Source organism: Slackia exigua ATCC 700122, assembly GCF_000162875.1.
Lineage (GTDB): Bacteria > Actinomycetota > Coriobacteriia > Coriobacteriales > Eggerthellaceae > Slackia > Slackia exigua.
The window spans coordinates 977111-1034781 of the sequence record NZ_GG700630.1 but is presented as its reverse complement, the minus strand read 5'-3'; the positions used below and the strand labels follow the sequence as shown (position 1 = coordinate 1034781).

Here is a 57671-nt window from a genome sequence, read left to right as displayed (position 1 = left end):
CCGCCCAAATCGGTCATGGCCGTTTCGAAGGAAATGCGGGTGCGGGTGGAAACCTGCTGGAAGATCATTCCCAAGCTCTTGTTCTTCAAGAGCTGCGGATACGCGCCTCCATCCTTGATCATGGCTTTCATCGCACGTGCGAGCTCGATCATCTCAAGAAGCTCTTCTTTCGTGAAATCGTTCGTATCGATGTAGTCTTTGCAAGCCATGCTTTCCTCCTTCGTCGAAGATCTGCAAGTGCGGAGCCGCCCATGCGGCGCCTCTGACGAACTCCACTATGCTTTCAGGTCCTCGGGTTTGGAAAGCCAGGAATAGGTTTGCCTGCCAGACGAATGGGTTTATGGATAGCGAGAACATGTACGTCCAGTTCATGATGCTCTGATCGTTGCCGGCTCATCGTGCGTCTAAACCCAATTAAACCGTGTTGAACTTTTCTGGATGGTAGTCTGGGGTTGGGCGAAGGTCGGAATCATAGCTCGGGGGATAATTGTCCGCTCGGCGAAAAAGAGGCATAGGTGGAAGCGACGTTTTCAACCTATACGATGGCAGTGATGTTCATCTGTGCCGTATCCAGCGCAGCTTCATTCGGTGCGTACCTGCTCACCCGAAATCGCACCTACATGTTCGCTGCCAGCGGCTTCTTCCTGTATTTTTTCGACCTGGCCTCTATTTTCCAGATGGAGAATCTCAGTCATGGGGCGCCCATTACCCTCGAACAGCTCTATGGCATTCAATTTCCCTACTATAAAGCCCTTCTGGCCGCCGGCATGCTGGAGTCGTGTTGGCTTTCCATATGCGAATATCTCGACGAGAAAAGCGTGACGCTCAAGATCGGGCCGGGCGTGGCGTTTCTGATCGGGGACCTCCTCATTGCAGCGGCGCTACCAGAAGGTCCGATCAAGCAATGGCTGTTCTATAGCGCACGTGAGGCGTTTTTGGCCTGGTGTCTCCTTTTTCTCCTCTTCGTTTCTCTTTCCAATCGCAAATCCAGCGTGGAAAAGGCGCTCGTCCTGCGCCAGAAGAGATTCATCGCCATGGTCGCGATGATCATCTGCTGCATCATTGCTGAAAACACCTTCGTCATACTCATATGGCATCCCTCGCAAGCGACGCTGGATTCCATGTTACCCCTCTATATCTCGGAGCGCAATTTCTCAGAGAATCTCCTGGTCATAACCCTTGGTGTAATAGCGGTGCGCCATGCCGCGGATGCGCTGAAGCTCCGGCACGTCGAACCTCCTACACCTCGGGCGGACAATCAAGAACGCTATGTAGCCCTATCGATGTCGCTGTTTAGCGAAAAGTACGGCCTTACGGCGCGGGAGCGCGATGTGCTGCGGGGCATCATAGACGGCAAGGACAATCAGAACATCGCGAGCGATTTGAACTTGGTGCTGGGGACCGTGAAGTCGCATACCCACAACATATTCAAGAAGGCGGGCGTGGCCACGCGCCAAGAGCTGCTGCAGAAATTCTGGGGCAAGTGACGAGAGACCGAGTTCGCATAGACTGGAAGGACGATATGCTGTCTTTTTCGATGCATACGGCCGTAATGGCTTCTTTCAGGAGGAATTCAAAGACGACCTTCGCGTAACACGGCCTCTCGTGCGGTATTTTTATACCACGTACGTCCAGTTCATGAAAATATGCTGACATCCCGTGACCAATCGTCTATATTGCGGCATTGCAACAACGCGGCTTCATATTCATGAAACCGTGCCATCGGTCTCGCGCGTCTGCCGTCCGGCACCCGCGCGAAACGCAGCAGGGAAACAGCAGGGGAATTCATATGGGCTCATTGAAGAAAGCCATGGCGGCGCTCGTTTTCGCGCCCGCCGTGCTCGTCGCCGTCATGTGCGCCGGCATGCACGTCGCCTACGCCGACGATACCGCCGGCCTCGCGTTCGACTCCGTCACGATAGAGGAAGCCGAATCGCATACGCAGGTCGCCGACCTGATGGCGGGCGAAGTTCCCGCGCTTAAAGCCGGTGTCACCTACGCCCTCGATGTGAGCTACAAGGTTCCGTCCGGCCTGCAGTTCTCCCCGACGTATCTCAACGTCCGCCTGGACGACGGCATCTATGTCACGGGCCTTCCCGGCGCGACGTTTACCGAGGGCGATATTTCGAACACGAGCTTCAGCAAGCTCCTGAAGACGCCGACGGGCACGGGAACCTCTCCATACGGGTATCCCGAGGCAGGTTCTGAAAAGAGTCGGAACGGCGATCTCAAATACATGACCAAGAGCGGCCTCGTTCGCGTGGACACCAAGTCCGAAATCCGCTTCCGCATCGACGATGCGTACGAAAATCAGGATGCGTCCCAGGTCATTTCCGATGCCATCAAGGTAAGCTTGAGCACGGACGAAACGTCCGGTGTCGATGCGCATTCCTATCCGATCAATCCCGCTGACGAACTGAAGTACGGCTTCTGGGTTGACCAAGCGACCGAGGTCATTTCCAAGGGCGGCACGACCGGCGCCATCGAGGCGTCCAACTCGGGCAGCGGCGCGTCTCTTACCGAGGCCGGCAGCAAGACCACGGTTCAGCTCATCTATCCGAAAGACGTCGAGCTCGTGGGCCTCGGGGAGACGGCCCTCTACAAGACGAACGGCACGGTCGTGAGCACCGTGGAAGATGGCGACAGCAAAGTCGCCACCATCGAGTGGGACGAGCCCGGCTCGTATTCAGGCGGCCTGACCTTCAAGCCCCATCTGAAAGTCGCTTCCGACAGCACGCGTCCCAACGGCTCGTCTTTCGACGTCACGCTGAAGAACTTCAAGAAGACCATCTGGAACGACGTGCCGAATACCGATAGGACGTCCGGCACGCAGAGCGCGACCATGAAGGTCACGGTCATCGACGGCGCGGTTCCCGAGAAGATCACGACCCATGCGCTCGTCGACTACGCACCCAACTGGGCGCTTAAGAAGTACGACACGTACAATACGCGTCTGGGCGCCTATCTCATCAAGAATGAGCTTGCGTCTCCTACCTTGCCGAAGACCCTCGAGATGACCATCGACGAAGGCAACACGGCCATCATCCGCGGCGTCACCATTCCCTATAAAGAGGGTATGGCCTACGGCGCCATCTCGTGGACCGCATCCGACGGCACGAGCGGCACCGCCGATCCGAGCATTCTGAAGAAGTCCGACGTTTCGGCGCTTATCACCAATACGGCGCTGGGGCTCGATATCAATACATCCATCACGTCCATCAAAGTCGATCTGGGACCCATTCCCGGCGGCTACGACGGCATCAAGCCCATGCAGGACATCCTCGACACCTGGAATCCCTCCAACAAGCATGTGACCGATGAGTACTACGGCTGGAGCTACATCTCCAACGGCGTGTACGGATCCTGGAAGCAGGGGACCGATGCCGACGTGAAGACCACGGTCAAGCTCTACACGACCGGAGACGAGCCGGGGGATGGGGAAGCCATCATCGGCAAGTCGAGCGCGCCCGAGGTGCTCAACGGACAGGGCTCCATCAGCAAGACCCAGATCAACGGCGGCGACTCGTTCACGATCCAAGGCGTCATCAACGATGCCAACTGGGATTGGAATCCTCTGCAGGAGCCTGTCCTCTACGTCATCATGCCCGAGGGATTTTCCTACAGCGATCTGAACGTCACGGAAGGCACGCTTGGCGATCCCGAATTCGTAGGGTCGTTCGACAAGAACGGCACCGAAGTCAAGGTCTGGAAATACCCCATCGACATCGGCGATGGAACGCGCGGCCAGTACCAGCCCGATTTTTCCATCAAGAGCATGAAGCTGAGCATGACGGTCAGCACCGACAAGCTCGCTGCGAAGGGCGTGTACCACATCAACGACTTCGTGGGATTCACCACGAAGGACTTCAAGGACATCGGTGCGGTCATCAAGAGCGAGAAATGGGATCGCAGCAACTGGAACACCGATAAGTACACGGCGCTGTTCGGCGACAAGGTGAACTCCGGCGAGACGATGGTGTCTCTGTCCGAAGGCCGCGGCATCACCGTCGATCAGGCATCCGAAATCGCCGCCGTCTCGACGTTCTCCGTGAAGGACGGACAGACCGGCGACGTGACCGATTTCGCGTACGACTCAGCGAACAAGCCGGCCACCACCGCCGTTCTTCAGAAAGGCGATACCGCTACGGTCCGCATTGCCGTGAGGAACAACGCCGGCGTCGAGGCCTCCTCCACATCTCTGTTCGTTCCGCTGCTGTCCAAAGCCGCAAACCTGGGGGATTCGTTCACGCCCGAAGGATCGACCGAATTGCCGCTCAAGCTTGCGTCGGTTTCGGCCTCGTCCAACTATGCGGTGAAGTACCTCAAGCTGAACGCCGGCAAAACGTATGACGTGAACCACGCTCCGCAGCCCGGCGATTACACCGAGGTCGACGACCCGTCCGAGGCCGATATGCTGCTTCTGGAATCCACCAGGCCCCTTGAGGCCAACGAGGGCGGCTACGTCGCCGTGTCCTACGCGGTGAACGACACGGTAGGTTCCGCCTGCAATGACAAGCGCGACGTGTTCAATACCGTCCTTGACTACGATATCGAAGGCAATCACTCCACATTGACGCTTGCCACCAATGCGGCGACCTTCGCAGGAACCGATGTGCTCCTGACCAAGGTTTGGAACGACGGCAACGATGCGGGCAAACTGCGCCCGACCCCCGATGCCTTCGCGGCCGCGCTCACGCTTACGTCCGACAAGGGCATCGACCTGAGCACCTTCGCGCCGCAGGTCAAGGACAAGGGCGACGGCACGTATGAGGTGTCGTACCGGGGTCTTCCCAAGTACAAGGGGAATGCGGGCAATGTCGTCGCCTACACGCTGACCGAGGGCGACATCGCGCATTACACGACGGATTCCGCGTCTATCCAGGGCAGCGGCACCACGGTGGAAGGAACCATTACCAACACCTATGCTCCTCGGCCGACCACGCATGATCCTGCGGTGGAGAAGAAGATAGAAGGCCCGAAGCCCTCGAGCCCCGACACCTTCTCGTTCGTGCTGAAACGCACCGACGCGTCGTTCCCCATGCCTGCGGGCAGCGACGGCGATACGAAGACGATTACGGTCGAAGGCGCGGGCAGCTCCGAATTCGGCGATATCGAATTCACCCTGCCGGGAACCTATACGTACACGATCACCGAAACGAAGGGTGGCGCCGCCTGCACCTACGACGGATCCTCATATGCGCTGACATACGAAGTGACGGATGACGGCCAAGGCAAGCTTCAGGTGAAACGGTCCATGACGAAGACCGTCGACGGCACGACCACGGTTGTCGATCTGGGCGCCCAGGGCGATGCCGTCGGTGCGGTGTTCACCAACGTGTATCCCAAGCCTGCCGATCCGGGGCATCCGACGAACCCGACGAACCCGGCGAATCCGACGGAGCAGACGAAGCCCCAGAAGCCCTCGGCCTCATCGACGCCTGCCGGCGACTCTGCTGCGATATCCAAGACGTCGGATGCGCCTGCGGCGAAGGCTCTGCCGCGCACGGGCGATGGCACGCTGCCGTACGTCCTCGTGGTTCTTGCGAGCTTGAGCGCAGGTGCCGCCTTGGCCGGAGCGGAAATGAAGCGCCGTATGGCATAGCGCTCCGAGGGGCAGAAAGCGCAATCACCCCGTCTGAGTGAACCGACTCCCATTTTCGTGTCTAAGAAACGGGAGTCGGTTCAGGGATGCGGGGCATATACGTAGAAAGCAGGCCTTCTGGACCTGCTTTCTACGTATGGAGCATGTGCGTTCCGAGCGCATCCCGAGCGGGCTTCAGCCGCTGTGCGCTCGTGCGCGCATCCGGCTATCCCTGCGGATCGTAGGCGTTCGCCTGGGAAGACAGATCGGCGAGCACCTCGGCCGAAAGGCTCCTGCGGGCGAACGGATACACCACGTCGTTTTCTTTCTGAACATGACGCCTGATCAGATGCACGTACTCCATCGACCACGAAAGAAGCTCGAGTTTATGCTCGTCGGTGGGGTCGACGGCGTAGTCCTGGGCGGCCTGCTCGATCTTCGAGGTGGCCATGCGTCCTGCGTCGTGTTCGACCAGCATGCCGTGCTGGATGAGGTTCTCTGCGATGCGGCCGAGGTTGGCCACCATGTAGGAATACAGGACGTCTTCTTCTTTCTTATGGTGCGAAGCGTCCGCATACGCGCGGATGAACCTGACTTTGCGTAGATATGAGGCGAGGTCGAACGCATCGGTCGTCATGAGCGCGAGGCACATGCGCTCGAAGTCGTCCGCCTCTTCCAGGATGCGATCGTGTTCGGCCAGCATCGCGTCGATGATGTCCATGCCGGCGGTGTCGGGCAGGTTCTCGAATTCATCAAGATTCACAGCCATGGCCTATGCCTCCTTGGCGATACGGTAGGAACCATCTCCGGATGCCTCGAGCGCGATGCGTGCGGCGCTCAGGAATCCGGCCGTCCATGCGCGGCGGATCTGCTCGTAGCAGGCGGCTGGATGGGGTTCCAGTCGGATGGTCCAGGAAATGGCTTCAGGAGAGCTGCCGTGCAGGGTGACGAAGCGATCGCACGGCATGCCGTCCAGCCAGTGCGCATCGACGGCCGTCCACGCATCCTGCAGGGATGCGTCGGGCAAGATCGAGCCGCGTCCGTTTGCCGCTCCCAGTTCCTTCACGAATTCCAAAGTCTCTTCCACATGGTCGGGGACGGGTTCGCACGCGCAGGCGAGCGCCGCCTCGGCGTTGCCGACGAGCGCGTTCAGGCTGCCATGGATGTCGGTCACGTCGATATGACCGGTCAAGTCGCCCTCGAGGCGAGGATGCCTCGCATCCAGACGCGCTTCGGCGCCAGCCGTCCAGCCCAGTTCATCGGAAAATGCGGCGATGCGCCGCGCGAGCGCGTCGACCGCCTGGGCCTTTCCGTACATGCGGTAATGGATGGGTCCCAACGTCGCGCTCATGCGTTGCTCCCGTTCAACATGTCCAGCACCTCGGCGGCGTTCATGCCGTGCACCATGCAGGCGTCATCGAGCGATTCGCTCTGCGATGCCGGGCAGCCCACGCAGCCCATGCCGGCGCTTTCGAGGATGGCGATATTTCGGGGATCGCGGCGAATGATTTCGCCGACCAGCATGTCTCCGGTATAGGCGCTGCCGTTCATGAGATACCTCTTTCTTCCTTCTTCCCTGCATCCGCGCCGGGCTGGATGCTTTCGTGCGTCGAGGGCCACTATGGGCCGAAGGTCCTCAGAGGTACGTTGTTAAAACAACAAATGAAGAAATGCCTATGGAGCATGCCGGATCCGGTATGCTCCTACGATTCGAACACCTGGCACAGCCGATCGACGACATCGTCTATCCTGCCCGGGTCGATGGCGGCGTAGTTGACGACGAGCGTGACCTGTCCCGGCATGTCGATATCGCAGATGCTGTAGTCGGTGAAGAACGATATCCGCAGCCCGAGCCGCTCTCCCTTCTGCGTGATGTCCGTTCGCTTGAGGTCGGTTCGCACTCTGAGGAGGAAGTGCGTTCCCGCCGCGTACTCCTCGATCGTCGACCTGCGTGCGAGCGGGCTTTCCCGAAGCGCCTTCAGCAGCGCCTTCCTTTTCTTGCGGTAGAAGTTGCGCATGCGGTTCATATGCCGCTCGAAGGCGCCCGAATCGATGAATTCCGCCAGCGCGAACTGTTCGAAGCTCGATACCGTGCACGAATAGAATCCCTGCTGGTCGCGGTAGGCATCCATCAGTTCGGGCGGAAGCACCATGTAGCCGATGCGCAGCGAAGGCACCATCGTCTTCGAAAACGTGTTGAGGTAGATGACGCGGTCGCGCCCGTCCTCGGCGAAAAGCGGGAGCGTCAACCGCCCTGCATAGCGGAACTCGCTGTCGTAGTCGTCTTCGACGACGTAGCGGCCGGGTTTCTCATAGGCCCAGCGCAGCACGTCCGAACGCGTTGAGGCGGGCATCACGCGTCCCGTGGGGAAGCGATTCGCGGGCGAAACGTACATGAGCCGCGCATCGGTTCCGCGCAGGCGATCCATATCGAGGTCGTCGCCTATGTCGAAGAGGTCGTCGGAAGGTTTCGGGGGCACGATGACGGCGCGCGCATGGAATTTTGAGGCTCCGAGGATGAGCTTCTTGAACCCCGTGCTTTCGATGCCGAAGCCCACATTGTCTCCGAACAGCGCGAAGAGCCTCATGAGCAGGTATTCCGTTCCGGCCCCGATAACGATGCACGCGGGACTCACATGCATGCCGCGGCTCCGATGCAGGTATTCGGCGATGGCATTGCGCAGCTCGGGCAGCCCCGCATACGGAACGGTCTGATAGAGGCGCGTTCCGCCGTCCAGCATCGCCTTGCGCATGCAGCGATTCCAGAGATCGATGGGAAAGCTATCGAGGTTCAGGCGATTGGCGCGGAAGTCCATGACGCAGCCGGGTTCGTCCTCTTCGACGGGAAGCCGTTCGGGCCGGTGCGAGCTGACCGGGGCGATGTCGCGCACGTCCGCCACGAAGTACCCCCGCTTCTCTTGCGCTTGAACGAAGCCTTCGGCAACGAGCTGGCCGTATGCAAGGGCTATGGTATTCACGCCGACGCCCAGGTTCTGCGCGAGCGCACGCTTGGAGGGGAGCTTTTCCCCTGCGGCCAGCGTGCCGGCGATGATGTCGTCGCGGATTCGTTCGTAGAGGAACGCGTAGAGCGATGTGCGCCCGCGTGCGGACAGGTCGTAGGCGATCATGCAACTGGTTCCATTTCTTTTTCAATATCTGGTTCTTTTGATAGCACCATTCTATCCATACACTCCGATTCGTCACCTACGAACAACGGAAGGAATACCGATGACCATGGAACTCAAAGAATCGTATGGACTGTATATCAACGGCGCGTTCGTGCCCGCATCCGACGGAGGCACGTTCCAGACGAAGAATCCTGCGACCGGCGAGGTGCTCGCCACGTGCGCCGATGCCACGCAGGAAGACGTCGATGCCGCGGTTAAGGCGGCGTGGGCCGCGTTTCCCGCATGGAAAGCGGTCGAGCCTATCGAACGCGCGAACATCCTGCTGAAGATCGCCGATGTCATCGACGAGAACGCCGAGCTCCTTGCCCGCGTCGAAACGCTCGACAACGGCAAGCCCATTCGCGAGACGAGCGCCATCGACGTCCCGTTCAGCGCCGATCATTTCCGGTATTTCGCGGGCGTCCTCCGCTCCGAAGAAGGATCGGCCTCTGTGCTCGACGGCGGCTTCCTGAGCCTGATCCTGCGCGAGCCCATCGGCGTCGTCGGGCAGATCGTGCCCTGGAACTTCCCGTTCCTGATGAGCGCTTGGAAGCTCGCGCCCGCGCTCGCAGCCGGCGACTGCGTCGTCATCAAGTCCTCGTCGTCCACGCCTCTTTCGCTGCTCGTGCTGATCGAGCTCATCGGCGATCTGCTTCCCGCAGGCGTCGTAAACGTCATCACCGGGCGCGGCTCGAAGTCGGGACAGTACATGCTCGATCATCGCGGTTTCCGCAAGCTCGCCTTCACCGGCTCCACCGAGGTCGGCCTCTCCGTCGCGAAGGCCGCCGCCAAGAAGCTGATTCCCGCCACGCTCGAGCTCGGCGGCAAGAGCGCGAACATCTTCTTCGACGACTGCGACCTTCAGCAGGCGATCGACGGCCTGCAGCTGGGCATCCTGTTCAACCAGGGCCAGGTATGCTGCGCCGGTTCTCGCGTGTTCGTGCAGGAGGGCATCTACGATCGGTTCGTCGAGGCGGCCGTCGAGCAGTTCGATAAGGTGAGGATCGGCGATCCCCTCGATCCCGAGACGCAGCTCGGCGCTCAGGTCAATGCGGCTCAGGCCAAGAAGGTCAAGGCCTATATCGACATCGCCCGCGAAGAGGGCGCCCAGATCCTGTGCGGCGGCGAGGCCTATACGGAAGGGGAATGCGCGAACGGGACCTTCTTCAAGCCGACGCTCATCGTGGATGCGAACAACGGCATGCGCTGCGCCCGCGAGGAAATCTTCGGGCCGGTCGCGGTGGTCGTGAAGTTCAAGACCGAGGAAGAGGTCATCGCCATGGCGAACGACTCGGATTACGGACTGGGCGGCGGCGTCTGGACCAAGAACATCGATCGTGCGCTGCGCGTGGCCCGCAACGTGGAGACCGGGCGCATGTGGGTGAACACCTACAACCAGATTCCGGCGGGCGCTCCGTTCGGCGGCTATAAGGAATCCGGCATCGGCCGCGAGACGCATAAATCGATCCTCCAGGCGTACACGCAGACCAAGAACATCATGATCAATCTGAACCAGGGGGTCTCCGGGTTCTATCCCGAGAAGTAGGCCCGCTTCTTCCGGACGGTCGCTTCTTATAGAGAGAACAAGGCGCTGCCCCTGCTTCTGCAGAGGGGCGGCGCCTTGTCTGGCTTTTCGTGCGGCGTTCGGACTACTCCCAGGATAGTATCCCGTTGTTGATGTAGATGAACGCGACGATGAGAATGATGATGATAACAATGATGGCTGTGAACTTGTGTTTCATATCTATCGTTCCTGTCGTCTACGAAGCGTTCTTAGGATTTTCCTGCCAATTGAACGAGACAGTGTATTCATCTCCCAATGCTGCGACGAACATGCCGGTTATGTTCTTTTCCGCATTGACGCGAGCCTCTTTGAGCAGACCGTCGTCGATAGCTTCTTTTCGGCTCATTTCGATGCATTTCTTTTGGAATGCATCGACATCTTCTACGTGGATGGGATTAAGGATGTTGTTATGCTCTTCGAGTATTCCCATTTTCTCCCGGTCCGGTGTATTCGAGACAATATAGGGAAGCGGTAGTGTAACGGTGATATTTTTGCCGTCAGAATCAAATGCGGCCTTGTCGAGATCGACGCCGGCCTGTATCGTTCCGGCAAATCGATACCAGAAGCTGTTTTCCGTGAAGGGAACTTTAATGGACCCGAGGATTTCATTTTCGTCGCTCACTTTATCGACTATTTGATATCGCTGCGATGCCGTGATCATCGTATTCTGCTGGATGATTCGCTCGAAGACCGCAGAAGCCTCGAGATCTTGACTTTCTTCATCCACGTTGTGGGCATTGAAGAGCAGAATTCCCGTTGCTCCAAGAGCAAGACCGACAATCAGGCTCGTCGCTATCAATTTGATTTTCGAGAAAACGCCGAATCCCGAGGCGTTATTCGATCCTTCGTTTTTCACGACGTCGTCTCTCCCCTTTATTTCATACAGATTCTGCGCTGCAGTAATTTCAATGCAGTCAGCATACTCTACTCTACGGGCGCAACGTTTGCACGGATGGCGCCGGTTTTCCTAGAGCGCCAGCATCCGGGAGAGCAGGGGCTTGTCGTAGGTCATGACGTTCTGCTTCATGACCGCGTTGCGGGCGATCAGCAGGCAGTCCACGTAGTCGAGCAGGCTCGACCCGAACAGGCGCGTCGCGTATTCCACGATGGGCGCTTCGATCAGGGTGATGTCGTTCATAAGGGTGATCAGGGCGTATCCGATCTGTGAACGGGGAACGCCGTAGACGTCGCGCAGGATGATGGCCACGCGTGCGTAGATTTCGGGATATGTGTACGCTTCGCCCGTCGCTATGGCCTCGCACGCGCGGTGGTATCCGCGCTTATTGTCGGCAAGCAGGTAGCGCAGGATGATGCTCTCATCGATTAAAAGTTTCATGCTTCGCCCCCAATGACCTGATCCATGATTCGCGTTCCGCCTCGCGATCGATGTCGCTTCCGTATGCCTTGAGGATGCCTTGCGCTTCCATGCCTCCCTTTCCTGCGCTATAGGTCGGTCGGAAGGGGAGGCCGTGCTGCTTGATGGATTCGGCTATGAAAATGCGGATCGCCTCCGACAGGCTTGTGCCCAGATTCTTGAAAATTTTTTCGGCCTCTTCCTTTTGATCCGCATCGATTCTGACGTGGACGACCGAATCCCGACTCATGCGCATCCTCCTTCGATCGGTTTTTCCGAAACGGCGATACTTTATTTCTTCCAAAAATGCAAACAACAAGGTGAAAACGGTATGTTTTTCAAGATTGTATCACGAATATGATACGTACTACACATCTTCAAATACAACGCATTCTGTAAGAAATAAACACGAACGTGATACATTATATCATCTTAAGAATAATATATTGTCAATATACCTCGAAAAATGCCTGCAAATACCGCTTTGACAAAAACCCGTAATGGGTAGATATTCATAAATGGTTCACTTCGTGTAAAAGTCCTTTTCACTATATGAAAGGTCTTTAGGGACATATCAAATATGAATAAATCAAGGAGGTGAAGGAAGAAAACGCAATCGAAACGCCCCTTCAAGAGGTGGAAGAAAGCTACACGAAGACTAAATTGGGGGAAAAGATGAGCAGCAAATGTGTTGTTGCGGATCCAAGGCTATGCATCGGTTGCAAGACCTGCATGGCGGCCTGCATCGAGAAGCACGACGTAACGGGGGACGCTGCTGTTCCGCGACTGAATCTGGTCGAAACCATCCGGGTGTCTGCACCCATCGCCTGTCATCACTGCGTGGACGCGCCCTGCGTCAACGCCTGTCCTCAGGGCGCGCTGTACTACGACGGCGATCGCGTCGCGGTGAGCATGGAACGCTGCATCGGCTGCCGCAGCTGCGTCATGGCATGCCCGTATGGCGCATGCGACGTGGTTTCGCGTCTCGAGCCGGTCATGTTCGGCGATCTGATTCTCGCGGACAAGACGGTCGCGAAGGTCATCAAATGCGATCTGTGCGCCGACGAGCCCGAAGGCCCGCGGTGCGTGAGGGCATGCCCGACCAACGGCCTGCGTCTCGTCGATCAGGACGATTTGAAGGATATGGCTCTCAAACGCCGCCGCGTTGCCGCAGAGTCGTACGAGTCCATGATGGACTCCACCGTGTACGCGCTCGTTTAAAAGGGGGAATACCATGGAAAAGCATATGGCCGTATGTCCATATTGCGGAGCCGGCTGCAAGCTCAACCTTCTGGTCGAAAACGGCCGGGTCGTTGGCGCCGAAGGCCTTAACGGCGTCACCAATGAAGGCGAGCTGTGCCTCAAGGGCATGAGCGGATACGACTTCATCAACGACACCAAGATCCTGACGCCCCGCATCCTGCACCCGATGATCCGTCGCCGCAAGGGCGCCGAGCTCGAGCGCGTGAGCTGGGACGAAGCACTCGATTTCACCGCCAAGCACCTTATGGAGATCAAGGCCAAGTACGGTCCCGATTCCATCATGCTGACGGGCTCTTCACGCGGTCCGGGCAACGAAGCCAACTACGTGATGCAGAAGTTCACCCGTGCATGCGTGGGCACCAATAACATCGACAACTGCGCGCGCACCTGCCATGGCCCCTCGGTCATCGGCCTGATCGATGCCGTTGGCTCCGGCGCCATGAGCGTCTCGATTCCCAATATGGAAAACGCCGACTGCGTCTTCCTGTTCGGCTACAACCCCAGTGCCTCCCATCCCATCGTCGCCCGCCGCATCGTCAAGGCGAAGGAGAAGGGCGCCAAGATCATCGTCGCCGACCCGCGCCTCATCGAGACCGCCCGCATCGCCGACATCTACATGCCGATCAAGAACGGCTGCAATCTTGCCTTCATGAACGCCTTCGCGAACGTCATCATCAACGAGGGCTTGGAAGACCGCGACTTCATCGAAGCCCATACCGTGGGATACGACGAATGGTGGGAAACCATCAAGAAGTACACGCCGGAATCCGTTCAGGACATCACGGGCATCGACCCCGAGACCTTCCGCAAGGCCGTCCGCATGTACGCCACCTCCCCGAACTCCATCATCGGCTGGGGCATGGGCGTCACCCAGCAGCGCCAGGGCGTCAAGACCGTCCATCAGATCGCCGCCGTCGCCTGCATCGCCAACCAGATCGGCCGCGATGCCGCCGGCCTCGCCCCCGTCCGTGGCCAGAACAACGTTCAGGGCAGCTGCGACATGGGCATGTGGCCCACGCTCTATCCGGGCTACCAGAAGGTCGACGATCCTGCGATCCGCGCCAAGTTCGCCAAGTCCTGGGGCGTTCCCGAGGAGAAGCTCTCCCTCGAGCCCGGCTTCAAGCTGACCGATCTGCCCCACGGCGTGAAGGAAGGCAAGATCCACGCGTTCTACAACTTCGGCGAAGATCCGCTGCAGACCGAGCCCGATTCCGCCGACATGAAGGAAACCCTGCAGAACTGCGACTTCGTGATCAGCCAGGACATCTTCATGACGCAGACCACGGCATACGCCGACGTCGTCTTCCCCGGCACCTCCTGGGGCGAGCACGACGGCGTCTTCAGCGCCTCCGACCGTACGTTCCAGCGCTTCACGGCCGCCGTTCCTCCGAAGGGCGAGTGCAAGCACGATTGGCAGATCTTCAGCGAGCTCTCCACGCGCATGGGCTATCCGATGCACTACGAGAACACCAAGGAGATCTGGGACGAAGTCCGCGAGAACTGCCCGTCGTTCTACGGTGCGACCTACGAGAAGATGGAAGGCGTGGGGCACGCGCAGTGGCCTATCCCGACGCTGGAGTGCCCGGGCACCCCGACCCTGTTCAAGGGCGGCAAGTTCAACAAGCCCGACGGCAAGGCCCGCCTGATCGCCGCCGACTTCGTGGTTCCCACCGAGCTGCCTGACGACGAGTATCCGCTGGTTCTCTGCACCGTTCGCGAGGTCGGTCACTACAGCTGCCGTTCCATGACGGGCAACTGCAAGGTCCTCTCGCTTCTCGCCGACGAGCCCGGCTTCGTCAACATCAACCCGGCAGACGCCGAGGCCCGCGGCATCGCGCAGGACGATCTCGTGTTCGTGAAGTCCCGCCGCGGCAAGGTCATCACCCGCGCCAACCTCAACGAGCGCATCAACAAGGGTGCCGTCTACATGACCTACCAGTGGTGGATCGGCAAGTGCAACCAGCTCACGATGCACGTGACCGACCCGCTGTCCGGCACGCCCGAGGACAAGCACAGCGCATGCCAGGTCGAGCAGATCGAAGACCAGGTCTGGGCCGAGCGCTATGCGCAGAAGCTCTACACGGACATGAAGGACTGGCTGGCGGGCGAGGCCTCCGCGCAGGACGTCGCCCCTACCGAAGCGCTGGTCTGATCCGATCCGGGACGGTAACGACATAAAGAGGAACGACATGAATGGCTACATCGTTATAAATACATATCGATGCATAGGCTGTGGAACGTGTCAGGCTGCTTGCAGCGAAGGCCATCAGAAGGCCGGGCTGCAAGCGGCCCCCCGTCTGGCTCTGGTCATGACGAGGGATGTGTCGGCGGCGGTCACCTGCCATCATTGCGACGGGGCTCCCTGCATGCAGGTGTGCCCCGTCAGGGCAATCACCAACGAGAACGGTTCGATCCACATCAACGAGCAGACGTGCGTCGGGTGCAAGATGTGCGCCGTCGTCTGCCCGTTCGGTGCGATCCATCCTTCGGGCACCTCTCTCGCGGGCGTTGCCGGCATGAAGTACGACACGCCCACCTTCCCCTCTTCCCGCGGCGAGATGCTGCAATGGGAGGAAGGCATCACCACCAGGGCCGTCAAGTGCGACCTATGCTCCTTCGATCCCGAAGGTCCTCATTGCGTCAAGGCATGCGCGACCAACGCTCTGAGCTACGTCGACGAGGCTGCGGTCACGTCCACGTTGCGCCTGGAGCGCGCCGTCGCCGCGGAAGCGAGCGACCAGTACGCGCATGACTTCACGAGGATGGGGGCTCAAAGATGAGTATGACAATCCTGCTCGCCTCGATCGCGGTCTCCGTCATCGGCGGCTTCCTTGCCCTGTTCCTGGGCAAGAGCGCCCATGCGGCCAAGGTCGTCGCGTGCCTGTTCGGCATGGGTTCGGCGCTGCTCGCCGTCCTCGCCGGCTTCCAAGGCGTTATCGGCCAGGGGGCGTGTCTGTCCGTCGCGACGCCGTTCTCCTTCGCCGACTTCACCCTGCTGCTCAATCCGATCGCCGGCCTTCTGCTGGCGATCATCAACGTCCTCGCGTTCGCGGCGTTCCTGTACGGCCTTTCCTACTTCGACGAGTACAAGGAAAACGGCCTGGGGGCCATGGGCCTGTTCATGAACCTCTTCATCGCGTCCATGAACGTGCTGGTGGTCGCCGATAACGCGTTCTGGTTCCTGGTCTTCTTCGAGCTCATGTCGTTGACCTCGTATTTCCTGGTCGTCGTCGAGCAGAAGAAGCAGTCCATCAAGGGCGGCTTCATGTACCTGGTCATGGCGCATGTAGGCTTCCTGATGATCATGATTTCGTATTTCATCATGGCGTCCCAGACCGGCAGCTTCGAGTTCGCCGCCTATCGCGTCCACGATTTCGGCCCTGCTCTCGGGTCCCTCGCGTTCGTGCTGGCGTTCTTCGGCTTCGGCTGCAAGGCCGGCATGGTGCCCTTCCATTCCTGGCTGCCCCAGGCGCATCCTGCGGCGCCTTCCAACGTGTCCGCGCTCATGTCCGGCGGCATGATCAAGATCGGCGTCTTCGGCATCATCAAGGTCGGGCTCGACCTGCTGTCCGGCACCGACTGCATGCTGTGGTGGGGCCTGCTGGTCCTCGTCGTCGGCGCCGTCTCCTCGGTGCTCGGCGTCGTCTACGCGCTGGGCGAGCATGACATCAAGAAGCTTCTGGCCTACCACTCCGTCGAGAACATCGGCATCATCCTGCTGGGCGTCGGCCTCGCCTTCGTCGGCGTCGCGATGGACCAGCCCGCGCTTGCCGGCCTCGCGCTTCTGGCGGGCATCTACCACATGCTCAACCACGCGATGTTCAAGGGCCTGCTCTTCCTGGGCGCCGGCTCCGTGCTGTATGCCACGGGCACGCGCAACATGGAGAAGATGGGCGGGCTTATCCACGCCATGCCCGTCACGGCCATGTGCTTCCTTATCGGCAGCCTGGCCATCTCGGCCATTCCGCCGCTGAACGGCTTCGTGTCCGAATGGTTCACCTATCAGGCCATGTTCAGCGCGGCCTTCATGGGCGGAACCATGATCAAGGCCTTCGCCGCCTTCGCGGCCGTGGCGCTCGCCGTCACCGGCGCGCTTGCCGTGACCTGCTTCGTCAAGGCCTACGGCGTCACGTTCCTGGGCGTCGGCCGTTCTGACGCGGCGCTTAAGGCCAAGGAAGTTCCCGCCTCCATGACGGCTTCCATGGTCATCCTATCCATCGTCTGCATCTTCCTCGGTCTGGGCGCACCTCTCTGCGCGCCCGTGCTCGAGGGCGTCGCGGCATCCGTTCTCGGCGGAAGCGCCGTCGCGGTCGCGAGCGGCGCTGCGGTCACCAACGGCATCACCGACAGCGTCATTTCCACGCCGCTGGTCGCCGTTCTTCTGATCGCGGCCGTGTTCGTGGCCTTGGGGATCCGCTCGATGTTCGCGAAGGGCGGCTCTTCGGTCCGTCGCGATCCCTGGGCCTGCGGATATAAATCCGAAGGTGACATGCCGGTCATCGCGACCACATTCGCGTCCGAGGTCAAGTGGGTCATGGGTCCGCTGTATGCTGCGCGCGACGCGCTCGTGGGCACGTCCCCGAAGTTCGTCAAGGCGTTCGAATCGCTCGTCGGCGGAGCCAAGGTTGCGGAAACGGTGGGCGATAAGCGCCTCGTCGATCCCGTCGCCGCATTCGTCGACCGCATCGCGAAGCTCTCGCAGCGCATCGAGGCCGGCGACTCCCGCCTCTATATCGTCTACATCGTCGTCGCTCTGGTGGCTCTGCTCATCGCGACCGTCGCTTTGATGGGAGGTGCCGCATAATGAGTATCGTCGTTGCGATCCTCCAGGCGTTGCTCCTGATGCTCCTTGCGCCTTTGACCTCTGGTATCGGTCGTTGGCTGCGCGCGAAGATCCATACGCGCAAGGGCCCTTCGATCTTCCAGGACTACTACGATATCATCAAGCTGTTCAAGCGTGACGACGTCCGCACCGAAAGCTCGACGTTCGTATCGCGCTACATGCCCGTCCTGTACGTCGGCGTCTGCTTCGTGCTCGCCATGGGCATGCCCATGGCGACCCGCGCCTGTCCGATCCCGGTGCTGGGCGACATCATCCTGATCATCTACCTGCTCGCCCTGCCGCGCTTCTTCTTCGGCCTGGCCGGCGTCGACCGTTCGGGCAACTACGCCTCGATCGGCGGCATCCGCGAGCTCATCGTGGGTATCCTGGTGGAGCCTTCCATGATGCTGGCGCTGTTCGCCACCGCCATGATCCTCGGCACCACCAATGTGGGCACCATGGGAGAGATGATCGGATCTCTGCAGGTCGCATCTCCCGTCGGCGTGACCGTCGCGGGCGTCGCGTTCGCCGTCGCCTGCTACATCGAACTCGGCAAGCTTCCGTACGACGTGGCGGAAGCCGAGCAGGAGCTGCAGGAAGGACCTCTTTCCGAGTACTCCGGCCCGTCTCTGGGCATGATCAAGGTCGCCATGACCATGAAGCAGATCCTCGTGGTCAGTTGGTTCCTCGCGATTTTCCTGCCGTTCGGCAGCGCCGTCGAGATGACGGTGCCGGCCATGGCTCTCGGCCTGGTCGTGTACCTGGTCAAGATGGCCGTCGTGTTCCTCGTGATCCTCGTCGTGGAAAACCTCGTCGCACGTGTCCGCTTCAAGTTCATGGGCAAGCAGACCTGGGCCGTCGTCGGCATCGCCGTCCTGGCCTTCGTCTTCTGCGCCCTCGGAATCTAAGGGAGGTGCTTGAGAATGGTATGTAATCTCGCCATGCTGGCAATCGCCTCCATACTCGTGCCCTTCGTCGCCTCGCTTGCCATCGTCGTGTGCCCGAGGCCTGCGGCGAAGGCCATCTGCATCGCGGCCGCCGGCATCTCCACGCTGTGCGCGATCATGACCTGGATCGGTCTCGGCGCGTCGGGCGCGGATAGCGCGCATGTCACGCTTGCCGTCATCGGCGGCATCGAGATCATGGGGCTCACCATCGACAAGGTCAGCGTCATGCTTGCGACCGCGTTCGTGAGCATCGGCCTGCTTATCTCGATCTACTCGGTCGGCTACCTGAACGAGGGCAACCGCGAGCATCCCGATAAACCCCGCCGCCGCTTCTATGCGTTCTTCACCGTGTTCATCGGTGCCATGGCTGGCCTGGTCTTCAGCTCGACGCTGATCGGCCAGCTGATGTTCTTCGAGATCACCGGTGCATGCTCTTGGGCCCTGATCGGCTACTACGACACGCCGACCGCGCGCAAGTCCGCCATGAAGGCGCTCATCCTGACCCATATCGGCTCTCTGGGCCTGTACGTGGCGACCGGCGCGCTCTTCCTGCAGACCGGATCGTTCTCGGTCGTCGACATCGCTCAGCTGGGCGAAGGGTGGAAGACCTTCATCCTGCTCGGCGTCATCTTCGCCGCCTGGGCGAAGTCGGCGCAGCTGCCGTTCTACATGTGGCTGCCCTCCGCCATGGAGGCGCCGACGCCCGTGTCCGCCTATCTCCATGGCGCATCCATGGTCAAGGTCGGCGTCGCGGTGCTGGCCCGCGAGCTCATGAGCGCGGGCGCCATCCCCGAGGCCGTGGGTTGGGTCATCGTCATCGGTGCGATCATCACCTGCATCTTCAGCTTCATCATGTACCTGCCTCAGACCGACATGAAGCGCCTGCTGGCCTTCTCGACCATCAGCCAGCTGTCGTACATCTTCCTGGCGTTCGGCTTCTACGCGTTCGGCAGCGGCATCGCCCTCGAGGGCGGCATCGCCCACATCTTCAACCACGCCTTCGCGAAGACCCTGTTCTTCCTGACGGCAGGCGCGTTCAGCTACACGCTGGGCACCCGCATGCTTCCGCAGCTGCGCGGCGTGCTCAAGAAGCAGCCGCTGCTCGGCGTCGCGTTCGCGTTCGCCGCGCTGGCCATCGCGGGCGTCCCGCCCATGAACGGCTTCTTCAGCAAGACGCTCATCTTCGCCGGCGGCTTCATCACCGCTGCGAACAGCGGGCATCCTGCGCTGATGGTCATCGTGGTCATCGCCCTGCTCGAGACCGTGGGCTGCTTCGCCTGGTTCCTCAAGTGGATCGGCTCCGTGCTCTTCGGCGAGCCTTCCGAGACCGTCGCCGCCGCCCAGCCCGTGCCTCGGGCCATGGTGGTCGCCTTCGTCGTTCTGTTGGTCATGACCGTCTGCTCCAGCTTCATCGCTGCGGCGTGGCTTGGTTAGGAGGGGGAACATGGACGGATTTACCATAGTGAACATCCTCGGCGCGTTCCTCATCATCACGTCGCTCGTGATCGTGCTGGAAAAGGCGCCTCGCAAGGCGGCATACGGCTACATCGTTCAGTCCCTGGTCCTTATCGGCTGCTTCCTGGCCCTCGCCGTCACGACGGGGTCGGTCGAGCTGTACGAATGGTCCGTGACGGCCTTCGTCACGAAGGTCGTCGTGGTGCCGAGCGTCATCATCTTCCTCTCGCGGAAGATCGCCGATGCAGGGTCCGAACTCGAGCCGAAGCTCACGGCAACCAAGGCGATCGTGCTGGTCGCCGTCGAGGTCGCCATCTGCTTCATCGCGGTCCAGAATATCGACCTTCCGGCGGCCGTCGAGGTCAAGCCCGCGCTGGCCATTTCGCTTGCGCACTTCTTCATCGGTCTGACCTGCATCATCACGCAACGTAACGTCGTGAAGCAGATCTTCGGCTACTGCCTTATGGAGAACGGCTCGCACCTGACGCTCGCCCTGCTTGCGTCCAATGCGCCGGCGCTCGTCGAGATCGGCGTCGCCACCGACGCGTTCTTCGCGGTGATTATCCTTTCGGTCCTGGCATACCGCCTGTACGGCGTCGCCCACACGGTGAACGCCGACGACCTGACTGAATTGAAAGGTTAGGACCATGACTGGTGAACTATTGATCATCCTGATGCTCGTGCCGCTCGTCGCGGGCGTCATCATCGCCATCCTTCCCTCGAAGGAAGGCCTCATCCCGGCCTACGAGGCGCTGCACGGCATCGATGTCGTCGCGGTTCTGGTTCTGAGCTTCGTGTCCATCGCGGGCGTCGTGGGTTCGGGCGAGACCGCCGCCGCCATGGGCGAGTGGTTCCGCCTCGACCAGCTGTCCTGCATCTTCGTGGGCCTCATCGGATTCATCGGCTGCATGACCGGCCTGTATGCGATTCCCTACATCAGGCACGATGTGCAGCGCGGCGCCATGGAGCCGCGCAAGGTGAAGCAGTTCTACCTGTTCTTCAGCCTGTTCATCTTCACGATGCTCGTAGCGGCGCTGTCCAACAACATCTTCATGATGTGGATCGCCGTCGAGGCCACGACGCTGTCGACCATCTTCCTGGTGGGCGCCTACGACGTGAAGCCTTCGCTCGAAGCCGCCTGGAAGTACGCCATCGTCTGCACTTCGGGCGTCGCGTTCGGCCTGTACGGCACCGTGCTCATCTATGCGAACGCCGCGAGCATCCTGCCCGATCCGACCCAGGCCATCTACTGGACCGCGATCCTTCCCTATGCCGACCGGTTCGACACGCTGACCGTGGCGCTGGCGTTCGTCTTCGCGACGATCGGCTTCGGCACCAAGGCGGGCCTGTTCCCGATGCATACCTGGCTGCCCGATGCCCACTCCGAGGCGCCGAGCCCCGTGTCCGGCCTGCTGTCCGGCGTTCTGCTCAAGTGCGCCATGCTGCTCATCATCCGTTACTACATCCTCGCATGCGCGGCTTTGGGAGACGCATTCCCGAAGATGGTGATGCTGGTCATCGGCATCCTGTCGGTCGCCATGGCGGCCCTGTCGGTCTTCTCTCAGGACGACCTCAAGCGCAAGCTGGCCTACCACTCCGTCGAGAACATCGGTATCGTGGCCCTGTTCCTGGGCTTCGGCGGCCCGCTCGGCATCGCGGCTGCGCTGCTGCACTGCGTGACCCACGGCCTGACCAAGTCCTTCCTGTTCTGCCTGTCCGGCAACGTGCTCATGAAGTACGGCACGCGCGACCTCAACGAGATCAGCGGCGTGCTCAAGGCCATGCCGGCGACCGGCGTGCTGCTGGCGATGGGCTTCTTCGCCCTGGCCGGCTTCCCGCCCTTCGCGATGTTCGTGTCTGAGATCACAGGCATCACGGCGGGCGTCATGGACGGGCGGTGGATCGTTCTCGCGATCTTCGTGATCGCGCTCACCATCGTGGTCGCCGCCTGCGCCCACGTCGTCACCGCAGCCGTCTTCGGCAAGGTTCCCGACCATATCAAGAAGGGCGACGTCGGCGTCGCCGCCCTGGTTCCCGAAGTCATCCTGGCCGTCACGCTTCTGTGGTTCGGCGTCGCCGCCCCGCAGCCCATGCTGCAGTGCGTCGAGGACGCGACGGGGATCGTCACGCAATCCAGCACCGAGGCGCTGCACGAGACTCCCGTCGTGAACATTCTGTTCAGCCAGACCGATGGCGCCTCCGCAGGCATGAAGGTCGAAAGGTAGGGGGTCATGAAGAACAAGAAGGAGCTCCGTATCGGCGAGACCCACGTCGAAGCCGTGCGGAATCGTTTTCCAGGATCGGTTGTCGACGCGAGCTGGCAGGGCGAGGATCAGCTCTGTGTGACCGTGAAGCTCGATATGCTGCCTGACGTGGTGGAATTCCTCTACTACGATCGCGGCGGCTGGATGCCGGTCATGGTCGGCAACGACGAACGCCCGCTCAACGGCAATTATGCGCTGTACTACATCCTGTCCATGGAGGATGAGGATCGGTGCTTCCTGACCGTGCGCGTCGAGGTTCCGCCCGAGCCGGGCGAATACCCCAGCGTCACGCCGCGGGTTCCCGCCGCGGTATGGAGCGAGCGCGAGGTCTACGATATGTTCGGGCTGCGCGCGATCGGCATCATCGACAACCGTCGCCTGGTCCTGCCGGACGACTGGCCGGAAGGCCTGTATCCGCTGCGCAAGGACAGCATGGACTACCGCCATCGTCCGAAGCTCGCATCGGAGATGGAAACCTACGAGTTCCTGCGCGAGACCGGAGATCGCGAGACCACGGTCGTCCCGATGGGGCCGCTGCACATCACGTCCGACGAGCCGGGCCACTTCCGCCTGTTCGTCGAGGGCGAGACCATCGTGGATGCGGACTACCGCCTGTTCTATGTGCATCGCGGCATGGAGAAGTGCGCCGAGCAGCGCCTGAACTACGATGCCGTCACGTTCTTCGCCGACCGCATCTGCGGCATCTGCGGCTGCGCCCATTCGGTCGCGTACGCCGAGGCCGTGGAGAACGCCCAGGGCATCCAGGTCCCTCTGCGCGCCCAGTACATCCGCTCGATCGTGCTCGAGGTCGAACGCCTGCACTCGCACCTGCTCAACATCGGCCTCGTGTGCCACTACTGCGGCTTCGACACGGGATTCAACCATTTCTTCCGTGCGCGCGAGAAGTCGATGGATCTGGCCGAACGCATCACCGGCCACCGCAAGACCTACGGCCTGAACCTCATCGGCGGCGTCCGCCGCGACATCTTGAAAGAGCAGGCCGGCACCCTGCAGCTCGTCCATGAGCTGCGTGCCGAGGTCAAGAGCCTGGTCGAGGAGCTTCTGGGCACCCCGAACTTCGATTCCCGCACCAAGGGCATCGGCATCTTGGACCCGAAGGTCGCGCGCGACTACAGCCCCGTCGGCCCGCTGGTCCGCGGCAGCGGCTTCGCCCGCGATGCGCGCCACCATCATCCCTTCGATGGCTACACGCATCTGAAAGACTGGAAGCCCCAGTTCCAGACCGGATGCGATGTCCAGAGCCGCACGCTCGTGCGTGTCGGGGAGTTCTTCGACAGCCTCGATATGATCGAGGAGCTGCTCACCAACGCACCGTCAGGCCCGATCCTCACCGAGGATTGGACCTACACGCCGCATCGGTTCGGCGTGGCGGTCACCGAGGCGCCGCGCGGCGAGGACGTGCACTGGGCCATGGTCGGGGATAATCAGAAATGCTACCGCTGGCGTGCCAAAGCGGCCACTTACAGCAACTGGCCCGTCCTGCGCAGCATGTTCAGGGGGAACACGGTCTCGGATGCCGCGCTCATCGTCGGCAGCCTCGATCCCTGCTATTCCTGCACCGACCGCGTGACCGTGGTGGATGTGAAGAAGCAGACCTCCAAGGTCTTGACCAAGAGCGATCTCGAGTTCTACTGCCGCGACAGGGCTCATTCGCCGTTGAAGGATTAAGGAGACGGCCATGCTGAAAACCTTGATCAACGCCCTGAAAACGGGCAATGCGACCACCCAGTACCCGGCGGCGCCGATGGATCTGCCGTACGGCTTTCGCGGCAAGCCCGAGCACGACGAGAAGCAGTGCATCGCCTGCGCCGCGTGCGCATCGGCGTGCCCGCCCAACGCCATTCAGATGACGGTGGACGAAAGCGCCGGCACCATCGCGTGGAACATCAACTACGGTCGCTGCATCTTCTGCGGCCGTTGCGAAGAGGTCTGCCCCTTCGACGCGATCAAGCTCGGCAACGAGTTCGAGCTCGCGGTCATGGCGGCGGAAGACCTCGAGGAGAGCAGCACCTATCTGCTCGAGCACTGCGCGGCGTGCGGCAAGCCGTTCGCGCCGCGCAAGCAGGTCGCCTACGCGGAGGGTCTGTTGAAGAACATTTCCGGCATCGCCGGAGAAGAGCTTGACGCGTCCCTGGCGAAGCTGAGGGTGTGTCCTACGTGCAAGCGGACCATGGACGCCAAGGCGGCCCAGGCGGTTTCGCGCATCGAAGGGGGGAGGTAGGACATGCATACCGTACTCGAGCAGGTGCCCGAGCGCCTGCAGGCCATTCCTACCAGGATAGAGCTCGACGAGAGCATACAGAAGGCCAAGGCCGCGCTGCTCAACGACATCAAGCGCTCCGTCTACATCTACCGCGTCGACTGCGGCGGATGCAACGCGTGCGAGATCGAGATCTTCGCGACCATCACGCCGGTCTTCGACGCCGAACGCTTCGGCATCAAGAACACCCCGAGTCCCCGTCATGCGGACATCCTGGTATTCACCGGCGCCGTCACGCGCGCCATGCGCCTGCCGGCCATGCGCGCCTACGAAGGGGCTCCCGATCCGAAGCTCGTCGTGTCCTACGGCGCCTGCGGCTGCACCGGCGGTATCTTCCACGACAACTACTGCGTGTGGGGCGGCACCGACCAGATCCTTCCGGTCGATGTCTACATCCCCGGGTGTCCGCCGTCGCCGGCCCAGACCATCTACGGCTTCGCGATGACGCTCGGCATGCTGGGCCAGAAACTGCATCATAAGGAGACCATCGAGGCTCCCGGCGAGCTTGCGCGCCTGGCCTATGCGGACATCCCGTACGCCCTTCGTACGGAAATCGAGCACGAGGCACGTCTTATGAGCGGGTATCTGCAGGGTCACGACCTCGCCGATGATTTCCTGAAAGCGCTTTCGTCTTCGAACGGCAGCGTGATCGCCTCGGTCGACGACCTCATTGCCGGCACCGACGACCCGCGTCGCGCCGAAGTCTACGCCGACCTCAAAGAGCTTCTGCTTAAAAAGGTGATCGGATGAGCCTTGCGCGCAACAACGGGACCGACCTTGCGCCTGAGCATGCTCAGGCGCGGACGGTGCGCGTCCATCGCCTGGTGAGGAAGTTCGTGGACAGTGCGCAATCGGTGCCCGACGACGCGAAGGACGTTCTGTACTACACGCTTTCGGTCGGGCATCATACCGGTGTCATCGATTGCTTCGAGTGCGTGCTGAGCATGCCGGTCGAGGTATTCGAGCGCATCTGCGCTACGCTTCCGGAGGGAGAGGCGCGCTACAAACTCGAGGGGGTCATGCGCCATTCCGAGATAGAGCTCGGCAAGGCGCAGGTCGACATCGTGATCGATGCGCTCGAGCCGCTTGCATCGGCTGCGGATGAGGAGGTCGCCCGCTACGTCGGGCTCTTCCTCGAGCAGCTTCGCATCGTGCGCGAGGAGCCGTCGGTCTATGTGATGGTCAGGGAGGTGGTCTCGTGAACGTGGGGAATCAGATCCTGTTCACCGTCGGAAGCGTCCTGCGCGGCGACGACGCCGCAGGCCCGATGCTCACGCAGCTGTGCGAGGAGGATCCCATCGAGGGGTGGAGCGTCATCGACGGCGGGCAGACGCCCGAGGACGACCTCGTCCTGATCCGTCGGGCGCATCCGAAGCGCCTCGTGCTCGTGGATGCGGCCGACATGGGGCTCGAGCCCGGGTCGGTGCGCGCCATCACGCCCGAGGAGGTTGCGACGCAAGCCCTCATCACCACGCATTCCCTTCCCATCACGTTCCTTTTGGGGCAGCTCGAGGAGTGTTGCGACGAGATTCTGTTCGTCGGGATCCAGCCGCAGGACACCTCGTTCTTCAACCCGCTGACGCCCGAGGTCATGAAGGCCGTCCGGTTCGTATACGACTGGGTTGCGGCCGGAGCCGACTTCGCGATGTTCGCGGGAGCTCGTGAGTCTAGGTAAGCGATCCATTCGATTCTAGGGGAGTAATCATGGAGAACAAAGAACTCGACGCGTTGAAGCCCGATGCTCTTTCGCCGGTCGCCACGCTTGCGAAAGCCGTGGGAATCGGAGTCGGAAAAACGAAGATGCTGCCGGGCCGCATGTTCATCTCGGCCATGCTCGCCGGCGCCTTCATCGCGTTCGGCGGCCTGTACTTCTGCGTCTTCCTCGGCGATCCGGCCATGCCCTTCGCCGCGCAGCGCATCGTAGGCGGCATCTGCTTCTGCTTGGGCCTCGTGCTCGTTGTCTGCACCGGCGTCGAGCTGTTCACCGGCAATTCGCTCATGGTCTGCGCGCTCGTCGACAAGAAGATCGGCATCGGACCGCTGCTCAAGAACTGGATCATCGTCTGGATCGGCAATCTGGTCGGTTCCCTGATCGCGGTGGCGCTCATCTATCTCGCCGCCACGCCTGCGCTCGGCGGCGGTGGAGTCGGAGAGGCCATGGTGAACGTGGCTGCGGGCAAGGTCGCGCTCGCTCCGGCGACCATCTTCTTCAAGGGCATCATGTGCAACGTGTTCGTGTGCCTGGCCGTCTGGGTCGCGTTTTCCGCGCGCACGGTCGCTGACAAGGTGCTCGGCGTCCTTCTGCCCATCTCCGCCTTCGTCGCCGCAGGCTTCGAGCACTGCGTCGCCAACATGTCCTTCCTGCCCATGGGCCTGCTCCTGAACACCACGGGCATCGGCGACGCCGGCCTCGTCACTCTGGGCGGCGTCATGACCAACCTCTGCTTCGCCACGCTCGGCAATATCGTCGGCGGCGCGCTCGTGGGCCTCGCCTTCTGGGCGATCAACCGCGCGGTCAAGAGCGACAAATAAGCGGAGGGGCGGCAGCAAGGGGGCGCCGTGAGCGACCAACGCGTCATATATCTTGATAACGCAGCGACGACCAGGCCCTACCCACGCGTGTGCGCCGTCATGGCCGATGCTATGGAGCGCACGTTCGGCAATCCGTCCTCGATTCACGGCGTCGGTCGGCAGGCCAAGCGACTCATGGAGGAAAGCCGCGAGACGTTGGCCGAGCTGATCGGCGCCCATCCCGACGAGATGTATTTCACGTCCGGCGGCACGGAATCGAACAACCTCGCCATCACGGGGTCGTGCCTGGCTTTCGAGCGCATGGAAGGGAAAGGGTCGGTCATCACGTCGGCCTTGGAGCACCCGTCGGTCACGAAGACGGTGCGCAACCTGCGCCGCGACGGCTGGCGGACGGAGCATCTTGATGCCGTCAAGGGCGATCTCGATCTGGATACGCTCGGACGGCTGCTCTCGGAGCGTGACGACGTCGCCCTGGTCACCGTCATGAGCGTGCAGAGCGAGCTCGGGTATCGGTTCCCTATCAAGGAGGTCGCCGCTTTGTGCCACGAACATGCCATGGCGCGTCGCAGGACCGATTCCGACGCAGCGAGCGCCTCGTATCCGCTCGTGCACACGGATGCGGTTCAGGCGTTCGGCAAGCTTGATGTGCAGGTGGACGACCTCGGGGTCGACTTGATGTCGTTTTGCAGCCATAAGATCGGAGGTCCCAAGGGAATCGGCGCGCTGTACGTGCGGCGGGGCACGACGCTGTTCACCACGGCTGCCGGCGGCGGCCAGGAATCCGGGCTCCGCTCGGGGACGCAGGCCGTCCCTCTGATCGTCGGGTTCGCCGAAGCGGCGCGAATCACCTGCGCGGATCGGGAGGCGTCCTTCAAGCGCATATCCGCTCTGAAGCGCATGATCCTCGAGGGGCTGGCCGAGCGCTTCGACGGGCTCTGCGTGAATGCGCGCGACGACGGCAGCCCCTACATCGTCAGCTTCTCGATTCCCGGCACGAGCAACAGCCAGGTCATCAGAATGCTTGACGAGCAGGGCATCTGCATCTCCGCGAGCACGGCCTGCTCGACGTCCCGCGCCGACGTGCCCGAAGGCACCTGGCGTGTGAAGCATCCGTTGACGTTGCGGCTCGCGGGGTTCCCCGTGACGCATTGGCGCTATACCTACCGTGTGAGCCTATGCCGGGATACGACCGAGGACGAAGTCCGTACGTTTTTGGACGCATTCACGGTTGCGGCGGAGAAGTCGTTGGGGAAGCGCGCCGGCTAGGCGTCTCGACGGCGAAGCGGCGGTTCTCGAAAAGCATGGGGAGCGTTCGTTGGGCGGGCTTCGTCTCACGGGACGGAGCCCGCTTGCCTTTTGCGGTCGCTGGCCGCGTTCGCGCTGCCGGCTGTTCGGACGGACGAGCCTGCTGCGTGCCTTCGGCGGCTGCGGGCGGGAAGGAGGGAAGACGCATGAAGGGGAGGACGTCCGCATTCGTCGGCGCCGTTGCGGCGACGGTCGCCGCCTCCACCGCCCTTGCGCTTGCGTTTTCCTTCGCCGTCGATGCATCGAGCTGGGTTTTCTCTGAGACGGAGCACGTTGCCGTTCTGCTTCCCCTGGTCGGGCTCGAAACCTATCTGTTCTATCGCCTCATGCACGTGCCGTTCGGCATGGCGACGGGCGTGGCCATCGAATCGCTGAGGCGTGAATCCGCGGGAGCGGGAGAGATCGGCGCAGGGGAGGCGAACGCCGATCGCGACGCGTGCGAGATGGCGGTTGACGGGAATGCGGGCGATCGATCGGTCGCCGCAGGAGAACCGGGTGTCAGGCATGGCGTGAGCGAATCGATGTCTGACGACGTGGTGTCCGGCAGAGCGTCGGTCGCGTTCGCTCCGGCAGGGGAGGCGCGCACGTCGGCAGGCGAGGCATCCGCGCCGAATCCCGCAGTGCCGGGCGTGCCTTCTTCGGAATCCCGCCTCTGGGGCTATCATGCCGCATCCGGGAAGCGATCGGACGCATCCGACGTTGACCGGGGATTCTTCGGGGGTATGCGCAGATTGAGCGACACGGCGGTCCCCGACGAGCTTCCCGTGACGCTCATGCCCGCCATCTTCCTCGGCACCTGCATGACCATCCTCTGCGGCGGTTCGGTCGGCAAGGAGGCGGGCGCGCTGCAGATGAGCTCCGCGGTGGCGTCCATCATGCGTCGCCTGTTCAGGGTCGATAAGAAGCAGCTGGTCACGCTTGCGTCGTGCGGCATGGCCGGTGCGCTCGGCGTCCTTTTGGGCATGCCGCTCGCTTCGGCTCTGCTTTCGATCGAGCTCATGCGCAACCATTCGTGCGGCATCAGAGGGCTCGGCGTCGTCGTCGCATCGGCGTTCGCCGGCGACGGATGCGCGAAGCTCGTGGGATTTTCCGGCCTTGGATCGGCCGTCGTTGCAGGATCGCTGCCGGCGCTTGCGCAGACTCCGGCATTCTTGCTGGTCGTGCTCGGCAGCACTGCAGCGGGGGCGTTCTTCTGCTTCATCGTGGTGCGGGGGCGTGCGGCTGTGGCGGCGTTGCCGGTTCCCATGTGGCTTCCCCTCGTGATCGGCGGGACGATCGCGGCCGTGATGGTGCTGTCGCTGCCTGGCATGCGGGTATTTTCGGGTACGGGCATGGATTACGTGACCGCCGCGTTCGCAGGCGGTGTGACCGATCCGTACTTCTTGGGAAAGCTCGCGTTCACGGCGTTCCTGCTCGCATTCGGCTTCAAAGGCGGGGAAATCATGCCGACCATGTGCATCGGCGCGACCTGCGGATGCTTTCTCGGGGACGTTTTCGGCATCGATCCGGGATTCGGTGCCGTCGTGGGGCTTGTCGCGGGAATGACTGCTGCGGCGAACTGCCCGATTGCGGCGTGCTTGCTCGGCCTCGAGGCGCTCGGTCCCGTCGGTGCGGGCTGGTTCGCCGCGGCGGCGGCGATCTCGTTTCTCTGCACGCTTCCTTTAAGCCTGTACGGGAACGTGTTTTCGTATCGCGAGATCGGGACGGCGATGCGCAAGGCGCTTGCGTTTGTGCGTCGGACGAAGTAGGAATGGATCGCGTGCGCATCATGCTCGCGCCTGCGCCGCCCCACGCGCGCGCCGGGCGCTTCCTTCTGTGCGGCGAGGACGATTCGCATGCGTTTAGCGGCATCTTGCGATGCTAAAAAGTTGTTAGAGCGTCAATGGGTGCTCTCACGACGCGAAACCGTCGTGAGAAAGGCTTATCAATGTGATGAGAGTTTGGTTGCCGTCGCGCGATCCGTTGAATGTTTTCATGCGCGACACCGGTGCCGCATGCGTGGACACCGCGCATGCGTTATCGAAAATGCGCACGTGCTATCGAAAAACGTGCATGCGTTGTCAAAAAATCAGTGCTTTACGAAAAATAGAAGCCGATCCTCGCCCAACTGACAGTTTTTCCTAGGTTAGGGGGTATTCGATCCCGCGACGAAGTCTTTTGAAGGGGTATTTTGTTGTTCTCGCAACGAAAATGGCTCTCGATCTCGAAAAACGACTTTCAAAATCCCACTAAGCTCTGCAAAATCGGCAATGCGGGCGGATTGGGCTTACGCCATGGCTGTCCGCACGAACCGTGTGGCACAGGATCGCCCCGAGCGCAGGTCAAGCAGTTCGTCTCCGCAGGCTAGCGTTTCCATATTGTCTGGTCGAAGTCTTGCAAAACGTTCGGTCAAAGCGGCTGATCCAGTCGTTCAACATCGCGATAGCCATACAGGCGCATGTCATCGTAGGTTCTCAGATGCAGAATCCGATCACGATGCCGGCATCGTAGTTGCCGAGGAAGCCATAGGGGTTCGCCGACCCATCTTTGTAAACGCCGACGTAGTACACGTCGTCGCTCGCACGTGAGCTGCGCGTCCACCAATCGCAGGGCTTCTCGCCGTCGGGAAACGTGCGTGCGAGCAGCTCGGTCGGCGCCGAGGCGTCGCGGCCGGTCTCGTGGCTGAACGCCTGCGCATCGTCGGTGTCCACGACGATGCCGCCTGCGTTGATGCCCGCTTGCGTGAAGAGCCGATACTGGCTGCCTTCCTCGGCGAGCACATCGTTGCACCAAGCCTGGTCATCGGTGAACCATGCGATGTCCTGCCCCCAGATCTCAGCGGCGGAGGGAATCCAGAGTGCATCGTCCGTCACGCTCAAGGACGCGCTTGGGTTTTCGGCATCGGCGTTGCCGAGGTTGTTCGTCGTCTTCTTGATGGGCGTGATGGCTTTTTCCAGGTCATCAGGAAACGAGGGAAGCACCTCGTTTGCCAGCCATGCGCGCGCCTCGCTCTTCTCCCAGCCGCCTGCATTCGACGGTCCGGAATTCATACCGTGCGGTCCCACGGCCGTTGTCGCAAGGAAGGTGATGCCGGCTTTCCCCGATCCATCGGATTTATCGTCGCGATAGATGTCGGCGACGCGGACCGCGATCGTCTCCCCGGAATCGAGCGCGATGGATTTCGTGCCCTCAGCGATAGATCCATCTTCATTGACGAAGCCGTATGAGGCTGCGCGTGCTAAGGCGTCTTCCTCATCGGACGCAGATTCTATATCGTGCGCGGCTGCCTCGATTTCATCCCAGGTCATGGTCTCCAAGGATCCGGAATCCATCGACGTCGCACCGCCCTGCGCGCAGCCGGAGGCCGCCATGCTTGCGAGGAGGGCAAGGAACACGAGGAGGACGACGGTGCGCCCGAGGGAGTCGCGTTTGGAGCCGCGGCGGCCGTCGTTGAGGTGCAGAGCATGAATCATAGGGAACTTCTTACCTGTCAAAGACCGTTGACGCTATGCGATAAGGCCAGGTGCGGTCTTGCCAATACCTTTTGATGGTAGCATCCCACGAAACGTCTCATCCTTCGAGGCGTCGAAGGGAGCCACATGGAACTTGCAGGACAGATAAAGCGCCTAAGGTCCGAGAACGATTTGTCTCAAGACGATTTGGCGTCGAGGATATACGTCTCGCGCCAGACCATTTCCAATTGGGAGAACGACAAGACCTACCCAGACGTGCAGAGCCTGCTGCTGTTGTCGGCGACCTTCGACGTATCGGTGGATAGCTTGATCAAAGGAGACGTGACGGCCATGGAAGAAATCATTGGGAATAAGGATCTTGCGAAGAAGCTCACGATCCTGTCATGGACGGGCGCGGTGTTCCTCATCGCTTCCGTGGTCCTGCTTGCAGGAGGAACCATGTTTTGGGAATGGGGCATGATCCCATCCACCATCATCTGGCTTCTATCCTTTGGAATCGGATGCTCGTTCTTTTGGCGGATCGATCGGATCAAAAGAGACCAGGATCTCGTGACCTATCGAGAAATCGTCTCCTTCATCAAAGGCGACCCCGTTGACCGCGACAATCCCACAAGCGTGCGTGCTCGTGAGAACCGCCTGCGCAATACCGCGCTTCGAGTCTTGGTCTGCGCGATGCTGGGATGTGCCGTCGGATATCTGTTCGCACAGGCGGTCATGTCGTAAAAATGACGCATCAGTGCAGATGACGCTTGAAAATAGCATTACATCACGGGTATTGAGAAGTCAGGATGCTCTTACAGGCAATATCGGACAGGCAGCTTTCGAGTCGTTCAATGAGTATGAGCTTGCTGCCATGCAGTACGTGTATGCAAAGGGTCGAATCACTGGCGGAGAACTGTCGGGGCTTCTCGGGAGAAGCGTGAAGGTATCTAGGCCCACGCTTAAAGGTCTCCCGCGTTTCACCGTCGTTCCCCCGTGAATCTGACGATATGCGCGCCGTCCGCTCCGCCAAGATGACGCTCCGTCAACGTTTAGTGACGCACGCTTAGATTTTCTCAATTGGGCATTGCGTGTTACGGCTTGGCTGCTAGTATAGGGAACCGTTAGCAGTCGGGCATGCCGAGTGCTAGCACTCATTCAACTCGGGTATCAAGTCATGGAGAAAGGACAATCGATCATGAATTTGAAGCCTCTGGGCGATCGCGTCATCGTGAAGCGCGACGAAGCCGAATCCGCAACTTCCGCGGGCCTGCTCATCGCATCCACCTCCAAAGAGAAGCCGCAGACCGGCATCGTCGTCGCCGTGGGCGAGGGCAAGCTGGACAAGGACGGCAAGCTCGTGCCCGTTCCCGTCAAGGCCGGCGATCGCGTCCTGTACGGCAAGTACGGCGGAACCGACATCACGCTTGATGGCGAAGAGGTCCTGATCCTGCGCGCCGACGACATCCTGGCCGTCTACACCGCCTAATCGTGCATCCTGCCGGTCGCGTCACTCGTGGCACGCGGCCATGCAGCCGCCAGGTTGAAGGGGATAAGGCAGATCCTCTTTCCTCGAGCCTGGCGCAGCGGTTCATCTTTTGAGGCAGCCCGAAGGCTGCGAAAGGAAGAATTCCAATGGCTAAAGAAATCAAATTCGACTCCGAGGCTCGCGGCTCCCTTGCAGACGGCGTTTCCAAGCTTGCGGAAGCCGTCAAGGTCACCCTCGGGCCCAAGGGCCGCTATGTCGCTCTCTCCCGCAGCTACGGCGCTCCCACCGTCACCAACGACGGCGTGACCGTCGCCAAGGAGATCGAACTTCCCGATCCGGTCGAGAACATGGGCGCCCAGCTCGTGATGGAAGCCGCCACCAAGACCAACGACGGCGCGGGCGACGGCACCACCACCGCCACGCTGCTCACCGACGTCATCGTCGAGGAAGGCCTGCGCAACGTCATCGCCGGCGCCAACCCGCTGGCCGTCCGTCGCGGCATCGACAAGGCCACCGAGGCTCTGGTCGCCGAGCTGAAGGAAACCGCGATCCCCGTTTCCTCCAAGGATCAGATCGCCAACGTCGGCACCATCTCCTCCGGCGACGCCGTTATCGGCGAGAAGATCGCCGAGGCCATGGAAATCGTCGGCAACGACGGCGTCATCAGCGTCGAAGAGTCCCAGACCTTCGGCTTCGAGATCGAAACCGTGGAAGGCATGCAGTTCGACCGCGGCTACATCTCCCCGTACATGGCCACCGACATGGAGCGCATGGTCGCCGAGCTCAAGGATCCCTACATCCTGCTCACCGACCAGAAGATCTCCAATATCCAGGATATGGTCCCGCTGCTCGAGCAGATCATGAAGAGCGGCCGCACGCTGCTTCTCATCGCTGAAGACGTCGACGGCGAAGCTCTGGCCACCATTCTGCTGAACAAGCTGCGCGGCACCTTCAACTGCGCTGCCATCAAGGCTCCGGGCTTCGGCGACCGCCGCAAGCGCATGCTCGAGGACATCGCCGTCGTGACCGGCGGCCAGGTCATCGCTTCTGACTTCGGCATGTCCCTTGCCGATGCCACCGTCGACATGCTGGGCACCGCCAAGACCGTCAAGATCACCAAGGACAACACCACGATCATCGACGGCGCAGGCTCCAAGGACGCCATCAACGAGCGCATCGAGCAGATCCGCGTCGAGACGGACAACGCCACGAGCGACTTCGATCGCGAGAAGCTCCAGGAGCGCCTGGCCAAGCTCGCCGGCGGCGTTGCCGTCCTGCGCGTCGGCGCGGCTACCGAAAGCGAGCTCAAGGAGAAGAAGAGCCGCATCGACGATGCCCTGCAGGCGACCCGCGCGGCCGTCGAGGAAGGCGTCATCCCCGGTGGCGGCGTTGCCCTGCTCAACGCCCTCGGCGCTCTTGAGAAGGTCGAATGCGCGGATAAGGACGAAGAGGTCGGCGTCGCGATCATCGCGAAGGCCGTCGAGGCTCCGCTGCGCACCATCGCCCAGAACGCCGGCTACGAAGGAAGCGTCGTGGTCGAAAAGGTCAAGGGTATGGCTGCTGGAGAAGGTCTGAACTGCGCTAACGGCGTGTATGGCAACATGATCGAGATGGGCGTGTCCGATCCGGTCAAGGTCACCCGCACCGCCCTGCAGGCAGCCGCTTCCGTCGCGGGCCTCATCCTCATCACCGAGGCCACGGTCAACGAGATCCCGAAGGAGGGTCCGGACCTGTCCGCTCTCGCCGGCGCTGCCGGCGCAGGTGCAGGCATGGGCTACTAAGCCTCGCGCATCTCGCACGTATAGCGCATTGAACCGAAGGGCCGCGCTGGTGCGCGGCCCTTCGTGCGCTAGTCGCTCCTCGGATTCTTCGAGGAGCGACGTTCTTTCCGAGGCTGCTTTCTGTATGCAGATTATCGGATCGAGGTGTTCTGTCGAGGTTGAAAGCAAGGCCCGAGGCGGATAATCCGCCTCGGGCCTTGCTTGCGCATCGGGTGCAATCGTATCGAGTGCGACCGATTCCTATTTCCTGAACAGGCGAGAGAAGAATCCGAGGATGCCTCCGCGCTTGCGCTCATGCGCTCCGGAGCCGGTAGGCACGGGAACGATCTCCACGTGCGTCGCCGCGACGGGTTCGTCGGGCACGGGTTCCGAGAGGCCCCGGTCAGGATCTGCAGGGTGTGCGTGGGCGGGATCTTCCGGTTGAGCGGGAGCTTCCTGAACAGATGCTGCGGAATGAATAGGAGCATCCGTCGGATCGCTGGCCGCTGCCGCCTCGGCCGTCGCTCCGGCCCCAGCCTTCGCCGAGCAAGCGGGAATACCCGGATGATCAGGAGCTGCCGCAGTTCCGGCATCCTCATCGGCTGCACGCGCATCTTCATGCGCGACAGGCGCCACGGCATCGAGCTCGTCTCTCGTCACCATGTCGTCCATCGCCTCTTCTGCCATGGCTTCGATCTGGGTGGACAGCTTCTGACGCTGGGCGAAGTCGTAGGCTGCCGACGGCAGCGTATGCTCGGCGGCCACATATGCGTCTCTGATCAGGCGATCCTGAGCATCGAACGGGCGCTTCGGCATGCCGTCCTCGGCAGTTCCCAGGAAGTGCCCCAGGCGCGTGTAGGTTCCATCGGGCAGAAGCTCGCGCAGCTTCGCCGTGTCGGACAGCATCGTCTGGAAGTACGTGACGACGCTTTTCCGAGCCTGAGGATCTTCCACCGGCCACATGATTTCGACGCGTTTGTCCAGGTTGCGAGTCATGAGGTCCGCGCTTGAGAGGAACACCTTGCGCTCTTCCCCCTCGCCGAACACGTAAATGCGCGAATGTTCGAGCAGGCGTCCGACCACGCTGACCACGCGCACGTTCTCGGTTTCGCCCGGAATGCCGGGCACAAGGCATGAGATGCCGCGCACGAGCATCGTCACCTCGACGCCCGCGCGGCTGGCTTCGGCGATCTTCTCGATGATGTCGCGGTCGGTCACGGAATTCGTCTTTAGATACGCGCACGCGGGCCTGCCGGCGCGCGCAAGGGCGATCTGCTCGTCCAGCAGGTCGCAAAGGCGCTGCTTGATCATGATCGGCGCCACGCTGAGCTTCTGGTAGTCCTTCGACACCGATTCGAGCTGCATGCTGCGGAAGAACAGCGCGGCATCGCGGCCGAACACGGGGTCGGCGGTGATGAGCGAGAAGTCGGTGTAGAGCTTCGCGGTCTTCTCGTTGTAGTTGCCGGTGCCGAGCTGCGTGATGAATTGCAGCCCCTCGGGCGTGCGGCGCGTGATGGAGCAGATCTTGCTATGCACCTTGAAGTCGTGGAAGCCGTAGATGATCGTGCATCCAGCCTGCTCGAAGCGATGCGACCATTCGATGTTGTTGTTTTCGTCGAAGCGTGCGCGCAGCTCGAACAGCGCTGTCACGTCCTTGCCGTTCTCCGCGGCTGTGATGAGCGCATCGGCCAGGCGCGATTGGCTGGCCAGGCGGTACAGCGTGATCTTGATCGAGATGACGTCCGGGTCGACGGAGGCTTCCTGCAGCAGGTGCACGAAGGCGTCCATCGTCTCGTACGGATACGACAGCAGGATATCCTTCTGCTGCACCTGGTTGATGATGGAGCGGTTGCGCACCACCGATGCGGGCCACTGCGGCGATGCCGGCTCGTCCACCAGGTCTTCGCGCACGTCGGCCGGCACCAGGGACGGCAGCGCGAACGCATAGCCCATGTCGAGCGGCATCCCGATGCTGTAGATCTGATTGCGCTTGAGCTTCAGGCGCTTGGCCAGCACGCGCTGCGTCATGTCGGAGAGCGGGTATTCGCTTTCCAGCCGCACGGGGGCCAGGCGGGCGCGCTTCTTGATGATGCGCTTCATGTGCGTGCGGAAGTCCTCGTCGTTCTCGTCGGCTTCCTCGTACGCGTCCAGGTCGGCGTTGCGCGTGACCTGGATCACATTGGCGTGCTTGACGGGATACATGCCGAACAGGCCCTCCACCACCAGCTCGAGCGCATGTTCGAGCAGGATGAACGTGAATGCGCCATCGCTGCTCTTGATGGGGATGATGCGCTGGGTGTTCTTCGGCATGGGGATGATGCCCATGATCACGTTCTCGGCCGCCTTCGCCCGCGCCGCCTTGCGTTCGGCCTTGCTGGCTTTCTTCGTCTTCTCGAGCTCGGCCTCGTCGTCGAGGCGCACGGCTATGTAGAGCGCGCCGTTCTCCAGATGGGGGAAGGGATGCGTCGCGTTTATGATCTGCGGCGATATGAGCGGCAGCACGTTGGCATCCAGATACGCCTTCACCTGCTCGGCCTGTTCGGCCGAAAGTTCGTCGGGATAGAGCTGGCGGATGCCGGCGTTCGCCAGGCGCGCACGCACGGCATGGAAATCCTTGGATGCCTGCGGCGTCAGGTCGCGCACGCGGGCGTAGACGGCGTCGAGCTGCTCGTTCGGCGTCATGCCCGTCTTGCTGTCGTAGACGTCGGTCTTGGCAAGCGCCAGGTCGAGCAGGCTGCCGACGCGCACCATGAAGAACTCTTCGAGGTTCGATCGCCAGATGGCGAGGAATTTCAGCCGTTCGAGCAGCGGCACGCTCGGATCGACGGACTGGTCGAGCACGCGCTGGTTGAACGCGAGCCAGGAAAGCTCTCGGTTCTGCATATAGGTCGTCGGGACAGGGCGCTGCGGACCCTTCTTCGCCTTGCGCTTCGGACGGGCTTCGGGGTCGGTTTCGACCTGGTTCTCGTCCATGTCCGTAGGAGTTGATCCGGTCATGGGTGATCTCCTTCCGTGAGGTGCGGAAAGCTCTGATGCTCTGGTTACGGGTATTATAGTAACCGTACCGGGGCGCTTCGGCTCCGGGGAGGGCAGCAACCCGCGCAGCCCCGCGGCGAAGGGAGCGTATCCGTGCTCGAACAGGTGGATCTCGATCATAAGACGGCCAAGGAAGATTACAAGGCCGAACACGACGCCCTGATGGCCCGCCTCATCGTCCTGCAGGTGAAGGCGATGCAGGCCGGCATCGGCACCGTCGTGATGTTCGATGGCTGGAAGGGCGCGGGCAAGGGGAGCCGTATCAGCGATCTGGCGTACAACCTGGATGCGCGCTACATGAACGTGCATACGCTGTCGGATTTCGACGTGCATGCCCATAGGGAATTCTGCGAGAAGCATCCCGGCGTCACCGGATTCTATCCGTTCATGCAGGAGTTCTGGGGCGCGCTGGGCGAGCGCGGCCGCATGACGATCTACGAGCAGGGCTGGTACGCTGCGGCGCGCCGGCTCATGGCCAAGGGCGACGACCCGCAGGCCCGTGCGCGCGAAACCGTCGAATCGATCGGCGACTTCGAACGCATCCTCGCCGACAACGGCTACGTCGTGGTCAAGTTCTTCGTACATATCTCCCAGAAGGAGCAGGAACGCCGCCTGCGCAAGCTGGCCGACAACCCCGACACTTCCTGGCGTCTCAAGGGCGGCGGGATTCCCGGCAAGGACGAGTACGCCGCGCGCTACGAGGAATTCGACAAGACGCTTTCGCTCACCGACGCGGACCATGCGCACTGGGTGCTTGTCAACGGCGAGGACAAGCGCACGGCGAACCTGACCATCGCCCGCACGCTCGTGACCGAGCTCGAGCGCGCCCTGTCGCGCAAGGAGGACCCCGCCGCCGCGGCCGCGGCGAGGAAGGCGGCCGAGAACAGCGCAGGCGCCCTGGCCCAGGCGACCGACCCGCGCACGCGCAGCGCCGAGGAATCCGCGCTCGTGCTGGAGGCGGCGCGCGCCCAGGCGGCCGAGCAGGCGACCTTCGCGCCTCGTCACTCGCGTTTCAAGATGGTCGACCGTCCGGTGCGCCTGGCCGATGTCGACAACACCCTCTCCCTCGCACGCGCGGACTACTCAAAGGCGCTCAAGGAGGAGCAGAAACGCCTCGGCGAGCTCGAGCTCAAGATGTATCGGGCCCGTGTGCCGCTCATGATCGTCTACGAAGGCGACGATGCGGCCGGCAAGGGCGGCAACATCAAGCGCGTGGCCCAGGCCATCGACGCGCGCGGCTACACGGTGTTTCCTTCCGCCGCGCCGACGAAGCCCGAGCTCATGCATCCTTTCCTATGGCGTTACTGGACGCGCCTTCCCAAGGCCGGGCACGTCGGTATCTACGATCGCAGCTGGTACGGCCGCATCCTGGTGGAGCGCGTCGAAGGGTTCGCGTCGCCCGAAGAGGTGTTCCACGCTTACGACGAAATTAACGAATTCGAGCGCGAGCTGGTGGAATGGGGTGCCATCCTGCTGAAGTTCTGGGTGGCCGTCGACCCCGACGAGCAGCTGCGACGCTTCGAGGAACGCGAGGCCAACCCTGCCAAGCAATGGAAGATCACGCCCGAGGACTGGCGCAACCGCGACAAGCACCCGCAGTACGCCGCCGCGGTCGACGATATGTTCCGCCTCACGTCGACGCCGGCGGCGCCGTGGCGCATCCTTGAATCGACCGATAAGCTCCATGCGCGTGTGAAGGCGCTGCGCACCATCAACAAGGCGCTCGAGGACCGTCTGGGGTAGGTCGGGTATCTGAGGATCGGGTCCTCGACTCCCAATATTTCAGGGCGGTAACGCCATGCTTCCGTTTGCATAATCATCGAGCATTGCAGTACCATATGAAGGAAACATGTGAAAATGATGTACGGAAAGCAGGAAGGGGGTCGCCATGACGTTATTCGGCCTGACGGTTCCGATGACGCTCATCTGGGTCATCGCAGCCATCGTCGTCGTGCTCGTCATCGCGTTCATCGTGAAGGGCTTCATCGACGAGATGAAGCACTAGGCCTGATATGTCAGACGCGCTTGCAGGAGCGTTTTGGACGGAGATGCCGCTTCGGGCGCATCCCCGTCCTTTTTTCGTTATCATGACGCTATGAAAGAGATCAAGAGAACCCATTCGCATCAGGAAAGCCGCACGCACGGACGGAGGAGCAGGGGATACGAGCCCGCGAAGTTCGGCATGCCTTCCGCGCGCCCGCAATCGGCGCGCGCGTACGCCGCCGCATCCCCCGAGGCATCCCAGTATGCCCGGGCGCGCTACGGCCAGCAGGCCGCCGTGAACCGCCGCAACCGCCGGGGCGACCACTTCCTTTCGTTCGTCATCGTGGTCGCGGCTGCGGTGTTCATCGCGTCGATCGTCGCGCTCGGCGTCATCTGGTACGGCTATCACAGCAGCACGAAGATGTACGATGACGTCGCCAGCCACGCCGTCATCAGCGAGGAAACGTCCGACCTGGCGAATATCACGATCGACTGGGATTACCTCAAGTCGGTCAACAAGGATGTCGTGGCCTGGGTCTATATGCCCGGCACCGAAATCAACTACCCGATCGTCAAAGGTGCCGACGACGACGAATACCTCTGGAAGAACTTCGATGGAGGCGAAGGCGCCATCGTCAAGAAAGGCTCCATATTCCTCTCCGGCGTCAACTCTCGCGATATGTCCGACGACCTGAGCTTCTTCTATGGTCACAATATGCATGACGGCACGATGTTCTCGCTGCTCGAGAAGATGGTGAACGACACGAAGCTCTTCGATGGGTCGCGCACGTTCTACGTGCTCACCCCCACCAAGAACTACCGCTGCTCGACCTTCGCCCTCGACCGCGTGGACGAGACCAAGGTGGAGCTCATCCAGCCGACGTTCTCCTCGGCCGACGAATTCCAGGCCTATCTGAACGACCGCGTTTCGGAATCCCTCGTGTCTCTGCCTGGCGATGTGGACCTTTCCGGCATCTCCAAGTCGTTCGCGCTGGTGTCGTGCGCGGTGCATAACGACGGCACGCGCGTGATCCTCTACGGCGGCGTCGTGGATGCGGCGGCGCCCGCGAACGCGCAGGAACCGTCCGATGCAGGGGGCGCCGAATCGGTCGACAACGTGGCGGAAGACGTGGAGGCGGACGTCGCGGCGCAGTAACGGAGCGGAGCGCGGCTCCGGCCCGGGCGGCCGGGGCCGTTCGGTTTCCCGGCCCGATGTCGCTCTCGTCGGCCGGTGCAAAAAGGGGAAGATGCCATGGCAACATCGATTTTTCCAGGCGAAGCGCCTGACCGCCCGCAGGAGGAGTGCGCGGTCTTCGGCGTGTATTCCCAGACCGACGACGTGGCGCGTCTGACCTGCTTCGGTCTGCAGGCCCTGCAGCACCGCGGCCAGGAATCCGCGGGCATCGCCGTGGGCGACGGCGACACGGTCACGGTCACCAAGGATCTCGGCCTGGTCACGCAGGTTTTCGACGAAGGCGTGCTCTCTGCGCTCAAGGGCAACCTCGCAGTCGGCCATTGCCGGTATTCCACCAGCAACAATGCGAATCCGTGGGCCTCTTCCCAGCCGCACATCTCCGCGATCGACGACGAGCTCGTCGCGCTTGCGCACAACGGCACCCTCGTCGACACGCGCGCCCTCAAGGCGTTCCTCGTCTCCGAGGGCGTCCAGTTCCGCTCATCCACCGACAGCGAGATCGCCTGCCAGGCCATCGGGCATTTCACGCGGCAGACGCATCATCTGCGCGAGGGGATCAAGGCGACGATGGAAGCCATCCGCGGCGCCTACGCCATGGTGCTCGCGTCGCCCCATGCGCTCTACGCGTTCCGCGACCCGAACGGCATCCGACCGCTTTGCCTGGGCGAGCTGCCCGACGGGCGCGGCTGGGTCGTCTCGTCCGAGACCTGCGGCCTCGATATCGTCGGCGCACGGTTCGTGCGCGACGTCGAGCCCGGCGAGATTCTGCGCATCGGCGAAGACGGCCTGTCCTCGTCGCATGGGCTTCCCGCCGGCGAGCATCGCGGCTGCATCTTCGAATACGTCTACTTCGCCCGGCCCGACTCCACGATCGACGGCCAGAGCGTCTACGAATCGCGCCGCTCCATGGGCCGCGAGCTCGCACGGGAATCGGCCGTTGACGCGGATCTGGTCATGGGCGTGCCCGACTCGGGCGTTCCCGCGGCCCTGGGCTATGCCGAGGAAAGCGGCGTCCCGTTCGCGGACGGCATCGTCAAAAACCGCTACGTCGGACGCACGTTCATCCAGCCCACCCAGGAAATGCGGCAGATGGGCATCCGCATCAAGCTCAATCCGCTGCCGTCGGTCATTGCCGGCAAGCGCCTGGTCGTCGTCGACGACAGCATCGTGCGCGGCAACACGTCCAAGCAGCTTGTCAGCATGCTGCGCGCCGCCGGCGCCACCGAGGTGCATCTGCGTATCTCGGCGCCCGAGGTCACGTGGCCGTGCTTCTACGGCATCGACACGCCGTCGCAGGACGAGCTGATGGCAGCCACGATGTCCAACGAGCAGATGCGTGAATTCATCGGCTGCGATTCGCTCGCGTTCATTTCGGTCGAGGGCCTGCGCGCGTCGGTCCGATCCGAGCACCGCACGTTCTGCGAAGCATGCTTCACCGGCCGCTACGTGGTCGAATTGCCGGACTATCTGAAAAAGACCTCGTTTCTCGCGAAGGAGCAGTGATCGCGCATGTCGCAAGTCACGTACGCCGACGCCGGCGTCGATATCGTAGAGGGCGCGGCTGCGGTCGACGCCATCAAGGACGCCGTGCATTCCACCTATCGGCCCGAGGTCATCGGCGATATCGGCGGATTCGGAGGCATGTTCTCCGCCGCCGCGTTCAAGGGCATGGAAGATCCCGTCCTCGTGTCCGGCACCGACGGCGTGGGAACGAAGCTCAAGGTGGCGCAGCTTCTGGGCACGCATGGCACGGTCGGCATCGACCTGGTCGCCATGTGCGTGAACGATATCCTGGCCTGCGGCGCCGAACCCCTGTTCTTTCTCGACTACATTGCTTCGGGCAAGATCGAGCGCGCGCATATCGCCCAGATCGTGGGCGGGATCGCCGACGGTTGCCGCCAGGCGGGCTGCGCCCTCATCGGCGGCGAGATGGCCGAACACCCCGGCGTCATGGATCCGGACGACTACGACCTCTCCGGCTTCACGGTAGGCGTCGTCGACCGTCCGCGCATGATCGGCCCTGAACGCGTGAAGGCGGGCGACGTCATCATCGGCCTTGCATCGAGCGGCTTTCATTCCAACGGATATTCCCTGGTCCGCAAGGTGCTCGTCGAGGGGCGCGGCGCAGACGGCTTGAATGTCGCGCGCGAAGACCTGGGCGGCCGCACGCTCGGCGAAGCCCTGATGGCGCCGACGCGCATCTACGTGAAGCCCGTCCTGTCGCTTCTGCGCGGTCTGCCGGGCGCCGTTCACGCGCTTGCGCATATCACCGGCGGCGGCATGACCGAGAACCTCGATCGCGCCCTTCCGTCCGACCTCGACGCCCTGGTCGATCGCGATGCGTGGGCCGTACCCGCCGTCACGGCGCTCGCGGTGGCCGAGGCGGGCCTTACGCGTGCCGAGGCGTTCAAGACGTTCAACATGGGCATCGGCATGGCGCTCATCGTCGCGTCCGACCGGGCGGAAGCCGTCGAGGCCGCGCTTGCCGAGGCCGGCGAGGCCCCCGTTCGTATCGGATCCGTCGTTTCCGGCGCCGGCATCGTACGCTATCTGGACGAGGAGTAGACCATGGTTCGCTTCGGGGTTCTGATCTCAGGGAGCGGCACCAACCTCCAGGCCGTCATCGACGCAATCGCGGCCGGCATGCTCGACGCCCAGGTTCCGATCGTCGTTTCGAGCCGGCCTGACGCCTACGGCATCGAACGCGCCCGCGCCGCCGGCATCGAAACGCTGGTGCTCTCGCGCGAGACGTACGCCGATCCGCGCGCAGCCGACGCGCGCATCGTGGAGGCGCTGCAGCGTGCCGGCTGCGACTACGTGGTCATGGCCGGCTACATGCGCAAGGTGACCGATGCCATCCTGGATGCGTTTCCCGACCGCGTGGTCAACCTGCATCCGGCGCTGCTTCCCGCCTTCAAGGGCGCGCACGCCATCCAGGACGCCTTCGACGCCGGCGTGAAGGTGACGGGCGTCACCGTGCATTTCGCCAACGCCGAATACGATAAGGGCCCGATCATCGCGCAGCGTGCGGTCGTCGTCGCGGAAGGCGACACGGTCGATGCGCTCGAGGCGAAGATCCATGCCGTGGAACACGAGCTCTACCCCGAAACGCTTGCGCTCATCGCCAGCGGCCGCGTGAGCGTGGGGGAGGATAGGAAGGTGCACGTTGCGTAGGTCCGCTCTGCTTGAGATCATCGATGACGTGGGGCATGGCGTCACGCCCGATCTGCTCCCCGAGGATTTTCCCTGCCTGGACGCGTGCGTCTCGGACAACCCGCATATCACGCCCGATGTCGCGACGCGCATCGCGGAAGGCCTCGGACGCGTGGACATCCCGACGTTCGAACGTGCCGTGCGCGCGATCGACGAAGGCGAGCTCGCCTGGATCGGGTTCAAGGTCGTGTTCGACGCCGAGGCCGCCCAAGCGAACGTGGATAACCAGGTCACCAAGAAATACGGCGAGGTGGGGAGCGCCGATGGGTCCGATCTGGTCTTCTTCGTAAGCGAAGCGAAGGAGATCGTCGCGTCGCGCCCGTATTCGGCCCGCGACGCCTTCCAGATGAAGGACGTCACGCGCGGGCCTTCCATGCATAACGATCAATTCAATGGATTGACCTGGGTCTCCGTTCCTCTCTTCGATCCGGTTCGCGTCTGGCTGCTCGGTGCGAGCGACGCGGCCTCGGAGGTTGCGCGTCTGGCGCATCACGTCGGTTTCGCGGTCGAAGTCGTCGATGACGATCCGGCCTACGTGAACGAGGAGCGCTTCCCGTCCGCGAAACGCCATCTCATCGGCGATTTCTCCGAGCTGGGCGATTTGAAGGGCTCGTCGGCCGATTACGCCTGCGTGCTCACACGCGGCCATATGCACGACCACGAGTCCTGCGTCTGGGCATCGGCCCAGGGCATGCGCTACGTCGGCATGATGGGGTGCAAAGGCAAGAACGAACGCATCCACGACCTCTGCATCGCATCGGGTATGACCGAGGGGCAATGGGCGGCCGTCAAGCGACCGATCGGGTTGAAATTCGGAGCGAAATCGCCTGCCGAGCTGGCTATCGCCATCGTGGCCGAGCTCGTGGACGTACGGTATAGGCAGCGGTACGACGCGCAGGCGCGTGCGCGGCATGAACAGAGTCTGGGAAGGTGACGGCATGAACGATCCTTGCGTGAAGCGGGTTCTCATCTCGGTGACGGACAAGACCGGCGTCGTGGACTTCGCCCGCGCGCTGCATGACGAGTTCGGGGCTGAAATCGTATCGACGGGCGGCACCGCGCGCGTCCTCGAGGAGGGCGGCGTGCCCGTGCGTCCGATCGACGACGTGACGGGCTTTCCCGAGATGATGGACGGTCGCGTGAAAACCCTGCATCCGAAGGTGCACGGCGGCCTTCTGGCCAAGCGCTCCAATCCCGCGCACATGGCCCAGGCCGCGGAGCATGGCATCGGCATGATCGACATGGTCGTCGTGAACCTGTATGCGTTCGAGAAGACCGTCGCCTCCGGCGCCGATGCCACCGCCTGCATCGAGAACATCGATATCGGCGGTCCGAGCATGCTGCGCTCCGCCGCGAAGAACTTCGAGAGCGTCGCCGTGGTCATCGACCCCGAAAGCTACGGCGCCATCCTCGACGAGATGCGCGCGCACGGCGGCGCCACCACGCGCGAGACGCGCGCCCGTCTCGCGCTGCACGTGTTCCAGACGACGAACGCCTACGACGGCGCCATCGCCGGCTGGCTTGCGGGCCAGGTCGAAGGTGCCGGGGAATTTCCCGAGCGCCTGTCTATCGGCCTGGTCAAGCAGCAGGACCTGCGCTACGGCGAGAATCCCCATCAGTCCGCGGCCTTCTACCGCCGCGTGACGGCGACGCCGCACGCGCTGGTCAATGCGCGGCAGCTCAACGGCAAGCCGCTCAGCTACAACAATATCCTCGACACGGACGCCTGCTGGACCATCGTGCGCGAATTCGACGATCCGGCCGTCGTGATCCTCAAGCATCAGAACCCCTGCGGATCGGCCGACGGCGCCACCGTCGCCGAAGCCTTCGAGCGTGCGTTCGCGTGCGATACCAAGAGCGCGTACGGCGGCATCGTCGCGGCCAACAAGACGGTCTCGCTCGCCATGGTCGAAGCCGTCAACGCCCATAAGCTCTTCGTCGAGGTGCTGATCGCGCCCGATTACGAACCTGCGGCGCTCGAGCTGCTCCAGCAGAAGAAGAACCTGCGCGTGCTTGCGACCGGCGGCGTGGATGCGCTTGGGCAGGAGATGGAATTCCGCACCGTCGACGGCGGCGTGCTCGTTCAAGACGTCGACGTCGTGTCCGAAGCCGCCGATTCCTTCGCCGTGCCGACGAAACGCATGCCGACCGCCAAGGAGATGGACGACCTGCTGTTCGCGTGGAAGGTCGTCAAGGGTGTGAAATCGAACGCCATCCTGGTCGCGAAGGACCATGCGGGCATCGGCATGGGGCCGGGGCAGCCCAACCGCGTCGATTCCGCGAAGCTCGCGTGCGAACGCGCGCATGAAGCATGCGCGCGCATCGGAGTTGCGCCCGAAGGCCTGGTCGCCGCGTCGGATGCCTTCTTCCCGTTCCGCGACAACATCGACATGCTCGCCGGCTACGGCGTGACGGCCATCATCCAGCCCGGCGGTTCCATCAGGGATGATGAATGCATCCAAGCGTGCGACGAGCTCGGCATCGCGATGGTCTTCACCGGCCGCCGCCATTTCCGCCACTAGGCGCGATCGATCCTGCCGTCGATCGGCGGGGTCGGGCAAGGCGGTTTTTTTCGGATGCGGGGCGATGCCGAAGCTCTCGGCAGACGCGCATGCGGCATGCGTGCTTGTGGCGCTGGGCGGTTGATAGTATGCTTGCGGATCGCCATGTCCAAGCGGCATGCGCCCGTCGCTCCCTGCGAGCGGCGCGTCGATCATTGGAGGGAAAGAAATGAACGAGATCAAGGGAATGTCGCGCCGCAACTTCCTCGCGGGCGCCGCCATGGCGGGCATCGCCGCGGCGGGCGCGGGCCTCGGCGGCTGCGCGCCCAAGACGGCCGAGGAAGGCGAGGAGTCTCCTTCGCCTGCCAAATCGTCCGATAAGAAGCATACATGGGAACAGGCTCCCGATCCGATCACCGACATCGTCAAGGACGTCGACACCGAAGTGCTCGTCATCGGCGGCGGCTATTCGGGCACCTGCTGCGCCCTGTCCGCCGGAGAGAACGGCGCCAAGGTCATTCTCGTCGAGAAGGATGCGGTCCTGAACGGCCACGGCGTCGGCGGCACGGGTGCGGTCGGTTCGCGCGCGCTCGACGAGCTCGGCATCTCCTTCGATCTTCCCGTCGAAATGGAGCGCTGGGTGTCCACCTGCGGCAACCGCTGCCGTGAATCCCTCGTGGCCAAGTGGTTCCGCGAATCCGAGCGTTGCATGAACTGGCTGCTCGACCTGGCCGAGAAGAACGGCGCCACCTGCATGGTCACCGTAGGATCCCGCTCTATCGTCCATCCCGAGATCGACTGCTACCACATGGTGTCCGGCGGCCCCCTGTTCGAGCAGCACACCGTCGCCGACTTCGTCGAGTATATGTTCGAAGCCGAGGCGAAGGCCACGGGCAACGTGGAATTCGTCTACGAGTCGCCTGCGGTCCAGCTCGTGCAGGATGCCTCCGGCAAGGTCACGGGAGCCGTCTGCAAGGCCAAGGACGGATACGTCCAGTACAACGCCACGAAGGGCGTCGTGCTTGCGACGGGCGACGTTTCGTATAACGACGAGTATCTCGACGAGTTCGCTCCCATCGCCAAGAAGGTCATGGCGCGCCTGTGCGCCGACAAGGGCAATGTCGGCGACGGCCATAACATGGCTGCCTGGGTGGGAGGCTCCTTCCAGGCGGCGCCCTGGCCGACGATGATGCATCCCCAGGCCGCCGCGTTCTATCACGGCCCCTTCCTGTTCGTGAACCCCGACGGCAAGCGCTTCATGAACGAAGCCACCTGGGTCCAGGGCAAATGCGTGGGCATCATGGTCAACGGCGGCCACGACCATGCATGGTCGATCTTCGACGCCAACTTCGAGGACGACAACACCGCTTCGCTGGAATACGGCGGCGGCATGTTCTGGGATTCCTTCCGTCCGGTCGGATCCACCTATGCGGACGCCTCTGCCGCCAATGCGGCGACGGTCGAGAAGGGCGTGACCGATACCCCCGACAACTACAAGAAGGCCGACACCATCGAAGAGCTCCTCAAGCAGCTCGACGTCGATCAGGCCGAGGCGAAGAAGACCATCGACCGTTACAACGAGATCTGCGAGGCAGGCGCCGATACCGACTTCTTCAAGGAATCGCACTTCCTCTTCCCGATCAAGCAGGGCCCCTTCTATGCATGCAAGGTCGCTCCGGGCTTGCTGGGCGTGTGCGGCGGCATCCATATCTCCGACAACTTCGAGGTCCTTACCTCTGACAACAAGCCGATCCAGGGACTCTATGCGATCGGCAACTGCGCGGGCGACATCTACGCCTACGACTACCCGATCAACGTCCAAGGCAACAGCCATGGCCGTTGCCTCGTGGAAGGCAAGTGCCTCGGCGAGCAGCTCGCCGGCGTGTACGACAAGGTGAAGGCCTAGAGGATCCGCGCGAATCCGGCGGGATCCGCGCGAGTCTTGGGGCGAAAGGCGCACTGCGCGCCGTGCAGACGAGAACGAAGGGGACGGCTTCCCTGGAAAGGGCCGTTCCCCGCGCTATGCATGAGGTGATGCCGATGAAGGCCGGCGCCAACACCCATACCGGCGATGCGGCGGACGAAGAATCCGTCGATGCGCTTTTCGATCGCATGAAGGAGCTCGTCGATCTGCTTCCCTCGATGGAGGAGAAGGGCCGACGGCTCCTTGCCGACGCAGCGGCGCGTCGCGCATGCGAGGCGATGCGGTACCGCGAGGGGCAGGAACGCGAGCTCGCCTATGTACGGGGGCTGTTCGAGGAGCATTCGAAGGCGCTTGAGGCCGCGATCGCCGCGGGCGACGCGGAGGCCGAGGAACGTGAACGCTACGCCACGCTACGCTTCGGGAATCAGATCGGCATCAAGAACGGTGCCGTCGCATCGGCGCGGCAGGCCGAGGAGGATCGTCTTGTGGAAGGCGGCTTCGACGGCATCGAGGCGGCCGAAGCCCGCATCCTTCCCGACGAGGAACGCGACGCGCTCGTGCGCGAGACCGATGCCTTCCAGGAGGACTATCGCACGACGCTCGAGGCCTGCCAGGTCGCGCTCGACGAGGAGGAATCCGGGCGAACCGAATAACGGGCGCGGGGCCTACGGATCTATTAGGAAGCGGCTTCGGAGCCGCTTCTTTCTTCCTGCGAACGGCCGGCGTTCGGACGAGGCGCGAAGACGTCGTTCCGTCTGCGGGGCCTATTTCCGTCCCGTATGTATGGCGACGATGCCTCCGGCGTAGTTTCTCCAGAGCACATCTTTGAATCCGGCGTCGCGCATCATCTGGGCATACGTTGCCTGATCAGGAAACGCCCTGATGGATTGCGCAAGGTAGACGAAGTCCGCGCGCTCGTGCGTGAACAGCTGCCCCCAGAAGGGGATCATCACCTTCAGGTATACGTGGTAGAGCGCCCGCCAGACGGGGTTAGGCGGCGTCGAGAATTCGAGGCAGGCGAACGTCGCGCCGGGTTTGAGAATACGGTTGACCTCGCGCAGCGCGCGCATGCGGTCGGGCATGTTGCGGATGCCGTAGGCCATCGTGGCCGCATCGAAGCTCTCGTCGGAATAGGGGATGTCCTGCGCGTCCACGACTTCGAAATCCATGGGCACGCCCATGCTTTCGCCCGCCTCGAAGCGTTCTTGGGCGACTTCGAGCATCTCGGCGGTGTAGTCGGTAAGCTGGATATGGGCCGGAGGATTGCGGCGCGCGGCCGCGAACGATATATCGCCTGTGCCTCCTGCCAGGTCGATCATGCGGGAAGCGGGCGTCAGGCCGGCCGCGTCGACGGTACGGCGCATCCATGATCGGTACAGCCCGAAGCTCGAAAACGCGTTGAAGCGCCGGTACTGCCGCGCGATGGCTCCGAAGATGCGCCGCACGCGTTCTTGGGAAAGCTCGGCGGGCGCTTCGGTGCCGGTCGCCGTGTCGATGCTGTGCGATTCTTCGGTCATGCGCGTGCCTGTTCATCGGGATTGTTTCGAGGGCGAAAAAAGATGCTCGGATGGGAGCCATTGGCCCAGCCGCAAAGTATAGCCCATGTCCTGATGCGCTATCATATCCACATGTTACTCTGCGCCCAACACATCATCCCGGTCACGGCGGAGCCCATCGAAGATGGCGCCGTTCTCGTCGTGGACGGCCGCATTGTCGAAATCGGCAGTGCCCAGCGGCTGAAAAGCCGCCATCCATCCGAAGAAGTGCGCGATTTCGGTCAGGCGGTCATCATGCCCGGCCTCGTCGACCTCCACACCCATCTCGAATACACGGCGCTGCGCGGAATCGTGCACGACGTCCCGTACGCCGAGTGGCTCGCCATCGAGCATAAGAAGGCCGACCAGATGACGCGCGACGAGCGCTACGATTCCGCATACCTCGGCTGCCTCGAGATGATCGCCGGAGGCGTCACCACGCTCGCCGAGTTCACGAGCTCCGGCGCGTCATGCGAAGCGCTGCACGACCTGGGCCTGCGCGCGCACGTTTATCGCAGCGTCGGCGCCACCGACAAGAACGCGGTGGACATCGCTTTGGACGAAGCCCTTGCCGACGTGAATCGTTGGAGGGGCGGCGTCGATGCCGACCGCATCGCCGTCGGCATCGCCCCCAAGGCGCTCCATGCCTGCCATCCGACGCTCTTCCGCAAGGTGAACGAGCTCGCCGCTCGGGAGAACCTGCCCATCGCCATGCATATCGCCGGCAGCTACGAGGAATACAAGTACATCAAGTACGGTTCCACGCCGCTTTCCGTGCGCGGCATCACGCGCGGCGAAGACACGCTGACCGATCGCCCGACCTGGCTTCCGACAGGCGTGACGCCGGTGAACTACGCACTGAACTGGGATGCCTTCTCCAGCCCGACCAACGTTTTGGCCGTCCACTGCGTGCATGTGGACGAGGACGACGTCAAGAAGCTCAAGCAGTACGACGTGGCGGTCGCCGTCAGCACGCGCTGCAACGCCCAGCTGGGCATGGGCCTTGCGCCGCTGCAGGACTTCCTGAGCTCCGGCCTGCGCGTCGGGCTCGGCACCGATTCGCCTGCAGCCACCGACACGGCCGATATGTTCATCGAGATGCGCTTGGGCATGCTCATCCATCGCGCGGTCGATCGCGAAAGCTTCCTGAGCGCCCAAACGATGCTCGAACTCGCCACGATCGGCGGTGCGCGCGCGCTCCGCATGGAAGACGAGATCGGCAGTCTTGACGAGGGAAAGCGCGCCGACCTGATCGTCGTGGACCTTTCCGCGTCCCGTCAGACGCCGCTCGTCGATCCGGTCACGGCAGTGGTCACCGGCGCGTCGGCATCCGACGTCATCTATACGATGGTCGGCGGCATGCCGCTGTTCGACCTGAGGAAACGGTGGGCAGGCGGCGCCAACGTCATCGACGCGGCGCGTCGATGCGCGAAGATTCGTACGAGGCTGAAGGGTTAATCGTGTCAAACCAGAAACTCACGGCAAAGCAGCGCGCGGCCAAGGTGGAGGCCGCCCAGCGGCGCGCCGAGGCGGCGCAGGCCAAGAAGGAAGCCGCCGAACGTACCAGGAAGATCTTCACGATCGTCGTGTGCGTGATCCTCGTGCTTGCGCTCGGCATTCCCACGATCGCCATCGCGGCGATGGGCGGTGGGAAACTGTAGCGTTTCGCACCGGCGCTTTCGCGCTTTAGCGAAGTGGAGTACAATAGCGCATCGACATCCATTCGACGCATGCGAAGGACGAAGATGAGCGATTTGCGCACCCCCGAGGTTGAATCCCTGCTCAAGGTCCTTGTCACGCTTGATGATCCGGACCAGGTCTACGCGCTTCTGGAAGATTTGCTGACCATCAGGGAAATCAAGGAAACCTCCCAGCGCCTTTCCGTCGCGCGCCTGCTCGCGGACGGGCGCCCTTACACCACCATCGCTCAGGAGACGGGGGCATCGGCCACGACCATCGCCCGCGTGTCCAAGGCGCTGAACTACGGGACGGGCGGATACGCGCGCGCGCTCGACATCCTCGCATCGGAGGACGGCGCACCCGTCGATGGCGCACGCATGGAGCCCCCTGCTTCGTAGGCCGCGCTTCGCAGGCACGGATTCTTCGAGTATGATGCGATTCCCTGCATGCGTGGCATCCAGCGCCCGCGTCGCGTCGACGCATTCGGATGCGCGCTGCGTTCGGCATATCCAAAGGGGGATTCATGCGGGAGCTGCATCGGCCGTCACCGGCGGTTTCGTTCGTCGGACGGCATAATTCAGGCAAGACGACGCTGCTCGAGAAGGTCATCGCCGAACTCGTCTCGCGCGGGCTGAACATCGGCACGATCAAGCATCATGGGCACCCCGATTTCGACATCGACATCCCCGGCAAGGATTCGTTTCGGCACCGTGCCGCCGGATCCGTGGACTCCGTCATCGTGTCCTCAGGTAAGATCGCACGCGTGACCAGCCTCGATCGCGATCTCGAATGCTCCGAGATCGTCAGGTGCATGCCCGATCACGATCTGATCATCGTGGAGGGCTACCGCAAGAGCGGCCTGGACGTCATCGAGCTGTTCCGCGCCGCGAGCGATCGGGACGTCGCGGCGGCCCGCGAGTTCTGCATCGATGCAACGATCGGCGGCGTCGCGCCCCAAGCCGTCGTCACCGACATGCCTGACGTCTCGGCGGTCTCGGCGGCGCACGGCATTCCGTCGTTCGGGTTCGAAGATATCGACGCCATCGCGACGTACCTCGAGAACGTGTATGCCCGTCCGAAGCTCACCGTGGTGGTGCAGGCGGGCGGCGAATCGCGCCGCATGGGGCAGAGCAAGGCGCTCGTGGGCTTTTTGGGCGAACCCATGATCACGCGCATCCTCCATCGCATCGCGCCTGCTGCGGACGAGATCGTCGTGACGACGAATGAACCCGACCGGCTCGCGTTCCTGCATGATATCGATTTCGGACGGCCGCTCCGTCTCGCGAGCGACGTCTATAAGGAACGCGGTGCGCTGCGCGGATTCTGCACGGCTATCGCTGCGGCGCGAACGCCGCTCGTCGCCTTGGTAGCGTGCGACATGGTCTACGCATCGCCGTCGCTCATCATCGCCGAGGCGGCGACGCTTCACGCCGAACGCAAGGATGCGGTGGTTCCCGTGACGCGTTTCGGGCTCGAGCCGTTCCATGCCGTCTATCGAAAGGATGCATGCCTCGATGCGACGCGCGAGATCGTCGAGCATGGAAGCGTGCGCATGGTGGATGTGTTCGACCGTCTCGACGCGCGGTTCTACAGCCGCGAGGAAACGCGTGCGGCCGCGCCGGACGGCGGCTGCTTCATCAATGTGAACACGCCGGACGAGCTCGCGCATATCGAATCGTCCATCTTGGGCGATGGGGACAGGGGCTAGGGCCGGAGGCCAAGGCTCGGTATGGAGATCGGAATCCGCAAGGCTGGAAGCCGAGATCCGGCCTTGCGATCGGAGCTAGTCCCGAACGGTTTCTTCCAGGGCCTTCCGTGCGAAATCTCGGGTCTGCTCGAGCAGGCCGTCATAGGCCGCGAGGAGGTTCTCGCCTTCGCGCGTGAGCGTCGAGCCATGGGCTCCGGCACGGAAAAGCAGGTCGAAGCCGAGGTTCGTTTCGGCTGATTTCATGATGCGCCACGCCTTGCTGTATGCCATGCCCATCGATTTGGCGGCTTTATTGAGCGAGCCGGATTCCCTGACGCCGCGACAGAGGGCGGCGACGCCCTGGCCGAATGCCAGCGGTTCGGCTTCGGTGCCGATGCTGAGCCTGATGACCGGCTTGAGATTCGAAAGTTCGTTCATGGAAAGGCCCTCCTTTGCGACCGTGCGCATCAGGTCGTCGCGCGGACGCTGAACCGGTATTCTCCAATAATGGATAAGTATAGAGCATGCGGCGTCGGCCGTGTCGGACGAGAGCGCGACCGCACGGCTGTCTGGAATACGGGACGCGGGCACGTCCGTATGTCCGCCTGTGAAGCCAGAAGAATATTCTTGATTGATAATATGCATGCATGAGAATATTATTACCGTCACGCGGCCGATATGGCCGTTCCATGCAAGAAGGGAAGCAAAGGGGTATGCCATGAAGAAATGGAAGGCGTTGCTCGCAGGAGCGTTCGCAGGCGCGCTCATCGCATCGTTCGTGCTTGTCGGGTGTTCATCATCGAACGATGGCGATCAGATGTCCTCGTCAGACGAGGGTTCGGCGGCGGACATGGCTGCGAAGGCCGATCCCGTCGAGCTGCATGTCTTCGCAGCCAATTCTCTGCAGAAGGCCCTGCCGGAAGTTCAGGAGCTCTATACCAAGGCGCATCCTGAGGTTTCCTTCGCGGATACTCAGTTCGAAGCTTCGGGCACGCTCGTGAGCAAGCTCGCCGGCACCGACGGGCAGACGCAGGCCCATGCCGATATCTTCATCGCAGCATCGACGAGCTCCATGGACAAGGCGGACAAGAACGGCTCCATCGACGCGTCCACGCGCCTGAACATGTTCAATAACGATCTGGTCCTCGCCGCCGCCACGAACAGCGACCTCAAGGTCGCCGATTTGGCGGACCTCGGAACCGATGCCGTTGATTCCTTCGCCATCGGCGAGCCCAATGCGGTTCCGGCCGGCAAGTACGCGCTGCAGTCCCTCGTCTCCGCCGGCCTGGCAACGTCTTCTCAGGCGGATGACGGCACGGTGTCCTACGAGTGGGACGCATCGGTCGCCGACAAGGTGAACGCCGGTGCGCAGAAGGTCGGCGACGTGGCTGAATACGTGAGCTCGGGCAACGTGCAGCTCGGTTTCGTGTACTCCTCCGATATCTACCGTTATGACGGGATCAAAGCCATCTACACCGTTCCGGCCGATATGCACAAGGCCATCGTCTATCCGGGAGCTGTGACGTCAGACTCTGCCAACGCGCAGGTCGCGCAGGATTTCCTGAACTTCTGCATGACCGATCCGGACGCTCAGGCCGTCTTCCAGAAGTACGGCTTCGAGCTGGCGGCCGCGTAGGCTGCCCTGCGGCCGGCGCATGCCGATTCGATCGAGCCCTGCCTCCTTCGCGGAGCGGGGCTCTTTTCATGCGCGGGAGCATATCGCGCGCAGCCTGCCTTCCGGAATATGGGTCGAATCGTTCTTTTCAAGCAGGGAAGGCCTTATGTCCGTTAAGATGAAGGCCGATTATTCTCAAGGGGGTACTATGACGCGCATGCGGAGAGGGATCGAAGCCGGGCCGAAGCGATGCCCGGCGGCCTCGCCATGCCGCGACGCCGTATGCGGCGTAGGGCGGCCGCGCATCCTCACGCCCCTTTTCGTCTCCATCCTGATCGTGCTTGCGTCGGTCCTCGCGGCAGGCTTTCTCTGCGTGCCGACGCATGCCTATGCGGACGAGGACGCGAGCGCGGCGCCGGCATCGGACGCCGCCGCCCCGCGCGATGCGTCGGGCGCCCTTCTGAGTCCGTCGGCGGCCAACCTCGAACGGGACAGCCAGGTCACGGTTTCCGCCGAGGCCGATGCAGCGGTGATGAGCGTCGCACGCGAAGGCATAGCGTCGTTCTCGCGGCAGAACAAGGGGACGAACCGCGATATCGATGGGCGTTACCTCGGGTATCGCTATGCGATGGCCGGTTCCGACGCGTTCTCCGTCATCGTGACCGATACGTCCGCGATCGTCTACATTCCCGCAAACGTCGCATCCGATCTAGGCATCGACGTGAACGATCCGGTATTCCAGGAAGAATTCCTCGTCACGCTGCGTGCGCTCGACGACGCGGCATCGAAAGGCGGTCCCACGCTCGCCGGTGCGGACCGACGCTTCTACTTCACGTCGAGCGAGTCCGTGTCCGCAGGCGACTACACGTATCGCTTCGCCGTGGAAGGCGAGGAGGGGCGCTTCTACGCGACGTGCACCCTCGAGGGGTCCCAGGATGGCAGCGCCGGTGCCGTGTATGCGGAATCGGGGTTCCTGACCGATGCGAACGACGTGGCCGTGACCCAGAAGGCCGAAGGCTTCGCCGCGCTCAAGCAATTCCTTGCCGATCTGGACTGGTCGCCGCTCTGGGTTTCCCTTAAGACGACCGGCGTGGCCGTCATCGTGATCTTCTTCCTAGGCCTGCTCGCCGCATGGGCGACGCTGCGCGTATCCGACCGTTTCAAGGGCATCTTCGACACGGTGTTCACGATTCCCATGGTGCTTCCGCCGACGGTCTGCGGCTTTCTGCTCATGCTCTTCTTCGGCACGTCGACCGCAGTGGGCCGCTGGTTCATCGCGCACGGCATCGATCTGGTCTTCACCTGGCCGGCCGCCGTCATCGCGTGCATCGTCGTCGGTTTCCCCCTGATGTATCGCACCGCGCGCGGCGCGTTCGAGAACCTGGACGGCGACATGCTGGACGCGGCCCGAACGCTCGGATGGGGCGAGGGGAAGATCTTCCTGCGCCTTATGCTTCCTTTGGCCTGGCCCTCCATTGCGGCAGGAACCGTGCTCGCATTCGCGCGCGCGATGGGCGAGTTCGGCGCGACGCTCTTCTTCGCCGGCAACTACGTCGGCATCACGCAGACCATCCCGATCGCGATCTACTACGACTGGATGGCGGGCAGAAACGACGTCGCGATTTTCTGGGTCATCGTCGTGATCCTGATATCGTTCCTGGTTATCCTCTTCATCAATGTCTATTCGTCGCATACGCAGACGTACCGTCGGAAAGGGGCGGGACGTGAGTCTTAGGATCGATATCCGCAAGAAGCTCGCTTCGTTCGACCTCGAGGTCGCTTTCGAGGTCGAGTCGGAGACGCTCGGATTCCTCGGCGCGAGCGGCTGCGGCAAGTCCATGACGCTGCGCTGCATCGCCGGCGTCGAGGAGCCTGACGAGGGCATCATCGAAGTGAACGGCACGACCTACTTCGATTCCGCGGCAGGGATCGACCTGTCGCCGCAGAAGCGCAAGACGGCGCTGCTCTTCCAGAGCTTCCAGCTGTTCCCGCACTTGACGGTGGCCGACAACATCGCGGCGGGCATCGGCCGCGACGCGGGCGAAGCCGACCGCGCCGCCGCAGTTGCGCGGCAGATCAGGCGGTTT

The 57671-nt window shown here is 62.4% G+C and carries 50 protein-coding genes and 1 pseudogene (2 of these 51 running past the window's edge); 39 read left to right on the top strand and 12 right to left on the bottom strand.

Annotation, left to right across the window (positions count from 1 at the left end; translation table 11 throughout):
• Positions 1–209: the 5' end (the start) of a putrescine carbamoyltransferase gene (gene ptcA, locus HMPREF0762_RS04515; protein WP_006362292.1), read on the bottom strand. It extends 844 nt beyond the left edge of the window; only the first 209 of its 1053 coding nucleotides appear in the window; the start codon lies at positions 207–209; the stop codon falls past the left edge of the window.
• A 306-nt stretch (positions 210–515) separates the two neighbouring features.
• On the opposite strand from ptcA, the gene HMPREF0762_RS04510 reads away from it, so the two are divergent.
• Positions 516–1487 carry a helix-turn-helix domain-containing protein gene (locus HMPREF0762_RS04510; RefSeq protein ID WP_040619027.1) on the top strand — a complete coding sequence of 324 codons (972 nt, stop codon included), beginning with the start codon at positions 516–518 and terminating at the stop codon, positions 1485–1487.
• 302 nt (positions 1488–1789) lie between these two features.
• Positions 1790–5602, top strand: coding sequence for a Spy0128 family protein (locus HMPREF0762_RS04505; protein WP_006362290.1), 3813 nt, complete (start codon positions 1790–1792; stop codon positions 5600–5602).
• A gap of 205 nt (positions 5603–5807) precedes the next feature.
• Here HMPREF0762_RS04505 and HMPREF0762_RS04500 read toward each other — a convergent pair whose 3' ends face one another.
• From HMPREF0762_RS04500 to pdxR, 4 genes are all read right to left on the bottom strand, one after another.
• Positions 5808–6350: a hemerythrin domain-containing protein gene (locus tag HMPREF0762_RS04500; RefSeq protein ID WP_006362288.1), complete on the bottom strand. Its 543-nt coding sequence runs from the start codon at positions 6348–6350 to the stop codon at positions 5808–5810.
• Between the two features lie 3 nt (positions 6351–6353).
• Entirely contained in the window at positions 6354–6932 is a 579-nt protein-coding gene (locus HMPREF0762_RS04495; RefSeq protein WP_006362287.1) for a hypothetical protein, read from the bottom strand.
• The gene (locus HMPREF0762_RS04490) at positions 6929–7132 is read right to left on the bottom strand and encodes a DUF1858 domain-containing protein (protein WP_006362286.1); all 204 of its coding nucleotides are present in this window, start codon (positions 7130–7132) and stop codon (positions 6929–6931) included. The genes HMPREF0762_RS04495 and HMPREF0762_RS04490 overlap by 4 nt, the downstream gene beginning before the upstream one ends.
• A 152-nt stretch (positions 7133–7284) precedes the next feature.
• Positions 7285–8709: a MocR-like pyridoxine biosynthesis transcription factor PdxR gene (gene pdxR / locus HMPREF0762_RS04485; protein WP_006362285.1), complete on the bottom strand. Its 1425-nt coding sequence runs from the start codon at positions 8707–8709 to the stop codon at positions 7285–7287.
• 100 nt (positions 8710–8809) lie between these two features.
• On the opposite strand from pdxR, the gene HMPREF0762_RS04480 reads away from it, so the two are divergent.
• Positions 8810–10294 (top strand): aldehyde dehydrogenase family protein, encoded by a 1485-nt coding sequence (locus tag HMPREF0762_RS04480; RefSeq protein ID WP_006362284.1) that lies wholly within the window; start codon positions 8810–8812, stop codon positions 10292–10294.
• A gap of 214 nt (positions 10295–10508) precedes the next feature.
• Here the strand turns inward: HMPREF0762_RS04480 and HMPREF0762_RS04475 are convergent, their stop codons facing one another.
• From HMPREF0762_RS04475 to HMPREF0762_RS04465, 3 genes are all read right to left on the bottom strand, one after another.
• Positions 10509–11168 carry a DUF4230 domain-containing protein gene (locus tag HMPREF0762_RS04475; protein WP_006362283.1) on the bottom strand — a complete coding sequence of 220 codons (660 nt, stop codon included), beginning with the start codon at positions 11166–11168 and terminating at the stop codon, positions 10509–10511.
• Positions 11169–11279: 111 nt separating this feature from the next.
• Positions 11280–11648: a PIN domain-containing protein gene (locus HMPREF0762_RS04470; RefSeq protein WP_006362282.1), complete on the bottom strand. Its 369-nt coding sequence runs from the start codon at positions 11646–11648 to the stop codon at positions 11280–11282.
• Positions 11629–11916, bottom strand: a complete 288-nt coding sequence (locus tag HMPREF0762_RS04465) for a type II toxin-antitoxin system RelB/DinJ family antitoxin (RefSeq protein ID WP_009077170.1) — start codon at positions 11914–11916, stop codon at positions 11629–11631. Before HMPREF0762_RS04465 ends, HMPREF0762_RS04470 begins: the two co-directional genes overlap by 20 nt.
• A gap of 347 nt (positions 11917–12263) precedes the next feature.
• Here HMPREF0762_RS04465 and HMPREF0762_RS04460 point away from each other — a divergent pair, with 347 nt between their 5' ends.
• The 17 genes and pseudogenes from HMPREF0762_RS04460 (at position 12264) to HMPREF0762_RS04385 (ending at position 30283) form a co-directional block, all read left to right on the top strand.
• Entirely contained in the window at positions 12264–12887 is a 624-nt protein-coding gene (locus tag HMPREF0762_RS04460; protein ID WP_006362279.1) for a 4Fe-4S dicluster domain-containing protein, read from the top strand.
• A gap of 13 nt (positions 12888–12900) precedes the next feature.
• Positions 12901–15081 (top strand): formate dehydrogenase subunit alpha, encoded by a 2181-nt coding sequence (gene fdhF / locus HMPREF0762_RS04455; protein WP_006362278.1) that lies wholly within the window; start codon positions 12901–12903, stop codon positions 15079–15081.
• 37 nt (positions 15082–15118) lie between these two features.
• Positions 15119–15184: pseudogene (locus tag HMPREF0762_RS09480) on the top strand (4Fe-4S binding protein); the annotation flags it as partial.
• Between the two features lie 54 nt (positions 15185–15238).
• Positions 15239–15709: a 4Fe-4S dicluster domain-containing protein gene (locus HMPREF0762_RS04450; RefSeq protein WP_115314213.1), complete on the top strand. Its 471-nt coding sequence runs from the start codon at positions 15239–15241 to the stop codon at positions 15707–15709.
• A complete protein-coding gene (hyfB, locus tag HMPREF0762_RS04445) occupies positions 15706–17733 on the top strand; it encodes a hydrogenase 4 subunit B (protein ID WP_006362276.1) in 2028 nt (675 codons plus the stop codon). The genes HMPREF0762_RS04450 and hyfB overlap by 4 nt, the downstream gene beginning before the upstream one ends.
• A complete protein-coding gene (locus HMPREF0762_RS04440; protein WP_006362275.1) occupies positions 17733–18659 on the top strand; it encodes a respiratory chain complex I subunit 1 family protein in 927 nt (308 codons plus the stop codon). Before hyfB ends, HMPREF0762_RS04440 begins: the two co-directional genes overlap by 1 nt.
• 15 nt (positions 18660–18674) lie before the next feature.
• Positions 18675–20132: a hydrogenase 4 subunit D gene (locus HMPREF0762_RS04435; protein ID WP_040619023.1), complete on the top strand. Its 1458-nt coding sequence runs from the start codon at positions 18675–18677 to the stop codon at positions 20130–20132.
• Positions 20133–20142: 10 nt separating this feature from the next.
• The gene (hyfE, locus tag HMPREF0762_RS04430; RefSeq protein WP_006362272.1) at positions 20143–20796 is read left to right on the top strand and encodes a hydrogenase 4 membrane subunit; all 654 of its coding nucleotides are present in this window, start codon (positions 20143–20145) and stop codon (positions 20794–20796) included.
• Positions 20797–20800: 4 nt separating this feature from the next.
• Entirely contained in the window at positions 20801–22378 is a 1578-nt protein-coding gene (locus HMPREF0762_RS04425) for a hydrogenase 4 subunit F (RefSeq protein ID WP_006362271.1), read from the top strand.
• Between the two features lie 6 nt (positions 22379–22384).
• The gene (locus HMPREF0762_RS04420; RefSeq protein WP_006362270.1) at positions 22385–24106 is read left to right on the top strand and encodes a hydrogenase large subunit; all 1722 of its coding nucleotides are present in this window, start codon (positions 22385–22387) and stop codon (positions 24104–24106) included.
• 10 nt (positions 24107–24116) lie between these two features.
• On the top strand, positions 24117–24659 hold the full coding sequence (locus tag HMPREF0762_RS04415; protein WP_006362269.1) for a formate hydrogenlyase complex iron-sulfur subunit: 543 nt from the start codon (positions 24117–24119) through the stop codon (positions 24657–24659).
• Between the two features lie 3 nt (positions 24660–24662).
• Positions 24663–25448 carry an NADH-quinone oxidoreductase subunit B family protein gene (locus HMPREF0762_RS04410; RefSeq protein WP_006362268.1) on the top strand — a complete coding sequence of 262 codons (786 nt, stop codon included), beginning with the start codon at positions 24663–24665 and terminating at the stop codon, positions 25446–25448.
• Positions 25445–25900, top strand: coding sequence for a formate hydrogenlyase maturation HycH family protein (locus HMPREF0762_RS04405; protein ID WP_006362267.1), 456 nt, complete (start codon positions 25445–25447; stop codon positions 25898–25900). The genes HMPREF0762_RS04410 and HMPREF0762_RS04405 overlap by 4 nt, the downstream gene beginning before the upstream one ends.
• Positions 25897–26373 (top strand): hydrogenase maturation peptidase HycI, encoded by a 477-nt coding sequence (gene hycI / locus HMPREF0762_RS04400; RefSeq protein WP_006362266.1) that lies wholly within the window; start codon positions 25897–25899, stop codon positions 26371–26373. Before HMPREF0762_RS04405 ends, hycI begins: the two co-directional genes overlap by 4 nt.
• Positions 26374–26402: 29 nt before the next feature.
• Positions 26403–27230, top strand: coding sequence for a formate/nitrite transporter family protein (locus HMPREF0762_RS04395; RefSeq protein WP_006362265.1), 828 nt, complete (start codon positions 26403–26405; stop codon positions 27228–27230).
• A 27-nt stretch (positions 27231–27257) separates the two neighbouring features.
• A complete protein-coding gene (locus tag HMPREF0762_RS04390; protein WP_040619019.1) occupies positions 27258–28496 on the top strand; it encodes a cysteine desulfurase family protein in 1239 nt (412 codons plus the stop codon).
• 185 nt (positions 28497–28681) lie between these two features.
• On the top strand, positions 28682–30283 hold the full coding sequence (locus tag HMPREF0762_RS04385; RefSeq protein ID WP_006362263.1) for a chloride channel protein: 1602 nt from the start codon (positions 28682–28684) through the stop codon (positions 30281–30283).
• A gap of 705 nt (positions 30284–30988) precedes the next feature.
• Here HMPREF0762_RS04385 and HMPREF0762_RS04380 read toward each other — a convergent pair.
• Positions 30989–31987 (bottom strand): DUF6273 domain-containing protein, encoded by a 999-nt coding sequence (locus tag HMPREF0762_RS04380; RefSeq protein ID WP_006362261.1) that lies wholly within the window; start codon positions 31985–31987, stop codon positions 30989–30991.
• Between the two features lie 126 nt (positions 31988–32113).
• Here HMPREF0762_RS04380 and HMPREF0762_RS04375 point away from each other — a divergent pair, with 126 nt between their 5' ends.
• The 3 genes from HMPREF0762_RS04375 (at position 32114) to groL (ending at position 35236) form a co-directional block, all read left to right on the top strand.
• Positions 32114–32710 (top strand): helix-turn-helix transcriptional regulator, encoded by a 597-nt coding sequence (locus tag HMPREF0762_RS04375; protein WP_006362260.1) that lies wholly within the window; start codon positions 32114–32116, stop codon positions 32708–32710.
• 454 nt (positions 32711–33164) lie between these two features.
• Positions 33165–33455 carry a co-chaperone GroES gene (locus HMPREF0762_RS04370; RefSeq protein WP_009077294.1) on the top strand — a complete coding sequence of 97 codons (291 nt, stop codon included), beginning with the start codon at positions 33165–33167 and terminating at the stop codon, positions 33453–33455.
• 146 nt (positions 33456–33601) lie between these two features.
• Positions 33602–35236, top strand: coding sequence for a chaperonin GroEL (gene groL, locus HMPREF0762_RS04365; RefSeq protein WP_006362258.1), 1635 nt, complete (start codon positions 33602–33604; stop codon positions 35234–35236).
• Between the two features lie 240 nt (positions 35237–35476).
• Here groL and ppk1 read toward each other — a convergent pair whose 3' ends face one another.
• Complete coding sequence (gene ppk1 / locus HMPREF0762_RS04360; RefSeq protein WP_050759675.1) at positions 35477–38212, bottom strand: polyphosphate kinase 1; 2736 nt, start codon at positions 38210–38212, stop codon at positions 35477–35479.
• A gap of 132 nt (positions 38213–38344) precedes the next feature.
• Here ppk1 and HMPREF0762_RS04355 point away from each other — a divergent pair, with 132 nt between their 5' ends.
• The 9 genes from HMPREF0762_RS04355 to HMPREF0762_RS04315 all read left to right on the top strand — a co-directional run bounded on the left by HMPREF0762_RS04355 (position 38345) and on the right by HMPREF0762_RS04315 (position 49720).
• The gene (locus tag HMPREF0762_RS04355; RefSeq protein ID WP_006362256.1) at positions 38345–39994 is read left to right on the top strand and encodes a polyphosphate--AMP phosphotransferase; all 1650 of its coding nucleotides are present in this window, start codon (positions 38345–38347) and stop codon (positions 39992–39994) included.
• A gap of 439 nt (positions 39995–40433) precedes the next feature.
• The gene (locus tag HMPREF0762_RS04350; protein WP_245935496.1) at positions 40434–41390 is read left to right on the top strand and encodes a class B sortase; all 957 of its coding nucleotides are present in this window, start codon (positions 40434–40436) and stop codon (positions 41388–41390) included.
• A 96-nt stretch (positions 41391–41486) separates the two neighbouring features.
• Positions 41487–42932 (top strand): amidophosphoribosyltransferase, encoded by a 1446-nt coding sequence (purF, locus tag HMPREF0762_RS04345; protein ID WP_006362254.1) that lies wholly within the window; start codon positions 41487–41489, stop codon positions 42930–42932.
• A gap of 6 nt (positions 42933–42938) precedes the next feature.
• On the top strand, positions 42939–43994 hold the full coding sequence (gene purM / locus HMPREF0762_RS04340; protein WP_006362253.1) for a phosphoribosylformylglycinamidine cyclo-ligase: 1056 nt from the start codon (positions 42939–42941) through the stop codon (positions 43992–43994).
• A gap of 3 nt (positions 43995–43997) precedes the next feature.
• Complete coding sequence (gene purN / locus HMPREF0762_RS04335) at positions 43998–44603, top strand: phosphoribosylglycinamide formyltransferase (RefSeq protein ID WP_006362252.1); 606 nt, start codon at positions 43998–44000, stop codon at positions 44601–44603.
• Positions 44596–45576 (top strand): XdhC family protein, encoded by a 981-nt coding sequence (locus tag HMPREF0762_RS04330; RefSeq protein WP_006362251.1) that lies wholly within the window; start codon positions 44596–44598, stop codon positions 45574–45576. The genes purN and HMPREF0762_RS04330 overlap by 8 nt, the downstream gene beginning before the upstream one ends.
• Before the next feature lie 4 nt (positions 45577–45580).
• On the top strand, positions 45581–47164 hold the full coding sequence (gene purH, locus HMPREF0762_RS04325) for a bifunctional phosphoribosylaminoimidazolecarboxamide formyltransferase/IMP cyclohydrolase (protein WP_006362250.1): 1584 nt from the start codon (positions 45581–45583) through the stop codon (positions 47162–47164).
• A gap of 208 nt (positions 47165–47372) precedes the next feature.
• Positions 47373–49049, top strand: coding sequence for an FAD-dependent oxidoreductase (locus tag HMPREF0762_RS04320; RefSeq protein ID WP_238319083.1), 1677 nt, complete (start codon positions 47373–47375; stop codon positions 49047–49049).
• A 134-nt stretch (positions 49050–49183) separates the two neighbouring features.
• On the top strand, positions 49184–49720 hold the full coding sequence (locus HMPREF0762_RS04315; protein WP_245935495.1) for a DNA repair protein Rad50: 537 nt from the start codon (positions 49184–49186) through the stop codon (positions 49718–49720).
• Between the two features lie 111 nt (positions 49721–49831).
• Here HMPREF0762_RS04315 and HMPREF0762_RS04310 read toward each other — a convergent pair whose 3' ends face one another.
• Positions 49832–50584: a class I SAM-dependent methyltransferase gene (locus HMPREF0762_RS04310; protein WP_006362246.1), complete on the bottom strand. Its 753-nt coding sequence runs from the start codon at positions 50582–50584 to the stop codon at positions 49832–49834.
• 93 nt (positions 50585–50677) lie between these two features.
• On the opposite strand from HMPREF0762_RS04310, the gene HMPREF0762_RS04305 reads away from it, so the two are divergent.
• The 4 genes from HMPREF0762_RS04305 to mobB all read left to right on the top strand — a co-directional run bounded on the left by HMPREF0762_RS04305 (position 50678) and on the right by mobB (position 53990).
• Complete coding sequence (locus HMPREF0762_RS04305; RefSeq protein ID WP_115314211.1) at positions 50678–52060, top strand: amidohydrolase family protein; 1383 nt, start codon at positions 50678–50680, stop codon at positions 52058–52060.
• A complete protein-coding gene (locus HMPREF0762_RS04300) occupies positions 52027–52263 on the top strand; it encodes a hypothetical protein (RefSeq protein WP_006362244.1) in 237 nt (78 codons plus the stop codon). The genes HMPREF0762_RS04305 and HMPREF0762_RS04300 overlap by 34 nt, the downstream gene beginning before the upstream one ends.
• Before the next feature lie 84 nt (positions 52264–52347).
• On the top strand, positions 52348–52680 hold the full coding sequence (locus HMPREF0762_RS04295) for a YerC/YecD family TrpR-related protein (RefSeq protein ID WP_040619015.1): 333 nt from the start codon (positions 52348–52350) through the stop codon (positions 52678–52680).
• A 125-nt stretch (positions 52681–52805) separates the two neighbouring features.
• Positions 52806–53990, top strand: coding sequence for a molybdopterin-guanine dinucleotide biosynthesis protein B (mobB, locus tag HMPREF0762_RS04290; RefSeq protein ID WP_245935493.1), 1185 nt, complete (start codon positions 52806–52808; stop codon positions 53988–53990).
• 75 nt (positions 53991–54065) lie between these two features.
• Here the strand turns inward: mobB and HMPREF0762_RS09380 are convergent, their stop codons facing one another.
• Entirely contained in the window at positions 54066–54407 is a 342-nt protein-coding gene (locus HMPREF0762_RS09380) for a winged helix-turn-helix domain-containing protein (RefSeq protein WP_039993319.1), read from the bottom strand.
• A 280-nt stretch (positions 54408–54687) separates the two neighbouring features.
• Here HMPREF0762_RS09380 and modA point away from each other — a divergent pair, with 280 nt between their 5' ends.
• The 3 genes from modA to HMPREF0762_RS04270 all read left to right on the top strand — a co-directional run.
• On the top strand, positions 54688–55605 hold the full coding sequence (gene modA / locus HMPREF0762_RS04280; protein WP_009077168.1) for a molybdate ABC transporter substrate-binding protein: 918 nt from the start codon (positions 54688–54690) through the stop codon (positions 55603–55605).
• Between the two features lie 187 nt (positions 55606–55792).
• Entirely contained in the window at positions 55793–57319 is a 1527-nt protein-coding gene (gene modB / locus HMPREF0762_RS04275; RefSeq protein WP_040619013.1) for a molybdate ABC transporter permease subunit, read from the top strand.
• A protein-coding gene (locus HMPREF0762_RS04270; RefSeq protein ID WP_006362236.1) for a sulfate/molybdate ABC transporter ATP-binding protein crosses the window boundary here: on the top strand, positions 57309–57671 show its beginning. Its footprint extends 741 nt past the window's final position; only the first 363 of its 1104 coding nucleotides appear in the window; the start codon lies at positions 57309–57311; its stop codon lies off the right edge, out of view. Before modB ends, HMPREF0762_RS04270 begins: the two co-directional genes overlap by 11 nt.

Bases quoted from the DNA above. Each gene is read 5' to 3' on its own strand.
- HMPREF0762_RS04415 (WP_006362269.1), top strand. From the start codon at position 24,117: ATGCTGAAAACCTTGATCAACGCCCTGAAAACGGGCAATGCGACCACC.
- HMPREF0762_RS04410 (WP_006362268.1), top strand. From the start codon at position 24,663: ATGCATACCGTACTCGAGCAGGTGCCCGAGCGCCTGCAGGCCATTCCT.
- modB (WP_040619013.1), top strand. From the start codon at position 55,793: ATGACGCGCATGCGGAGAGGGATCGAAGCCGGGCCGAAGCGATGCCCG.
- purF (WP_006362254.1), top strand. From the start codon at position 41,487: ATGGCAACATCGATTTTTCCAGGCGAAGCGCCTGACCGCCCGCAGGAG.
- HMPREF0762_RS04395 (WP_006362265.1), top strand. From the start codon at position 26,403: ATGGAGAACAAAGAACTCGACGCGTTGAAGCCCGATGCTCTTTCGCCG.
- HMPREF0762_RS04405 (WP_006362267.1), top strand. From the start codon at position 25,445: ATGAGCCTTGCGCGCAACAACGGGACCGACCTTGCGCCTGAGCATGCT.
- HMPREF0762_RS04300 (WP_006362244.1), top strand. From the start codon at position 52,027: ATGCGCGAAGATTCGTACGAGGCTGAAGGGTTAATCGTGTCAAACCAG.
- HMPREF0762_RS04370 (WP_009077294.1), top strand. From the start codon at position 33,165: ATGAATTTGAAGCCTCTGGGCGATCGCGTCATCGTGAAGCGCGACGAA.
- HMPREF0762_RS04490 (WP_006362286.1), bottom strand. From the start codon at position 7,132: ATGAACGGCAGCGCCTATACCGGAGACATGCTGGTCGGCGAAATCATT.
- HMPREF0762_RS04440 (WP_006362275.1), top strand. From the start codon at position 17,733: ATGAGTATCGTCGTTGCGATCCTCCAGGCGTTGCTCCTGATGCTCCTT.
- HMPREF0762_RS04375 (WP_006362260.1), top strand. From the start codon at position 32,114: ATGGAACTTGCAGGACAGATAAAGCGCCTAAGGTCCGAGAACGATTTG.
- HMPREF0762_RS04480 (WP_006362284.1), top strand. From the start codon at position 8,810: ATGACCATGGAACTCAAAGAATCGTATGGACTGTATATCAACGGCGCG.
- HMPREF0762_RS04315 (WP_245935495.1), top strand. From the start codon at position 49,184: ATGAAGGCCGGCGCCAACACCCATACCGGCGATGCGGCGGACGAAGAA.
- HMPREF0762_RS04505 (WP_006362290.1), top strand. From the start codon at position 1,790: ATGGGCTCATTGAAGAAAGCCATGGCGGCGCTCGTTTTCGCGCCCGCC.
- fdhF (WP_006362278.1), top strand. From the start codon at position 12,901: ATGGAAAAGCATATGGCCGTATGTCCATATTGCGGAGCCGGCTGCAAG.
- HMPREF0762_RS04305 (WP_115314211.1), top strand. From the start codon at position 50,678: ATGCGCTATCATATCCACATGTTACTCTGCGCCCAACACATCATCCCG.
- HMPREF0762_RS04320 (WP_238319083.1), top strand. From the start codon at position 47,373: ATGAACGAGATCAAGGGAATGTCGCGCCGCAACTTCCTCGCGGGCGCC.
- hyfE (WP_006362272.1), top strand. From the start codon at position 20,143: ATGGACGGATTTACCATAGTGAACATCCTCGGCGCGTTCCTCATCATC.
- hyfB (WP_006362276.1), top strand. From the start codon at position 15,706: ATGAGTATGACAATCCTGCTCGCCTCGATCGCGGTCTCCGTCATCGGC.
- HMPREF0762_RS04310 (WP_006362246.1), bottom strand. From the start codon at position 50,584: ATGACCGAAGAATCGCACAGCATCGACACGGCGACCGGCACCGAAGCG.
- HMPREF0762_RS04385 (WP_006362263.1), top strand. From the start codon at position 28,682: ATGAAGGGGAGGACGTCCGCATTCGTCGGCGCCGTTGCGGCGACGGTC.
- purM (WP_006362253.1), top strand. From the start codon at position 42,939: ATGTCGCAAGTCACGTACGCCGACGCCGGCGTCGATATCGTAGAGGGC.
- HMPREF0762_RS04425 (WP_006362271.1), top strand. From the start codon at position 20,801: ATGACTGGTGAACTATTGATCATCCTGATGCTCGTGCCGCTCGTCGCG.
- purN (WP_006362252.1), top strand. From the start codon at position 43,998: ATGGTTCGCTTCGGGGTTCTGATCTCAGGGAGCGGCACCAACCTCCAG.
- HMPREF0762_RS04495 (WP_006362287.1), bottom strand. From the start codon at position 6,932: ATGAGCGCGACGTTGGGACCCATCCATTACCGCATGTACGGAAAGGCC.
- HMPREF0762_RS04450 (WP_115314213.1), top strand. From the start codon at position 15,239: ATGACGAGGGATGTGTCGGCGGCGGTCACCTGCCATCATTGCGACGGG.
- HMPREF0762_RS04420 (WP_006362270.1), top strand. From the start codon at position 22,385: ATGAAGAACAAGAAGGAGCTCCGTATCGGCGAGACCCACGTCGAAGCC.
- HMPREF0762_RS04465 (WP_009077170.1), bottom strand. From the start codon at position 11,916: ATGAGTCGGGATTCGGTCGTCCACGTCAGAATCGATGCGGATCAAAAG.
- groL (WP_006362258.1), top strand. From the start codon at position 33,602: ATGGCTAAAGAAATCAAATTCGACTCCGAGGCTCGCGGCTCCCTTGCA.
- HMPREF0762_RS04435 (WP_040619023.1), top strand. From the start codon at position 18,675: ATGGTATGTAATCTCGCCATGCTGGCAATCGCCTCCATACTCGTGCCC.
- purH (WP_006362250.1), top strand. From the start codon at position 45,581: ATGAACGATCCTTGCGTGAAGCGGGTTCTCATCTCGGTGACGGACAAG.
- pdxR (WP_006362285.1), bottom strand. From the start codon at position 8,709: ATGATCGCCTACGACCTGTCCGCACGCGGGCGCACATCGCTCTACGCG.
- HMPREF0762_RS04500 (WP_006362288.1), bottom strand. From the start codon at position 6,350: ATGGCTGTGAATCTTGATGAATTCGAGAACCTGCCCGACACCGCCGGC.
- HMPREF0762_RS09380 (WP_039993319.1), bottom strand. From the start codon at position 54,407: ATGAACGAACTTTCGAATCTCAAGCCGGTCATCAGGCTCAGCATCGGC.
- HMPREF0762_RS04350 (WP_245935496.1), top strand. From the start codon at position 40,434: ATGCCTTCCGCGCGCCCGCAATCGGCGCGCGCGTACGCCGCCGCATCC.
- modA (WP_009077168.1), top strand. From the start codon at position 54,688: ATGAAGAAATGGAAGGCGTTGCTCGCAGGAGCGTTCGCAGGCGCGCTC.
- ppk1 (WP_050759675.1), bottom strand. From the start codon at position 38,212: ATGACCGGATCAACTCCTACGGACATGGACGAGAACCAGGTCGAAACC.
- HMPREF0762_RS04380 (WP_006362261.1), bottom strand. From the start codon at position 31,987: ATGATTCATGCTCTGCACCTCAACGACGGCCGCCGCGGCTCCAAACGC.
- HMPREF0762_RS04470 (WP_006362282.1), bottom strand. From the start codon at position 11,648: ATGAAACTTTTAATCGATGAGAGCATCATCCTGCGCTACCTGCTTGCC.
- HMPREF0762_RS04295 (WP_040619015.1), top strand. From the start codon at position 52,348: ATGAGCGATTTGCGCACCCCCGAGGTTGAATCCCTGCTCAAGGTCCTT.
- mobB (WP_245935493.1), top strand. From the start codon at position 52,806: ATGCGGGAGCTGCATCGGCCGTCACCGGCGGTTTCGTTCGTCGGACGG.